The organism is Serratia sp. CY38905, assembly GCF_052168875.1.
GTDB classification, from domain to species: Bacteria; Pseudomonadota; Gammaproteobacteria; order Enterobacterales; family Enterobacteriaceae; genus Serratia; species Serratia sarumanii.
The window spans coordinates 1,116,525-1,174,040 of record NZ_JBJNLV010000001.1 but is presented as its reverse complement, the minus strand read 5'-3'; the positions used below and the strand labels follow the sequence as shown (position 1 = coordinate 1,174,040).

The 57,516-nt window shown below is 61.1% G+C and carries 49 protein-coding genes and 1 other annotated feature (2 of these 50 running past the window's edge); of the genes, 27 read left to right on the top strand and 22 right to left on the bottom strand.

Translation table 11 applies throughout. The features are described 5' to 3' along the window. Positions 1-128, bottom strand: partial view of a multidrug efflux RND transporter periplasmic adaptor subunit SdeX gene (gene sdeX, locus ACJ8MK_RS05900; RefSeq protein WP_033637347.1) — the beginning only. 1,060 nt of this gene lie to the left of the window's left edge; 128 of the gene's 1,188 nt are visible here — the first part of the coding sequence; its start codon is at positions 126-128; its stop codon lies beyond the left edge, outside the window. A gap of 142 nt (positions 129-270) precedes the next feature. Here sdeX and acrR point away from each other — a divergent pair, with 142 nt between their 5' ends. Together acrR and ACJ8MK_RS05890 are read left to right on the top strand one after the other, a co-directional pair. Further along, a complete protein-coding gene (acrR, locus tag ACJ8MK_RS05895; protein ID WP_033653243.1) occupies positions 271-945 on the top strand; it encodes a multidrug efflux transporter transcriptional repressor AcrR in 675 nt (224 codons plus the stop codon). An 11-nt stretch (positions 946-956) separates the two neighbouring features. After that, a complete protein-coding gene (locus ACJ8MK_RS05890) occupies positions 957-1,310 on the top strand; it encodes a DsrE/DsrF/TusD sulfur relay family protein (protein WP_033647269.1) in 354 nt (117 codons plus the stop codon). 275 nt (positions 1,311-1,585) lie between these two features. Here the strand turns inward: ACJ8MK_RS05890 and rsmS are convergent, their stop codons facing one another. After that, on the bottom strand, positions 1,586-1,765 hold the full coding sequence (gene rsmS / locus ACJ8MK_RS05885) for a pleiotropic regulatory protein RsmS (RefSeq protein ID WP_016928837.1): 180 nt from the start codon (positions 1,763-1,765) through the stop codon (positions 1,586-1,588). A gap of 103 nt (positions 1,766-1,868) precedes the next feature. Next, a complete protein-coding gene (priC, locus tag ACJ8MK_RS05880; protein ID WP_334282329.1) occupies positions 1,869-2,405 on the bottom strand; it encodes a primosomal replication protein in 537 nt (178 codons plus the stop codon). A gap of 134 nt (positions 2,406-2,539) precedes the next feature. Here priC and ACJ8MK_RS05875 point away from each other — a divergent pair, with 134 nt between their 5' ends. The 12 genes from ACJ8MK_RS05875 to ACJ8MK_RS05820 all read left to right on the top strand — a co-directional run bounded on the left by ACJ8MK_RS05875 (position 2,540) and on the right by ACJ8MK_RS05820 (position 15,968). Then, positions 2,540-2,920, top strand: a complete 381-nt coding sequence (locus ACJ8MK_RS05875) for a DUF454 family protein (RefSeq protein ID WP_041033683.1) — start codon at positions 2,540-2,542, stop codon at positions 2,918-2,920. A 278-nt stretch (positions 2,921-3,198) separates the two neighbouring features. Next, complete coding sequence (gene apt, locus ACJ8MK_RS05870; RefSeq protein WP_015376864.1) at positions 3,199-3,750, top strand: adenine phosphoribosyltransferase; 552 nt, start codon at positions 3,199-3,201, stop codon at positions 3,748-3,750. A gap of 92 nt (positions 3,751-3,842) precedes the next feature. After that, a complete protein-coding gene (gene dnaX, locus ACJ8MK_RS05865) occupies positions 3,843-5,801 on the top strand; it encodes a DNA polymerase III subunit gamma/tau (protein ID WP_101427852.1) in 1,959 nt (652 codons plus the stop codon). Beyond that, positions 5,134-5,198: a sequence feature (DnaX frameshifting element), on the top strand. It overlaps the preceding gene by 65 nt. A gap of 41 nt (positions 5,802-5,842) precedes the next feature. Further along, a complete protein-coding gene (locus ACJ8MK_RS05860) occupies positions 5,843-6,172 on the top strand; it encodes a YbaB/EbfC family nucleoid-associated protein (RefSeq protein ID WP_004940264.1) in 330 nt (109 codons plus the stop codon). Then, positions 6,172-6,777, top strand: coding sequence for a recombination mediator RecR (recR, locus tag ACJ8MK_RS05855; RefSeq protein ID WP_004940263.1), 606 nt, complete (start codon positions 6,172-6,174; stop codon positions 6,775-6,777). Before ACJ8MK_RS05860 ends, recR begins: the two co-directional genes overlap by 1 nt. A gap of 144 nt (positions 6,778-6,921) precedes the next feature. Next, on the top strand, positions 6,922-8,787 hold the full coding sequence (htpG, locus tag ACJ8MK_RS05850; protein ID WP_033637352.1) for a molecular chaperone HtpG: 1,866 nt from the start codon (positions 6,922-6,924) through the stop codon (positions 8,785-8,787). 202 nt (positions 8,788-8,989) lie between these two features. After that, the gene (gene adk / locus ACJ8MK_RS05845; protein ID WP_004940261.1) at positions 8,990-9,634 is read left to right on the top strand and encodes an adenylate kinase; all 645 of its coding nucleotides are present in this window, start codon (positions 8,990-8,992) and stop codon (positions 9,632-9,634) included. Between the two features lie 165 nt (positions 9,635-9,799). Further along, the gene (locus ACJ8MK_RS05840) at positions 9,800-10,933 is read left to right on the top strand and encodes a sugar diacid recognition domain-containing protein (RefSeq protein WP_039566980.1); all 1,134 of its coding nucleotides are present in this window, start codon (positions 9,800-9,802) and stop codon (positions 10,931-10,933) included. 119 nt (positions 10,934-11,052) lie between these two features. Continuing rightward, entirely contained in the window at positions 11,053-12,318 is a 1,266-nt protein-coding gene (locus ACJ8MK_RS05835; RefSeq protein WP_015376868.1) for a GntP family permease, read from the top strand. Positions 12,319-12,327: 9 nt separating this feature from the next. Continuing rightward, positions 12,328-13,491, top strand: coding sequence for a glycerate kinase (locus tag ACJ8MK_RS05830; RefSeq protein ID WP_039566979.1), 1,164 nt, complete (start codon positions 12,328-12,330; stop codon positions 13,489-13,491). 119 nt (positions 13,492-13,610) lie between these two features. Then, positions 13,611-14,573: a ferrochelatase gene (gene hemH, locus ACJ8MK_RS05825; protein WP_033637355.1), complete on the top strand. Its 963-nt coding sequence runs from the start codon at positions 13,611-13,613 to the stop codon at positions 14,571-14,573. Positions 14,574-14,663: 90 nt separating this feature from the next. After that, positions 14,664-15,968 (top strand): inosine/guanosine kinase, encoded by a 1,305-nt coding sequence (locus tag ACJ8MK_RS05820; RefSeq protein ID WP_033647265.1) that lies wholly within the window; start codon positions 14,664-14,666, stop codon positions 15,966-15,968. Positions 15,969-16,024: 56 nt separating this feature from the next. On the opposite strand, the gene ybaL is transcribed toward ACJ8MK_RS05820, so the two are convergent. Continuing rightward, positions 16,025-17,716 carry a YbaL family putative K(+) efflux transporter gene (gene ybaL / locus ACJ8MK_RS05815; protein WP_033637356.1) on the bottom strand — a complete coding sequence of 564 codons (1,692 nt, stop codon included), beginning with the start codon at positions 17,714-17,716 and terminating at the stop codon, positions 16,025-16,027. A 245-nt stretch (positions 17,717-17,961) separates the two neighbouring features. Further along, the gene (locus ACJ8MK_RS05810) at positions 17,962-19,182 is read right to left on the bottom strand and encodes an MFS transporter (protein WP_033637357.1); all 1,221 of its coding nucleotides are present in this window, start codon (positions 19,180-19,182) and stop codon (positions 17,962-17,964) included. Between the two features lie 178 nt (positions 19,183-19,360). Between ACJ8MK_RS05810 and ushA the strand changes: the two genes are divergently transcribed. Continuing rightward, positions 19,361-21,013 carry a bifunctional UDP-sugar hydrolase/5'-nucleotidase UshA gene (gene ushA / locus ACJ8MK_RS05805; RefSeq protein WP_033653238.1) on the top strand — a complete coding sequence of 551 codons (1,653 nt, stop codon included), beginning with the start codon at positions 19,361-19,363 and terminating at the stop codon, positions 21,011-21,013. Between the two features lie 109 nt (positions 21,014-21,122). On the opposite strand, the gene ACJ8MK_RS05800 is transcribed toward ushA, so the two are convergent. After that, positions 21,123-21,890 carry an AraC family transcriptional regulator gene (locus ACJ8MK_RS05800; RefSeq protein ID WP_033637359.1) on the bottom strand — a complete coding sequence of 256 codons (768 nt, stop codon included), beginning with the start codon at positions 21,888-21,890 and terminating at the stop codon, positions 21,123-21,125. Between the two features lie 100 nt (positions 21,891-21,990). Between ACJ8MK_RS05800 and ACJ8MK_RS05795 the strand changes: the two genes are divergently transcribed. Then, positions 21,991-23,154: a multidrug effflux MFS transporter gene (locus tag ACJ8MK_RS05795; RefSeq protein WP_047568972.1), complete on the top strand. Its 1,164-nt coding sequence runs from the start codon at positions 21,991-21,993 to the stop codon at positions 23,152-23,154. Positions 23,155-23,157: 3 nt separating this feature from the next. Here ACJ8MK_RS05795 and ACJ8MK_RS05790 read toward each other — a convergent pair whose 3' ends face one another. The 6 genes from ACJ8MK_RS05790 to ACJ8MK_RS05765 all read right to left on the bottom strand — a co-directional run bounded on the left by ACJ8MK_RS05790 (position 23,158) and on the right by ACJ8MK_RS05765 (position 32,536). Then, the gene (locus ACJ8MK_RS05790) at positions 23,158-23,955 is read right to left on the bottom strand and encodes a thioesterase II family protein (protein ID WP_126171837.1); all 798 of its coding nucleotides are present in this window, start codon (positions 23,953-23,955) and stop codon (positions 23,158-23,160) included. Between the two features lie 36 nt (positions 23,956-23,991). Further along, positions 23,992-24,729 carry a tryptophan 2,3-dioxygenase family protein gene (locus ACJ8MK_RS05785; RefSeq protein WP_033647260.1) on the bottom strand — a complete coding sequence of 246 codons (738 nt, stop codon included), beginning with the start codon at positions 24,727-24,729 and terminating at the stop codon, positions 23,992-23,994. Continuing rightward, complete coding sequence (locus tag ACJ8MK_RS05780) at positions 24,726-25,538, bottom strand: cyclase family protein (protein WP_164038785.1); 813 nt, start codon at positions 25,536-25,538, stop codon at positions 24,726-24,728. Before ACJ8MK_RS05780 ends, ACJ8MK_RS05785 begins: the two co-directional genes overlap by 4 nt. Then, positions 25,525-31,233: an amino acid adenylation domain-containing protein gene (locus tag ACJ8MK_RS05775; RefSeq protein WP_442517584.1), complete on the bottom strand. Its 5,709-nt coding sequence runs from the start codon at positions 31,231-31,233 to the stop codon at positions 25,525-25,527. Before ACJ8MK_RS05775 ends, ACJ8MK_RS05780 begins: the two co-directional genes overlap by 14 nt. A 69-nt stretch (positions 31,234-31,302) precedes the next feature. Further along, a complete protein-coding gene (locus tag ACJ8MK_RS05770; RefSeq protein WP_033647255.1) occupies positions 31,303-32,238 on the bottom strand; it encodes a diiron oxygenase in 936 nt (311 codons plus the stop codon). Between the two features lie 13 nt (positions 32,239-32,251). After that, positions 32,252-32,536, bottom strand: a complete 285-nt coding sequence (locus ACJ8MK_RS05765; protein ID WP_071883774.1) for a 2Fe-2S iron-sulfur cluster-binding protein — start codon at positions 32,534-32,536, stop codon at positions 32,252-32,254. Between the two features lie 354 nt (positions 32,537-32,890). Here ACJ8MK_RS05765 and dacB point away from each other — a divergent pair, with 354 nt between their 5' ends. Beyond that, positions 32,891-34,357: a D-alanyl-D-alanine carboxypeptidase/D-alanyl-D-alanine endopeptidase gene (gene dacB / locus ACJ8MK_RS05760; RefSeq protein ID WP_164038781.1), complete on the top strand. Its 1,467-nt coding sequence runs from the start codon at positions 32,891-32,893 to the stop codon at positions 34,355-34,357. Between the two features lie 10 nt (positions 34,358-34,367). On the opposite strand, the gene ybaK is transcribed toward dacB, so the two are convergent. The 3 genes from ybaK to copA all read right to left on the bottom strand — a co-directional run bounded on the left by ybaK (position 34,368) and on the right by copA (position 38,726). Continuing rightward, entirely contained in the window at positions 34,368-34,847 is a 480-nt protein-coding gene (gene ybaK, locus ACJ8MK_RS05755; RefSeq protein ID WP_004940240.1) for a Cys-tRNA(Pro)/Cys-tRNA(Cys) deacylase YbaK, read from the bottom strand. Positions 34,848-35,074: 227 nt separating this feature from the next. After that, positions 35,075-35,881 (bottom strand): TraB/GumN family protein, encoded by an 807-nt coding sequence (locus tag ACJ8MK_RS05750; RefSeq protein ID WP_308359137.1) that lies wholly within the window; start codon positions 35,879-35,881, stop codon positions 35,075-35,077. Between the two features lie 133 nt (positions 35,882-36,014). Next, positions 36,015-38,726 (bottom strand): copper-exporting P-type ATPase CopA, encoded by a 2,712-nt coding sequence (gene copA / locus ACJ8MK_RS05745; protein WP_164038777.1) that lies wholly within the window; start codon positions 38,724-38,726, stop codon positions 36,015-36,017. 108 nt (positions 38,727-38,834) lie between these two features. On the opposite strand from copA, the gene cueR reads away from it, so the two are divergent. Then, positions 38,835-39,236 (top strand): Cu(I)-responsive transcriptional regulator, encoded by a 402-nt coding sequence (gene cueR / locus ACJ8MK_RS05740; protein ID WP_033637368.1) that lies wholly within the window; start codon positions 38,835-38,837, stop codon positions 39,234-39,236. On the opposite strand, the gene ACJ8MK_RS05735 is transcribed toward cueR, so the two are convergent. The 3 genes from ACJ8MK_RS05735 to allS form a co-directional block, all read right to left on the bottom strand. After that, positions 39,233-39,694: an NfeD family protein gene (locus ACJ8MK_RS05735; protein ID WP_033637369.1), complete on the bottom strand. Its 462-nt coding sequence runs from the start codon at positions 39,692-39,694 to the stop codon at positions 39,233-39,235. The genes cueR and ACJ8MK_RS05735 overlap by 4 nt on opposite strands. A gap of 2 nt (positions 39,695-39,696) precedes the next feature. Then, positions 39,697-40,602 carry an SPFH domain-containing protein gene (locus tag ACJ8MK_RS05730; protein ID WP_004940203.1) on the bottom strand — a complete coding sequence of 302 codons (906 nt, stop codon included), beginning with the start codon at positions 40,600-40,602 and terminating at the stop codon, positions 39,697-39,699. 72 nt (positions 40,603-40,674) lie between these two features. After that, complete coding sequence (gene allS, locus ACJ8MK_RS05725; protein ID WP_033653232.1) at positions 40,675-41,589, bottom strand: HTH-type transcriptional activator AllS; 915 nt, start codon at positions 41,587-41,589, stop codon at positions 40,675-40,677. Between the two features lie 353 nt (positions 41,590-41,942). Here allS and ACJ8MK_RS05720 point away from each other — a divergent pair, with 353 nt between their 5' ends. The 7 genes from ACJ8MK_RS05720 to ACJ8MK_RS05690 all read left to right on the top strand — a co-directional run bounded on the left by ACJ8MK_RS05720 (position 41,943) and on the right by ACJ8MK_RS05690 (position 49,677). After that, entirely contained in the window at positions 41,943-42,428 is a 486-nt protein-coding gene (locus ACJ8MK_RS05720; RefSeq protein WP_033653231.1) for an ureidoglycolate lyase, read from the top strand. 70 nt (positions 42,429-42,498) lie between these two features. Beyond that, on the top strand, positions 42,499-43,314 hold the full coding sequence (gene allR, locus ACJ8MK_RS05715; RefSeq protein WP_015376892.1) for an HTH-type transcriptional repressor AllR: 816 nt from the start codon (positions 42,499-42,501) through the stop codon (positions 43,312-43,314). A 119-nt stretch (positions 43,315-43,433) separates the two neighbouring features. After that, positions 43,434-45,215 carry a glyoxylate carboligase gene (gcl, locus tag ACJ8MK_RS05710; RefSeq protein ID WP_049213828.1) on the top strand — a complete coding sequence of 594 codons (1,782 nt, stop codon included), beginning with the start codon at positions 43,434-43,436 and terminating at the stop codon, positions 45,213-45,215. An 11-nt stretch (positions 45,216-45,226) separates the two neighbouring features. Continuing rightward, positions 45,227-46,006, top strand: a complete 780-nt coding sequence (hyi, locus tag ACJ8MK_RS05705) for a hydroxypyruvate isomerase (RefSeq protein ID WP_047568952.1) — start codon at positions 45,227-45,229, stop codon at positions 46,004-46,006. 10 nt (positions 46,007-46,016) lie between these two features. Then, positions 46,017-46,898 (top strand): 2-hydroxy-3-oxopropionate reductase, encoded by an 882-nt coding sequence (glxR, locus tag ACJ8MK_RS05700; RefSeq protein WP_033653229.1) that lies wholly within the window; start codon positions 46,017-46,019, stop codon positions 46,896-46,898. A gap of 254 nt (positions 46,899-47,152) precedes the next feature. Next, complete coding sequence (locus ACJ8MK_RS05695) at positions 47,153-48,406, top strand: MFS transporter (RefSeq protein ID WP_223307168.1); 1,254 nt, start codon at positions 47,153-47,155, stop codon at positions 48,404-48,406. Positions 48,407-48,534: 128 nt separating this feature from the next. Beyond that, positions 48,535-49,677, top strand: a complete 1,143-nt coding sequence (locus tag ACJ8MK_RS05690) for a glycerate kinase (RefSeq protein WP_164038775.1) — start codon at positions 48,535-48,537, stop codon at positions 49,675-49,677. A 53-nt stretch (positions 49,678-49,730) separates the two neighbouring features. Here the strand turns inward: ACJ8MK_RS05690 and allE are convergent, their stop codons facing one another. From allE to allD, 4 genes are all read right to left on the bottom strand, one after another. After that, positions 49,731-50,516, bottom strand: coding sequence for a (S)-ureidoglycine aminohydrolase (allE, locus tag ACJ8MK_RS05685; RefSeq protein ID WP_033637377.1), 786 nt, complete (start codon positions 50,514-50,516; stop codon positions 49,731-49,733). Between the two features lie 57 nt (positions 50,517-50,573). Further along, a complete protein-coding gene (locus ACJ8MK_RS05680) occupies positions 50,574-51,833 on the bottom strand; it encodes an MFS transporter (protein ID WP_033653227.1) in 1,260 nt (419 codons plus the stop codon). Continuing rightward, the gene (allC, locus tag ACJ8MK_RS05675; RefSeq protein ID WP_442517583.1) at positions 51,830-53,077 is read right to left on the bottom strand and encodes an allantoate deiminase; all 1,248 of its coding nucleotides are present in this window, start codon (positions 53,075-53,077) and stop codon (positions 51,830-51,832) included. The genes ACJ8MK_RS05680 and allC overlap by 4 nt, the downstream gene beginning before the upstream one ends. Positions 53,078-53,248: 171 nt before the next feature. Next, positions 53,249-54,298 carry an ureidoglycolate dehydrogenase gene (gene allD / locus ACJ8MK_RS05670; protein WP_015376901.1) on the bottom strand — a complete coding sequence of 350 codons (1,050 nt, stop codon included), beginning with the start codon at positions 54,296-54,298 and terminating at the stop codon, positions 53,249-53,251. A gap of 358 nt (positions 54,299-54,656) precedes the next feature. Between allD and ACJ8MK_RS05665 the strand changes: the two genes are divergently transcribed. Beyond that, positions 54,657-56,324: an acyl-CoA synthetase FdrA gene (locus ACJ8MK_RS05665; protein ID WP_161725982.1), complete on the top strand. Its 1,668-nt coding sequence runs from the start codon at positions 54,657-54,659 to the stop codon at positions 56,322-56,324. A 9-nt stretch (positions 56,325-56,333) separates the two neighbouring features. Next, positions 56,334-57,516, top strand: partial view of a DUF1116 domain-containing protein gene (locus ACJ8MK_RS05660; protein ID WP_103772593.1) — the 5' portion only. 83 nt of this gene lie beyond the right edge of the window; 1,183 of the gene's 1,266 nt are visible here — the first part of the coding sequence; its start codon is at positions 56,334-56,336; its stop codon lies off the right edge, out of view.

Below are 57,516 nucleotides of genomic sequence, written 5' to 3'. Positions count from 1 at the left end.
CCCACTTCAGGCGCCTGTTGTTGGGCGCCTTGCTGTTGGGTTTCTTTATCGTTACATCCTGTTAGCACTAAGCTGCCTGAAAGCATCAGAACGGCCGCCAGAGGCGTTAACCCTCTGTTTTTGTTCATAGAAAAACCTCAAGTGTCCGATTTCAAAATGATCAATGGATCACAAGCTTTAAAACCCATTGCTGCGTTAATTATATGTGCGTGCTATGGTACATACATTCGCGAATGTATGTAAATCACACTCCCCCTAAATAACAATGCCATGGCACGAAAAACCAAACAGCAGGCGCAAGAAACCCGACAGCAAATCCTTGATGCTGCGGTGAGAGAGTTCTCTGAACGTGGCGTTGCTGCAACGTCACTGACAGATATTGCCACCGCTGCCGGGGTTACGCGTGGAGCCATTTACTGGCACTTCAAGAATAAGGTAGACCTGTTTAATGAAGTTTGGGAATCTACCGAGCCGAAAATTGACCAGCTCGAAACAGAGTATCAGGCAAAGTTTCCCGATAATCCACTGCGGGTTATCCGAGAAATTCTGATTTACATTCTGACGTCTACGGTTGAAGACGGCCGTAGGCGGGCGTTGATGGAAATTATATTCCACAAATGCGAGTTTGTCGGTGAAATGATGCCGCTGCTGGATTCGCGCAAGGTGCTGTATCTCGCCGGCTACGAACGCATCGAAGCGGTGCTGTATAACTGCATTCACCACGGGCAATTACCCGCCGATTTACATACCCGCCGCGCGGCGATCATCCTGCGCGGTTATATCACCGGCCTGATGGAAAACTGGCTGTTTATGCCGGAAAGTTTCGATCTGCGGGCCGAAGCCGAAGCGCTGGTGGACGCGTTTTTGGAAATGCTGCAGTTTTGCCCCACCTTGCGCCTCAAACCCGACGCGGCGACGCCTGACGCCGACCGCCTTCCTTTATAAGGAGAGATTTCATGTCATCCATTGTTCTCATCGCCAATGGCGCCGCCTATGGCCATGAATCCTTGTTCAATGCGCTGCGGCTGGCCATCGCCATGAAAGAGCAGCAGAGCAGTCTCGACCTGCGGCTGTTTCTGATGTCCGATGCGGTGGTGGCCGGGCTGGCCGGGCAGCAGCCGCACGAGGGATACCACCTGCAGCAGATGCTGGAGATCCTCACCGCGCAGCAGGTGCCGGTCAAGCTGTGCAAGACCTGTGCCGACGCGCGCGGCGTCAGCCGCTTGCCGCTGGCGGACGGCGTGGCGATCGGTACGTTGGTCGAGCTGGCGCAGTGGACGCTGGCGGCGGAAAAAGTGCTGACTTTCTGATTCCGCTGCAACGGGCCATCAGCTGCAACGCTTTTGTTGTTCGTTGCCCGCCGGCGGCCGTGACAATCTTCAGGCTTCTTAACCGATCCGAAGCTAAATCATGCAGCGCTGATTGATTCTGCCTTCTCTGGCGCCGCTCACGTTTGTCGGCGCATCGCCGCCGCGACACGCTTTTTTTTCCTTATTATTTGCGCGCTCAGCTCGCCGGACGAAGGCGGCCAGACGGCGGGCTGATGAGCGTTGAAAGACGAAAGGGACAGCGGCGCTGTCCCTGATTACTGTCCGGCAGGCAGATAGGGGGAGGTGACGCCGGCGCGCTGCAGTTTTTCCTGATAATCCCGTTTGACGATATCCAGCGCCGCCAGCGCGGTGGCCGGATCGATCTCGTTGCATTCCAGCAGGTAAATCAAGTCTACCGCCAGCTGCAGTTCGGGTGAGGCGTTTTCCAGAGACATAGCACCTGCGCTTAATTAATGGAATGAATAACTCGCGTACCGGCAGAGTATAGTGAACCCGGCGCGCAACCGGGAATAATCATTAAAATATTGTGATAAATCTTCAAAAACCGTTTTCTTTGCGCTCGATATTGCGCTCGATGCGCGCCAGCGCCTGGCGGCAGCGCATCAGGCGCCCCTCCAGCGCCGCCAGCTCGTGCTGCAGCTTTTGCTGCGCCGCCAGCGAGGTCTGGCGGCCAAGCAGGCTTTCCCGATCCTGAATCATGGCGATCAGCCGGCGTTCGTAGTCCTGATGCTCGGCCAGCTTGTGGTACAGATCGGCCTCGGGGGCTTCTTTCGGCTGGTTCTTGCGCCGCAGCGCCTGGGTGGCCAACTCGCGCTGCAGGGCGGCGATCTGAGCCACCAGTTTTTCGGCCAGAAAGGCCACCTGGCTGGTACGGCTGTCGTTGGCGGCGCTTTGCAGCTGGGCGAAATTCTTCTCCACCTCGGCCAGGTAGTCGCGCAGCCGCGTGCCGCGGTTGGCGAACAGGGCGGCGTCGAAGCGCGCCTGCGGGATCGGAACGTCGCCGCGCGGGGTCACTTCGGCCGCCAGCGCCGCGATCTGCTGTGCCAACACCTGTAATAGACGCTGAGTGCTCACATAAGCTCCCTCTTGATTTCAACAGGCGTAAGCTTGCCCGCGATCCTGCCGTGAAACAAGCGCTGCACGCATATTCCGCCGGCGCGGCGCCGATGCTACAGTAGGCGGCAACCGATTGAGGAGCGAAGAGCCGCATGACGCGTGGGTTATTGATCATTTTGGGCTGGCTGGCGGTGGTGCTGGCGACGTTGGGCGTGGTGCTGCCGCTGTTGCCGACCACGCCGTTTCTGCTGTTGGCCGCCTGGTGTTTCGCCCGCTCTTCGCCGCGCTTTCATCACTGGCTGCTGCACCGCTCCTGGTTCGGCCCCTACCTGCGCCACTGGCAACAGCATCGCGCGCTGCCGCCGGGAGCGAAGTGGAAGGCGGTGCTGGTGATCGTGCTCACCTTCGCCTGTTCGCTGTGGCTGGTGAAAATTTGGTGGGTGCGCGGGCTGTTGCTGCTGATGCTGGTCATTTTGCTGACCTTTATGCTGCGCCTGCCGGTTATTGACCTGCCGCAACAAAAACAGCGCTGATTGTCCCTTAAACTCCCCAATAGCTTTCAAGCCGCAGCTAGACGACAAACGCAGGCATCCCCGGGAGCTTACTTAGGTAAGTGACCGGGGGGAATGCGTGCAGTCAACAACGCTGCGGGTTGAAAGATGCAGGGGAGAGTTGCATTTGTCCGCCAGTTTGCATAGATTTGGGCGTTTTCGTGCGCGGATCGCCTGCCATTTCATCTCCGGTGTGTTTCACCCGGCGGCGGCGGGTGAGCGGCGCGCCGGTTTTCAGGCAGTTTTATCAGGCAACAATTATGACCGCTACTGCGCAGCAGCTTCAGTTTATTAAAGACAGTATCAAAACCATCCCGGATTATCCGAAGCCGGGCATCCTGTTCCGCGACGTGACCAGCCTGCTGGAAAACCCGTTGGCCTACGCCGCCAGCATCGAGCTGTTGGTTGAGCGCTATCGCGAAGCGGGCGTGACCAAGGTGGTGGGTACCGAAGCGCGTGGTTTCCTGTTCGGCGCGCCCGTCGCGCTGGCGTTGGGCGTCGGTTTCGTGCCGGTGCGCAAACCGGGCAAACTGCCGCGCGCCACGCTCAGCGAAAGCTATGAGCTGGAGTACGGCACCGACAAGCTGGAGATCCACACCGACGCCATCACCGCGGGTGACAAAGTGCTGGTGGTGGACGATCTGCTGGCGACCGGCGGCACCATCGAAGCGACCACCAAACTGATCCGCCGCCTGGGCGGTGAAGTGAACGACGCCGCATTCATCATCAACCTGCCGGATCTGGGCGGGGAAGCGCGTCTGAACAAGCTGGGCATCGACTGCTACTGCCTGGTGGACTTCGCCGGCCATTGATGCGGCATCGCCCCTTGGGCACAACGGCCTCGCGGATCGCCGCGGGGCTGTGTTAGCATGACCCTCCAGATTCCTCGACTTCTCCGGTATTAATGAGCTATCAGGTTCTCGCCCGTAAGTGGCGCCCTCAAACGTTCGCAGACGTGGTCGGCCAGGAACATGTCCTGACCGCGCTGGCCAACGGCCTCTCGCTGGGGCGGATCCATCACGCCTATCTGTTCTCGGGCACGCGCGGCGTGGGGAAAACCACCATCGCGCGCCTGCTGGCCAAAGGCCTGAACTGTGAAACCGGCATCACCGCCACGCCGTGCGGCCAATGCGACAACTGCCGCGAGATCGAGCAGGGGCGCTTCGTCGATCTGATCGAGATCGACGCCGCTTCCCGAACCAAGGTTGAAGATACCCGCGATCTGCTGGACAACGTTCAGTACGCGCCGGCGCGCGGCCGCTTCAAGGTCTACCTGATCGATGAAGTGCACATGCTCTCGCGCCACAGCTTCAACGCGTTGCTCAAGACGCTGGAAGAGCCGCCGCCGCACGTCAAATTCCTGTTGGCCACCACCGATCCGCAAAAGCTGCCGGTGACCATTCTCTCGCGCTGTCTGCAATTCCACCTCAAGGCGCTGGACGTCGATCAGATCCGCCAGCAGCTGGAAACGGTGCTGACGGCGGAGCAGATCACCAGCGACGCCCGCGCGCTGCAGCTGCTGGCGCGCGCCGCCGACGGCAGCATGCGCGATGCGCTGAGCCTGACCGATCAGGCGATCGCCATGGGGCAGGGGCAGGTGACCGCCGCCACCGTCAGCCAGATGCTCGGCACGCTCGATGACGAACAGCCGCTGGCGATCCTCGAAGCGCTGGTCAGCGCCGACGGCGAAAAGGTGATGGCTCAGGTCGCACAGGCCGCTTCGCGCGGCGTGGACTGGGAAAACCTGCTGGTGGAGACGCTGGCGCTGCTGCACCGCATTGCGATGGTGCAGCTGCTGCCTTCGATGCTCGACAATCAGTACGCCGCCGTGGAACAACGGCTGCGCGAGCTGGCGCGCACCCTGCCGCCGGCCGATGTGCAACTTTACTACCAGACGCTGTTGGTCGGCCGCAAAGAGCTGGCCTATGCGCCGGATCGCCGCATGGGGGTTGAGATGACCCTGCTGCGCGCGCTGGCGTTTCACCCGAAAGCGGTGATCCCGGAGCCGGTGGCGTTGGTGCAGACCGCGCCGGCGCCGATGGCGCAGCCGCAGGCCGCCGCATCGCAACAGCCGCCGCAGTTTCAGGACGTGCCGCCGCCGCTAGGGCAGCCGGCCGCGCCGTCGCGGCAATCATCGACCCCATTACCGGATGCCACCGCCCAGCTGTTGAAAGCGCGGTCCCAGCTGCAGCGGCAGCAGGGAGCATCCACACCAAAAAAGAATGAGCCGGCGGCGCCAGGAATAGCGCGGCCGGCAAACTCGGCGCTGGGGCGTTTGGCTTCCGTGACCGAGCGTAGCCAGCAGCGTCTGGCGGAGAAGAAGGTGCCGGAAAAACCGGCCAAGCCGGAAGCCTATCGCTGGCGCGCGCAGACCGAGCCGGAAGCGGCACCGGAACCGCTGGCGACGCCGAAAGCGTTGCGCACGGCGTTGGAGCACGAGAAAACGCCGGAGCTGGCCGCCAAGCTGGTGGTGGAGTCGCTGGAGCGCGACGCCTGGGCGGCGGAAATCGACAGGCTGAAGATCCCGAAACTGGTGCAGCAGCTGGCGTTGAACGCCTTCAAGCAGCAGCCGGAAGCGGGCAAGATTTGCCTCCATCTGCGGTCTTCGCAGCGTCATCTGAATTCGCCTTCGGCGCAGAAGACGCTGGCCGAAGCGCTCGGCGAGCTGTACGGCAGCCCGATCGAGCTGACCGTGATAGAGGACGATAATCCGGCGGAGCGCACCCCGCTGGAATGGCGACAAGCCATCTATGAAGAAAAGCTGGCGCAGGCGCGCCAGTCCATCGTTGCGGATACCCATATTCAGACGCTGTGCCGGTTCTTCGACGCGGATCTGGATGAAGAGAGTATCCGCCCCCTTTAAACGCCGCGCGAGGTGCGCGGCCCTAGCGACGAGAGACGACTATGTTTGGTAAAGGCGGTCTGGGCAACCTGATGAAGCAAGCCCAGCAAATGCAAGAAAAAATGCAGCAGATGCAGGAAGAAGTCGCCAAATTGGAAGTGACCGGCGAGTCTGGCGCGGGCCTGGTGAAGGTCACCATCAACGGTGCGCACAACTGCCGCCGCGTGGAGATCGATCCTAGCCTGATGGAAGACGACAAAGAGATGCTGGAAGATCTGATCGCCGCCGCGTTCAACGACGCCGCGCGCCGCATCGAAGAGACCCAGAAAGAGAAGATGGCCTCCGTCTCCAGCGGCATGCAGTTGCCGCCTGGCTTCAAGATGCCGTTCTGATGCAAACCAGCCCGCTCCTTGAATCCCTGATGGAGGCGCTGCGCTGCCTGCCGGGCGTCGGCCCGAAATCGGCGCAGCGCATGGCGTTTCAGCTGCTGCAGCGCGATCGCAGCGGCGGCATGCGCCTGGCGCAGGCGTTGACGCGCGCGATGTCGGAAATCGGCCACTGCGCCGACTGCCGCACCTTCACCGAGCAGGACGTCTGCACCATCTGCGCCAATCCGCGCCGTCAGCAAAACGGCCAGATTTGCGTGGTGGAAAGCCCGGCGGATATCCATGCCATCGAGCAGACCGGCCAGTTCGCCGGGCGCTACTTTGTGCTAATGGGGCATCTGTCGCCGCTGGACGGCATCGGGCCGGGCGATATCGGTCTGGATCGCCTGGAGCAACGGCTGGAAAAGGAGAGCATCACCGAAGTGATCCTCGCCACCAACCCGACGGTGGAAGGGGAAGCGACCGCCAACTATATCGCCGAGATGTGCGGCCAGTATGGTGTGCTCGCCAGCCGCATCGCCCACGGCGTGCCGGTGGGCGGCGAGCTGGAGATGGTCGACGGCACCACGCTGTCGCATTCGCTGGCCGGGCGCCATGCCATCAAGTTCTGATGTTTTCCCGGATGGGGCCGTTCGGCCCCGTCATTTTTTTGCCAAAAATCTCCCGCCGTCCGCTTGAAAAACAAGACCCTGACCCTCATCTGATCCTTATTGTTCGATTTTGGTAGCCATTGTCTTTTGAGGTAATCAATGAGTATGAAAGGTCAAGAAACCCGCGGGTTCCAGTCTGAAGTAAAACAGCTGCTTCATTTGATGATCCATTCGCTGTACTCCAACAAAGAAATTTTCCTGCGCGAGCTGATTTCCAACGCCTCTGACGCCGCCGACAAGCTGCGTTTCCGCGCCCTGTCCGCGCCAGAGCTGTACGCCGGCGACGGCGAGCTGCGCGTCCGCTTGTCCTTCGATAAAGAGCAGCGCACCCTGACCATCGCCGACAACGGCATCGGCATGCGCCGCGAAGAAGTGATCGAAAACCTCGGCACCATCGCCAAGTCCGGCACCAAAGCGTTCCTGGAATCCATCGGTTCCGACCAGGCGAAAGACAGCCAGCTGATCGGCCAGTTCGGCGTCGGTTTCTACTCGGCGTTCATCGTGGCGGACAAAGTGACCGTGCGCACCCGCGCCGCCGGCGCCGCCGATGACGAAGGCGTGTTCTGGGAGTCCGCCGGCGAAGGCGACTACACCATCGCCGACATCACCAAAGAGACGCGCGGCACCGAAATCACCCTGCATCTGCGCGAAGGCGAAGATGAGTACCTCGACGCCTGGCGCCTGCGCTCGGTGATCGGCAAATATTCCGATCACATCGCCTTGCCGGTAGAGATCGAAAGCAAAAACGAAGAAGACGACACCGTCACCTGGGAGAAGATCAACAAGGCGCAGGCCCTGTGGACCCGCAGCAAGGCGGACGTGACCGACGAAGAGTACAAAGAGTTCTACAAGCACATCGCCCACGACTTCACCGATCCGCTGAGCTGGAGCCACAACCGGGTAGAAGGCAAGCAGGAGTACACCAGCCTGCTGTATATCCCGGCGCAGGCGCCGTGGGACATGTGGAACCGCGATCACAAGCATGGCCTGAAGCTGTACGTGCAGCGCGTGTTCATCATGGACGACGCCGAGCAGTTCATGCCGAACTACCTGCGCTTCGTGCGTGGCCTGATCGACTCCAACGATCTGCCGCTGAACGTGTCGCGCGAGATCCTGCAAGACAGCCGCGTGACGCAAAACCTGCGCGGCGCGCTGACCAAGCGCGTGCTGCAAATGCTGGATAAGCTGGCCAAAGATGACGCCGAAGGCTACCAGAAATTCTGGCAGCAGTTCGGTCTGGTGCTGAAAGAGGGCCCGGCGGAAGACCACGGCAACCAGGAAGCGATCGCCAAGCTGCTGCGCTTTGCCTCCACCCACGGCGACAGCTCGGCGCAGACCGTGTCGCTGGAAGAGTACGTCGGCCGCATGGCGGAAGGGCAGGAGAAGATTTACTACATCACCGCCGACAGCTACGCCGCCGCCAAGAGCAGCCCGCACCTGGAGCTGTTCCGCAAGAAAGGCATCGAAGTGCTGTTACTGTCCGATCGCATCGACGAGTGGATGATGAGCTATCTGACCGAATTCGACGGCAAGCCGTTCCAGTCGGTCAGCAAAGCGGATGAAACGCTGGACAAACTGGCGGATGAAACCGAAGAGCAGAAGGCCGCCGAGAAGCAGCTGGAGCCGTTCATCGAACGCGTGAAAACCCTGCTGGGCGAGCGCGTGAAGGATGTGCGCCTGACGCACCGCCTGACCGATACGCCGGCGATCGTGGTGACCGACGCCGACGAAATGAGCACCCAGATGGCCAAGCTGTTCGCCGCCGCCGGCCAGCAGGCGCCGGAAGTGAAGTACATTTTCGAGCTTAATCCGGAGCATGCGTTGGTCAAACGCGCATCCGATGTGGGCGATAACGAACATTTCGCCGAATGGATCGACCTGTTATTGGATCAGGCTCTGCTGGCTGAACGCGGCACGCTGGAAGATCCGAACCTGTTCATCCGTCGCATGAACAAGTTGCTGTCCGCCTGAAACTGAAAATATGCGCCCTTAACGGCACCGTTAGGGGCGCATTGCCGATTTTTCCCCGCCTTTTCTCGCTTTTTGCTCGTCCGTTTTTTTGCACATTCCGCAATCGATTTCCTTCGCGCGCCTTGAGCCTGCCCCCCCTGAAATGGTATCGTTGAGCGTTTTCGCAATTTTATAAAAACTACATAGCAAGGGGATTTACGCAATGCGTATCATTCTGCTGGGCGCTCCGGGCGCTGGTAAAGGTACTCAGGCTCAATTCATCATGGAGAAATACGGCATTCCGCAAATCTCCACCGGTGATATGTTGCGCGCAGCCGTGAAGGCCGGCAGTGAACTGGGCAAGCAGGCGAAAGAGATCATGGACGCCGGCAAGCTGGTGACCGATGAGCTGGTGATCGCGCTGGTCAAAGAGCGCATCGCTCAGGAAGATTGCCGCAAGGGCTTCCTGCTGGACGGTTTCCCACGCACCATTCCGCAGGCTGACGCGATGAAAGAAGCCGGCATCAACGTGGACTTCGTGCTGGAGTTCGACGTGCCGGACGAGCTGATCGTTGACCGCATCGTTGGCCGCCGCGTGCACGCGCCGTCCGGCCGCGTATACCACGTGAAGTTCAACCCGCCGCAGGTGGAAGGTAAAGACGACGTGACCGGCGAAGAGCTGACCACGCGCAAGGACGATCAGGAAGAGACCGTGCGCAAGCGCCTGGTGGAGTATCATCAGATGACCGCGCCGCTGATCTCTTACTACAGCAAAGAAGCGGCGGCGGGCAACACCCAATACCGCAAAATCGACGGCACCCGCAAGGTGGCCGAAGTGAGCGCAGAGCTGGCGACCATCCTCGGTTGATCGCAAGCACGTTGTGCATGACGCCGGGCCTGTGGCCCGGCGTTTTTTTTTGCCGTTTTCCCGCCAAATTGTGATCGCGGCGGCTTGTTGCGGCCGTGCCCGTTAATCGCCCGCGCCAAATAGCGTATAACAAGCCTGCGTTTTCACCCTCAGCAGGGAGCGGGCATGCTCAGACAAACCAATCTTCTGGCGGAAGCCACCGCGCGCCAGATCGTCCAGCGGGCGATGGGCATCATCAGCCATTCCGTCAACGTGATGGACAGCAACGGCGTGATCATCGCCTCCGGCAACCCGCAGCGCCTGTTCCAGCGCCATGAAGGCGCCGTGCTGGCGCTGGCGGAAAATCGGGTGGTGGAAATCGACCGCGCCACCGCCGAACATCTGAAGGGCGTGCGGCCCGGCATCAACCTGCCGTTCAGCTTTCGCAACCAGCGGGTGGGGGTGATCGGCATCTCCGGCGAACCGGCCGAGGTGCGCGCCTACGCCGAGCTGGTGAAGATGGCGGCGGAGATGATGGTGGAGCAGGCGGCGCTGCTGGATCAGCACCAGTGGGAAAAACGCTACCGGGAAGAGCTGGCGAACCAGCTGCTGCAGCCCCAGCCGAACACCGCGTCGCTGGCGGCGATGGCGGCGTATTTGGGGTTGGATCTGCGCCAGGCGCGCATCGTGTGGATCGTCGAGCTGCAAGAGGCGCAGCCGCACCTGCTGCGCGAGCTGCTGGCGGAGCTGGAGGCCACCCAGCGCGACGCGTTGATCGCCATTACCGGCTTCAATGAAATGACCCTGCTGCGCCCGGCCTGCATGGTGCAGGGCGAATGGAGCCTGAAGCTGGAGCGCCAACAGGCCCAGCGTTTGCAAAACCAACTCAAACACCGCTTCCGGGTGCGGCTGATCGTCGGCGGTTTTTATGACGATCCGCAAAGCGCCTATCGTTCCAGCCTGACGGCGCGCGCCACTCAGGCGATGGCGCAGCGCCTGAAACTGCGTCACGCCACGCTGTTCTACCACGACTACCCGCTGCCGTCGCTGTTGTGCGATCTGGGGGAGGATTGGCGCGCGCAGGAGCTGGGTCGCCCCTGGCGGACGCTGGGCGAACAGGACGAAAAAGGCGTGCTGCGCGGCACGCTGCGCCACTATTTTTCGCAGAATTGTGATCAGACGCAGACCGCCGCACAGCTGCATATCCACGTCAATACCCTGCGCTATCGCCTGCAGCGTATCGAAGCGATAACCGGCATGAAAATCAACCAATTAACCGACGCTCTGCGGTTATATATCGGCATGCTGATGCACGACTGAGTTGTGCCAACCCACAAATTCCACGCCGTTCCCCCGGCGATTTTTTGTTGTTTCCCCTCAGGCCAACGCCGGGCGCGCGGGATATGTTGGCCTGCACATCAACCACGGAGAAAACAACAATGACAACCGTATCCACTCTGGGGGCGCTGGTGGCGTTAGCCGTCGCCATCGTCCTGATTCTACGCAAGGTGCCGCCGGCTTACGGCATGATCGCCGGCGCGCTGGCGGGCGGGCTGTGCGGCGGCGCCGATCTGGTGCAGACCGTAACGCTGATGATCGGCGGGGCGCAGGGCATCACCAACGCCGTGATGCGCATCCTGGCGGCGGGGGTGCTGGCCGGGGTGCTGATCGAATCCGGCGCGGCGCACACCATCGCCGAAACCATCGTGCGCAAGGTGGGCGAAACCCGCGCGCTGCTGGCGCTGGCGGTGGCTACACTGATCCTGACGGCGGTAGGGGTGTTTATCGACGTGGCGGTGATCACCGTCGCGCCGATCGCGCTGTCGATAGCCCAAAAGGCCGGCATTTCGCGCGCGGCGATCCTGCTGGCGATGATCGGCGGCGGCAAGGCCGGCAACGTGATGTCGCCCAACCCGAACACCATCGCGGCGGCGGACAATTTCCACGTGCCGCTCACCTCGGTGATGATGGCCGGCATCGTGCCGGGGCTGTGCGGCCTGGTGGTGGCCTATCTGCTGGCGCGCCGCCTGAGCGATAAAGGCAGCAAAGTGATGGCCGAAGAGCTGACTCAGCATGCCGAAGGGGCGCGGCCGGGCTTCGCCGCGGCGATCAGCGCGCCGCTGGTGGCGATCCTGCTGCTGTCGCTGCGGCCGATCGCCGGCATCGCCGTCGATCCGCTGATCGCGCTGCCGGCCGGCGGCTTGGCGGGCGCGCTGCTGATGGGGCGCATCCGCCAGTGCAATCAGTTTATGGTCTCCGGCCTGTCGCGCATGGCGCCGGTGGCGATCATGCTGCTCGGCACCGGCACGCTGGCGGGCATTATCGCCAACTCGGCGCTGAAGGATGTCTTGATTAACGGCTTAACGCATACCGGGCTACCGGCCTGGCTGCTGGCGCCGCTGTCTGGCGCGCTGATGTCGATGGCGACCGCGTCGACCACCGCCGGCACCGCCGTGGCTTCCGGGGTGTTCAGCTCCACGCTGCTTGAGCTGGGCGTGAGCGGGTTGGCCGGCGCTGCGATGATCCATGCGGGCGCCACGGTGCTGGATCACCTGCCGCACGGCAGCTTCTTCCACGCCACCGGCGGCAGCGTCAATATGGCGGTGCACGAGCGGCTGAAGCTGCTGCCGTACGAAACGCTGGTGGGGTTCACCATTGCGGCAATCTCGGCGCTGATGTTTGGCGTATTTAACCTGGCGGGATAAGGAACAGTGATGAAAACGCTGAAAAAAGTGGTTATTGCCCCGGATTCTTTCAAAGAGAGCCTGAGCGCGCTCGGCGTCGCCGACGCCATCGAGCGGGGGTTCCGCCAAATTTACCCGCAGGCGCACTACGTGAAGCTGCCGATGGCGGACGGCGGCGAAGGCACGGTGGAGTCGATGGTGGCGGCCACCGGCGGTGAAATCGTCCAGGTGACGGTCACCGGGCCGCTGGGGGAGCCGGTGCAGGGGTTCTATGGCCTGCTGGGCGACGGCGAAACCGCGGTGATTGAAATGGCCGCCGCCTCAGGGCTGCACCTGGCGCCGCCCGGCCGGCGCGATCCGCGCATCACCACCAGCTACGGCACCGGCGAACTGATGCTGGCGGCGTTGGAACGCGGCGTGAAGGCGGTCATTCTCGGCATCGGCGGCAGCGCCACCAACGACGGCGGCGCCGGGATGATGCAGGCGCTGGGCGTGAAGTTGCTGGATAAGGCACGCCGGCCGCTGCCGGCGGGCGGAGCGGCGCTGGCGCAGCTGGCGCATCTCGATCTCGCCGGGCTGGATGCGCGTTGGCAACGGGTGAGCGTGACCGCCGCCTGCGACGTCGATAACCCGCTGTGCGGCGAAAAGGGCGCCTCGGCGGTGTTCGGGCCGCAGAAGGGAGCGACGCCGGAGATGGTGGCGCAGCTCGATGCGGCGCTGCATCACTATGGCGAGCTGCTGGAACGGGAAACCGGCCGCGCGGTGCTCACCCAGCCAGGGGCGGGCGCGGCGGGCGGCATGGGGGCGGCGCTGCTCGGCATGCTCAACGCGCGCTTGCGGCCGGGCATCGAGATCGTCACCGAAACCCTGCGCCTGGATGAGGCGGTGCGCGATGCCGATCTGGTGATCACCGGGGAAGGCCGGCTGGACAGCCAGTCGATCCACGGCAAAACGCCGATCGGCGTGGCGCGGGTGGCCAAGCGCCACGGCGTGCCGGTGATCGCCATCGCCGGCAGCCTGACGCCGGATTACCAGGTGGTGCATCAACACGGCATCGACGCGGCGTTTTCGGTGCTCGATGGCATCGTGACGCTGGAAGAAGCGCTGGCGGGGGCCGATCGCAATCTGCAGGTGACGGCGCGCAACGTGGCGGCGGTGTGGCGACTGGCGCAAGGGGGAGGCCCACAGGCATAGCCTGTTGCTGTTATCGGTTTCGATGCACGACTTTTCCGTTACAATAGCCGGCATTAATGGCTGCTGACATCCCGACCCAGAACGGAATGCCGGCCGGAAAGGAAATGAGGGGAACTGAGATGAAGCAAGAGAAACACGGCGTATTGCTGGTGAACCTGGGCACGCCAGATGCGCCGACCTCGTCGGCGGTCAAACGCTATCTGAAGGAATTCCTCAGTGACGATCGCGTGGTCGACACGGCGCCGCTGATCTGGTGGCCGATCCTCAACGGCGCGATCTTGCCGATCCGTTCGCCGCGCGTGGCGAAGCTCTATCAGTCGGTGTGGATGGAAGAAGGCTCACCGCTGCTGGTGTACAGCCGCCGCCAACAGCGGGCGCTGGCGGCGCGCATGCCGAATACGCCGGTGGAGCTGGGCATGAGCTACGGCTCGCCGAGCCTGGCGGAAGCCATCGACAAGCTGCTGGCGCAGGGCGTGACCAACCTGGTGGTGCTGCCGCTCTATCCGCAATATTCCTGTTCCACCAGCGCGGCGGTATGGGATGGCGTAGCGCGGGTGCTGAAAGGCTATCGCCGCTTGCCTTCTGTGGCCTTCATCCGCGATTACGCCGAACACCCGGCCTACATCGCCGCGCTGCAGCAAAGCGTGGAGCGCTCGTTCGCCGAGCATGGCCAGCCGGATCGGTTGGTGCTGTCGTTCCACGGCATCCCCAAACGCTATGCACGCCTGGGCGACGACTACCCGCAGCGCTGCGAGGATACGCTGCGAGCGCTGAGCGCCACATTGCCGCTGGCGCCGGAGCGAGTGATGATGACGTACCAATCGCGCTTCGGCCGCGAGCCGTGGCTGACGCCGTACACCGATGAGACCCTGAAGGGGCTGCCGGCGCAGGGCGTGAAGCACATTCAGCTGATTTGCCCGGGTTTCTCGGCGGACTGCCTGGAAACGTTGGAAGAGATCAAGGAGCAGAACCGCGAGATCTTCCTCGAGGCCGGCGGCGAGAAGTTTGAGTATATCTCTGCGTTGAACGACGAGCCGGCGCATATCGATATGATGCAGCAGCTGGTGGCGCAGCGCCTCTAATCATCAATAATCTGTATATTAGAATCATCGTGATCGGGCGGGAATGTGTTAACATTCTCCGCTTGTTAAACCGCCACCACCGCCAATCACATGAAATTTCCTGGTAAACGCAAGTCCAAACACTATTTCCCGGTGAGCGCCCGCGATCCGCTTCTGCAGCAGGCCCAGCCCGAAAGTGAAATCAGCACCTCGTATATCGTCGGCATCGACCAGACGCTGGTGGATATCGAGGCGAAGGTGGACGACGCTTTTGTCCAGCGCTACGGCCTGAGCCTGGGCCACTCTCTGGTGATCGAAGACGACGTCGCCGAGGCGCTGTATCAGGAACTGAATGAAAACAACCTGGTTACCCATCAGTTCGCCGGCGGCACCATCGGCAATACCATGCACAACTATTCGGTGCTGGCGGACGATCGCTCGGTGCTGCTCGGCGTGATGTGCAGCAACGTGAAAATCGGCAGCTACGCCTACCGTTACCTGTGCAATACCTCCAGCCGTACCGATCTCAACTATCTGCAGGGCGTAGACGGCGCCATCGGCCGCTGTTTCACGCTGATTGGCGAAAGCGGCGAGCGCACCTTCGCCATCAACCCGGGCCAAATGAACCAGCTGCGCCCGGAAAGCATTCCTGAAGAAGTGATCGCCGGCGCGTCGGCGCTGGTGCTGAGCTCTTATCTGGTGCGCTGTAAGGAAGGCGAGCCGATGAAGGCTGCCACCCTGCAGGCGATCGAATACGCCAAAAAGCACGACGTGCCGGTGGTGTTGACGCTGGGCACCAAGTACGTCATTGCCGACAACCCGCAGTGGTGGCGCGACTTCCTGAAGGAAAACGTGACGATTCTGGCGATGAACGAAGACGAAGCGTTGGAGCTGACCGGGCTGAGCGATCCGCTGACCGCCTCGGACATGGCGCTGGAGTGGGTGGATCTGGTGCTGTGCACCGCCGGGCCGAACGGCCTGTATATGGCGGGCTACACCGAAGAGGCCAACAAGCGCCAGACCCAGCACCCGCTGCTGCCGGGGCATATCGCCGAGTTCAACCGCTACGAATTCAGCCGCGCCATGCGCCGCGAACACTGTGAAAATCCGCTGCGCGTTTATTCGCACATCGCACCGTATATGGGCGGGCCGGAGAAGATCATGAACACCAACGGCGCCGGCGACGGCGCGCTGTCGGCGTTGCTGCACGATATCGCCGCCAACGGCTATCACCGCCACAACGTGCCGAACTCCAGCAAGCACGTGCGCAGCTACCTGACTTACTCCTCCCTGGCGCAGGTGTGCAAATATGCCAACCGCGTCAGCTACCAGGTGTTGAACCAGCATTCGCCGCGCCTCACTCGCGGCCTGCCGGAGCGGGAAGACAGCCTGGAAGAGTCTTACTGGGAGCGTTAACCCGCTGAAAAAGAAAAGGTCCGGCATGCCGGACCTTTTTTTGCGCGCGTGGCGCTTCAGATAGGGCAGCCGCCCATTTTTTCTTCTTCGCTCAGGGTGTCCAGCTGCAGGATGTTCAGCATGCTGTTGGCGATCTCCCGTTCGCCCATCACCACCTGGTTGGCGCCGCGATCGGTGATGTAGGCCACCTCGTCGTCGTAGTGGGCGCGGGCAATGATCTCGATATTCGGCCGCTTGGCGCGCGCCGAGGCGACGATCTCGCCGGCCTCATAGCCGTTGGGGATGGTCAGCAGCAGCCAGCGCGCGCAGTCGAGCCGCGCCAGATCCATCACTTCCGGATTGGCGGCATTGCCCAGCACCGTCTTGATGCCCTGTTCGCGCAGCGCTTCCACCCGCGGGCGGGAGTTCTCGATCACCACCAGCGGGATGCCCGCTTCGGCCAGTTTGCCGCCCAGCAGGCTGCCGACGCGGCCATAGCCGACCACCAGCGCGTGATTGCACATATCCACCGGGATTTGCTTCTCTTCTTCCACCGCCTCTTCGAGGATTTGGTCTTCGATGGTTTCGGTCTTGGCCAGATAGCGTTCCAGCAGGGTGAACAACAGCGGATTGAGCATGATGGACAGAATGGCGCCGGCCAGTACCAGATTGCGGCCGTGTTCCGACATCATGCCGAGCGCAATGCCGAGGCCCGCCAGAATAAAGGCGAACTCGCCGATTTGCGCCAGGCTGGCGGAAATGGTCAGCGCGGTGCGCTTGGAGTGACCGAACATTTTCACCAGCAGGAACGCGGCGGCGGATTTGCCGAACACGATGATCGCCAGCGTCGCCAGCACCGCCAGCGGTTCGTTAATCACGATCATCGGATCGAACAGCATGCCGACCGAGACGAAGAACAGCACTGCGAATGCGTCGCGCAGCGGCAGGGTGTCGTGCGCCGCGCGGTGGCTCAGTTCGGACTCGTTCAGCACCATGCCGGCGAAGAAAGCGCCCAGCGCGAAGGAGACGTCGAACAGCTTCACCGCGCCGTAGGCGATGCCGAGCGCCAGCGCCAATACCGCCAGGGTGAACAGCTCGCGCGAGCCGGTGCTGGCGGTTTTTGACAGGATCCACGGCACCAGCCGGCGGCCGACCACGATCATCAGCGCGATAAAGGCGATGACCTTACCGATGGTCAGCGCCAGCTCCATCAGCAGCTGGCTGCTGCTGGCGTTGTCGTTGCCCAGCATGTTGCCGAAGGCCGGCAGCAATACCAGCGTCAGCACCATCGCCAAATCTTCGACGATCAGCCAGCCGATGGCGATTTGCCCGCGCTGGCTGTCGATCAGCTGCCGCTCCTCCAGCGCGCGCAGCAGCACCACGGTGCTGGCGGTGGAGAGGCAGAGGCCGAACACCAGGCCGGAGATCAGATCCCAGCCGAGCAGCTTGGACAGCCCCATGCCGAGCAGGGTGGCGACGGCTATTTGCGCTACGGCGCCGGGAATGGCGATAGATTTTACTGCGAGGAGGTCTTTCAAAGAGAAGTGCAGGCCAACACCGAACATCAACAGGATAACGCCGATTTCCGCCAGTTCCGGCGCCAATGAGGTATCGGCGACGAAACCGGGGGTGAACGGGCCGGCGAGCACGCCTGCGGCCAGATACCCCACCAGAGGGGAGATGCGCAGGCGGTTCGCCAGCATGCCGAGGAGGAAGGCGAGTACTAACCCTCCGACGATGGTGGTAATGAGCGGTGTTGAATTATGCATCCATACTCCTTCTGGCTATGCATCGCGGCACGGGAGAAACGCAACAAAGTTACGAAAAGATACATTTAGTTTATTGCATTTGTGCACGACTTGCTTGGCTAATTTGGCCTTTTTTGTAAAAAGGCAGAGGATTTCACTTAAGGCGCGGCAATGAGGGGGTTTTGTGCCAGATATGGAAAATAACATTGATTTATCCGTAAGATAACCCGGACGAATAAGTAATTTCATCCGGGCTAGTCGCGGGGTTATTGCGGTTTATGCTCCATATTGGGCAGCAGTGCGGTGATAATGCCGATCAGCGGCAGGAAAGCACAGATTTGGTAGACTAGTTCGATACTGGTCAAATCCGCGACATAACCAAGAACTGCCGCGCCTAATCCGCCCATACCGAAAGCAAAACCGAAGAATAAGCCGGAAACCATGCCCACCTTGCCGGGGATCAGCTCCTGGGCGTAGACCAAAATGGCGGAAAACGCCGAGGCGAGAATAACCCCGATAATCACCGTTAAAATGCCGGTCCAATAGAGCGATGCATAGGGTAAAACAAGGGTAAACGGCGCAGCGCCGAGAATAGAACCCCAAATAACGTATTTTCGCCCTATCTTGTCGCCGAGAGGCCCGCCGATAATGGTGCCTGCCGCCACCGCGAACAGGAAGGCGAACAGGTGAATTTGCGCATTCTGCACCGAAACGCCGAATTTATGTATCAGATAAAAGGTGTAATAGCTGCTGATGCTGGCCAGATAGAAGTATTTAGAGAAAATCAGCACCAGCAGGATGCCCAGCGAGTAGACTACGGTACGTTTTGGCAGCGGTTTCAGCGTTGATGGGCTTTTCGGCTGCCCTTTAGTTGCCCGGTGCTGATGTTGATACCACTTGCTGACCTGCAGCAACACCACGATCGCCAGCAGCGCCGCCAGCGTGAACCAGGCGACGTTACCCTTGCCGTAAGGCGCGATGATCAGCGCAGCCAGCAGCGGGCCTAGCGAGCTGCCGAAGTTGCCGCCGACCTGGAACAGCGACTGCGCCAGGCCGTGCCGCCCGCCGGAGGCCATGCGTGCCACGCGCGAGGATTCCGGGTGGAACACCGATGAGCCGGTGCCCACCAGCGCCGCCGCCAGCAGCACCAGCGGGAAGGTGCTCGCCACCGACAGCAGCAGCAGGCCGGACAGGGTAAAGCCCATGCCGATCGGCAGCGAATAAGGCTGCGGGTGTTTATCGGTGTAATAACCAATCAGCGGCTGCAGCAGCGAGGCCGTCAGCTGATAGGTCAGGGTGATCATGCCGATCTGCACGAAGCTGAGGTGAAAATCGGCTTGCAGGATCGGGTAAATCGCCAGGATCAGCGATTGGATCATATCGTTGAGCAGGTGAGACACGCTGATGGCGCCGAGGATGGAGAAGGCGGTGCCTTTCACCGCACTGCCCTTGGCGGGCGGCATCGCGCTTTGGCTACTGTCGGTCATATTATTATTAGCCTGATAAGTTGTTGAGCACAGAGAAGACATCTTAGGCAGGGTGCGCAATTTTTACCATATCTGAAATAATCAGACTCACATCGCAAAAATTTGAAATCAGCTGTCATTGATTCGCGCTACAATTTCGCCCTCATCATAAAAGCCATTTAATACACGGAGATCCGCCATGCGTTTTTCGCTGAAAACCACCGCATGTGCGTTGGCCGTTTCCCTGACGTTGCTGTCGGGGGCCGCCAGTGCCTGGGAAAAGGATAAGACCTACGCCATCACCATTCTGCATACCAACGACCATCACGGTCACTTCTGGCAGAACGATCATGGCGAATACGGCCTGGGCGCGCAGAAAACGTTGGTGGACGGCATTCGTCAGGAAGTGGCGGCGCAGGGCGGCAGCCTGCTGTTGCTGTCCGGCGGCGATATCAACACCGGCGTGCCGGAATCGGATTTGCAGGACGCCGAGCCGGACTTCCGCGGCATGAACCTGGTGGGTTACGACGCGATGGCGATCGGCAACCATGAATTCGACAACCCGCTGAGCGTGCTGCGGCAGCAGGAAAAATGGGCGACCTTCCCGCTGCTGTCCGCCAATATCTATCAGAAAAGCACCGGCCAGCGCCTGTTCAAGCCTTACGCCTTGTTCGACAAGCAGGGCATCAAGATTGCCGTGATCGGCCTGACGACCGACGACACCGCCAAGATAGGCAACCCGGAGTACTTCACCGACATGGAGTTCCGCGTGCCGGCGCAGGAGGCGAAGCAGGTGGTGGAGCAACTGCGCAAGGACGAGAAGCCGGACGTGATTATCGCCGCCACCCATATGGGGCACTACGACAACGGCGAACACGGCTCGAACGCGCCGGGCGACGTGGAAATGGCGCGCAGCCTGCCGGCCGGGTATCTCGACATGATTGTCGGCGGCCACTCGCAGGATCCGGTGTGCATGGCCGGCGACAACCGCAAACAGGCAGATTACGTGCCGGGCACGCCGTGCTCGCCGGATCGCCAGAACGGCACCTGGATCGTGCAGGCGCACGAGTGGGGCAAATACGTGGGCCGCGCCGACTTCGAATTCCGCAACGGCGAGCTGAAGCTGGTGCATTATCAGCTGATCCCGGTAAACCTGAAGAAGAAGGTGGAGAAGGCGGACGGCACCAGCGAGCGGGTGTACTACACCCAGCAGATCGCGGAAGACCCGGCTATGATGAAACTGCTGACGCCGTTCCAGGAGAAGGGCAAGGCGCAGTTGGGCGTGAAGATCGGCAGCGTTAACGGCAAGCTGGAGGGCGATCGCAGCAAGGTGCGCTTCGTGCAGACCAACCTGGCGCGGGTGATGCTGGCGGCGCAGAGGGAGCGCGCCGATGCCGACTTCGCGGTGATGAGCGGCGGCGGGGTGCGCGATTCGATTGAAAGCGGCGATATCACCTATAAGAACGTGCTCAAGGTACAGCCGTTCGGCAACACCCTGGTGCATGTCGATATGAAAGGCAGCGAGGTTGAGCAGTACCTGGCGGTGGTGGCCAACATGAAGCCGGATTCCGGCGCCTACGCCCAGTTCGCCAACGTCAGCCTGGTGGCGGACGGCAAGGGCGTCAGCGAGGTGAAGATCAACGGCCAGCCGCTGCAGGCGGATAAAACCTACCGCATGGCGACGCTGAACTTCAACGCGCTGGGCGGCGACGGTTATCCGAAGCTGGACGGGCTGCCGAGCTACGTCAACACCGGTTTTATCGACGCCGAGGTGTTGAAGCAGTACATCGAGAAACATTCACCGCTGGATGCGGCGGCCTACGAGCCGAAGGGCGAGATCGTCTATCGATAAGGGCGTAGCGGAACGGCGTTTCTCGCTTGTCGCGGGGGCGCCGTTCCCGCCGTCGCTTTTTTCCTCCCCATCAACGCATTCTGTCGGCGTTGCCGTTTTAGACGGCCTCTTACTTTCTTCTCTCCATATACGCCCTCGGCGGGCAGCCCACCATATTCTTGAAAAAAGTGGCGAAGGCGCTGTCGCTGGAAAACGCCAGCCGACCGGCGACGTCGGATTGGCTCAGCCCTGCGGCCAGCATCTCTATTGCTTTGATCAGGCGCCATTGCTGACGCCACTGTTGATAACTGAGGCCGGTTTCACGGCGGAAAATCCGGCTGATGGTTTTCTCGGAAGCGCCGCTGTAGCGCGATAGCTCGTGCAGCGGCGGAAGCATGTCCAGATTGGCCAGATGGCGCAGGCGCCGGTCGCTGGGCAGCGGCAGCAACGTCAGTTCGCGCGGCGCGGCGGCGATCTCGTCCAGGCAGACCGCCAGAATATTGGCGTGAGGCCCATGCTGCCAGTCGGTGTCGAATGCGGCGAACGCGATGCGTTCCAACACCTCGCGCAGCAGCGGCGAGGCTGTCAGTACGGCAAGCTGCGCAGGCAGACAGGCATAGCGATCGGCGTCGAGATAAAGCGAACGGTAACCGACTACGCCGTTGACCTGAACGCGGTGAGCCACTTGCGGCGGGATCCAGGCAACTCTGCCCGGCGGTAGCATACAGATGCTTTGGTTGAGCGTGATACGCATGCTGCCTTGCTGACAGAACAGCAACTGGCCTCTGTCATGCCAATGCGTGCCAGAGTCGTGCTGCGCCAGTTCGGCGGCGATCCCGAGCACGCCGTTGTCGAGCGTATCCGGATTAAAACTGTCCTGCGCCTGAAGCCACGCCATAGTATGTCCGATTTTGTAAATTTATTGTCTTTTATATTGTAATCGGCGCCGGGGAGCAGATGCTACCTTGTGCAGCTTATTCTTGGCTACAGGATCTGTTATGCAACGTAAGCTGACTCTGACATTGGCGACGTCGATGATGATGTTTCCCCAGGTGGTGGAGACCATCTACAGCCCGGCATTGACGCACATTGCGCACGGTTTCCGGGTAAGTGCGGAAATGGCGGCGCAAACGCTCTCTTGCTACTTTTTCGCCTTTGCGCTGGGCGTGGTGGTTTGGGGGCGGATGTGCGACGTTATCGGACGCCGTCCCACCATTTTGGCCGGGCTGACGCTCTATCTGCTGGCTTCTATCGTCGCACTGTTCAGCGGCAGCTTCAGCGTGCTGCTGGCGGCGCGGGTGCTGGCCGCCTTTGGCGCGGCGGTCGGTTCGGTCGGGACGCAAACGGCGATTCGCGATCGCTTCGACGGTTATGAGTTGGCGCGGGTGTTCTCGGTGATGGGGATCGCCATGGCGATCAGCCCGGCGGTTGGCGTATTGAGCGGCGCAGTGCTGACTCACTATTGGGGCTATCAGGGGGTGTTTGGCGGTTTGGCGCTGTTGGCGGCGCTGTTGCTGGGCTATGCCGGTTGGCAACTGCCGGAGACGCGTCCGCAACAGGTGGTGAGGCATTCATTTTTCGGCACGCTGGGGCGGATGATCAAGGACGGGGATATTTGGCTCAGTGCGCTGCTGGTGGCGTTGTTCAATATTTGCATGTTCAGCTATTACCAGCTGGCGCCATTCCACTTCGCGGCGTTGGAACTGCCGGCGCAGTGGTTCGGTTATACCGGTTTGGTGTTGGCGGCCGGGGTCGGTATCGGCGCGGCGATCAACAAGTTTTTGATCGGCAAACACTGGCTGTTCCCCGCGTTGCTGATGCTGGCCTGCGTTTTATCACTGGCCGGCGGCCTGCTGGTACTGCTGCTGGAAGGGAGCTTGTGGTTCGTTCTGCCGATGATGCTGGTGGTGATGGCGTACGGCATCGCCATTCCCAATATTCTGGCGCGCGCGCTGCGGCATTATAAAGACTGCATGGGCACCGCCGGCGCGATCCTTGGCCTGATGTATTACCTGATGCTTGGCGGTGGCTTGGTGCTGGCCGGGCTGTCGCAGCACCTGGGCGCCGTGCTGTCGCTCTGCAGCCTGTGCGTGCTGCTGTTGGCGTGGCGGGTGGTGCACAACGAGCGCCGTTTGGCGTTGCCTGAGCGTGAAAACGCCTGAGTGTTACCGGCTGGCCGGTTCGCTCAGGCGGCCCGCCAGCAACTGGTGAACGCCGGCTATCACTGCCTCGCGCTGCGTGGTGATATACATATGTCCGCCGGCAAAAGTGCGCTGCTGAAAATCGCCTTGCGCGATCCGGCGCCAGTCGAGCAAATCCTGCCGATCGATCAACTCGTCGTTTTCACCATAGAACATCGCCAGCGGGGCGTGGTAACCCGGTTGCGCAGGGAAAAGCAATTGGCTGGACAGCAACAGATCGGCACGGATCAGCGGCAGATAGTAATCGACCAGCGCGCTGTCGCCGATGAGAGACTCATCCAGGCCCTCGCCGGCACAAAGCGCATTCAGCAAAGCGGCACGAGGCATCCTCAGCAACTGGCTGTGGCGCGCAAGAAAGGGCGATGAACTGGCGGAAATGATCAACTGCAGCGGCGGTTGGGGCAGCGCCATCGCTAACGCCAGCGCAACCCGTCCGCCAAGACTGTGGCCGAAAAAGATCAGCGGTTTATCCTGCAGTGGCTGCAGTGCCGGTATCAGTTGATTGATGAGCGATTGGGGTTGGCAGAGCGGCGCTTCGTGCGCCCGCTCCTCTCGACCGGGGTATTGCACGGCATAGAGTTCGATGTCCTGATGCAACGTGGGGCTCCATCGCTGAAAGGCAGTGGCTCCGGCGCCGGCGTGGGGAAAAGCGATCAGCCGCAGGCTGCCCTGGCGACCCGGCGTCAGCGGTTTCAGGCCGAGGGGGGCGTTGGGGAAGTGGGTGCAATGCATGGCGAAAATCCGTATTTTCAGGGGTGCCAAGGAAGCCTGAGCTTCCTTGGCGTTAAGGGAATGCACTCAGTTGATGGCGTTCCACAATTCATCGAAGATCGGCGTGAACAGCGTAGATTTAAGATAGTCCGAACCCGATGAACCGCCGGTACCTTTCCGCTGCCCGATCGTACGCTCCACCAGTTTCACATGGCGGTAACGCCACTCTTGCAGCAGTGAATCCAAATCAAGCAGTTGGTTGAGCAGTAGCGATTCGCAGCCTGAACGCGTCAGCGATTGCCTGATGATGTCGTCGAAGCCTTGCGCCGCCTGATTGGGCTGGTCATTGAGACGCATCAGGTGGCCGCGTATCGCCTGCCATAGGGAAACCGGTTGGATAATAGCCGCCAATCGGCGCTGTGCCTCTTCATCACCTTGATACTGTTGTAGTTTCTTTGGGTTTTCCTTGCCGAGCAGCGCTTCTATGCCGGCAAACTGGTAGGATTGGAAACCGCTGGCGGTGCCGAGATAGCTGCGAAAACGCTGGAATTCATGAAACTTCAGCGTGCAAATCACGGCGATCTGATTCACCACGGTTTGGGTAATGGCATTGACGCGCGTCATCGTTTCGATCGCCGCCGGTATATCTCCTTCTTCGATCAGCGCAATCGCCAGATGAAGCTCATCGATCAACTGCTTGAACCAGAGCTCGTAGGTTTGATGAGTGATGATAAACAAGTTTTCATTGCGGTGTTCCGCAGACGGCGAGGCTGGCTGTTGCAGTGACAGCAGCTGGTTTAGCTGCAGATAGCTGGCGTAATTCATGATGTCACTTTCCCTGTAGAAAACGAAAATAGGACGGGCCGACTGGGAAGGGCATCCCCGCTCAGATCCGGCAGTTGAATGGTCAGAAAATAGTGCCCCGCCGCGGCGTGTGCGGGAACCTGAATCAGCTCGGTCACGGAGGCGTATTTGCGCCCGGAGTGCGGCCTGTTGGGGGCATCAAGCCCCCAAAAACGGCGATGGTTGTCCATGCGTCCGCCGTCGTATAGCCGGTCGATCGACGGAATATCCACCAACAGATGCTGGACGCCGAGTTCGACGATGCGCGCCAGAGCTTGATGGCTGAAGTAGGGCGCACAGGCTGCGGCGCGGAAATCGCTCGGCGTCTCGACCGCTATCACCAAAGCCTGCAGGTAGTCGCCCGACAACGGCGCCAGCGCGTCATCGAGCGCCGCCCGGGTAATCAGCCAATCTTCAGAGGCAGCGCTGGCGTTATAGCTCTCCGTGGTCCCGTCCGCGCGTTGCGGCCTGACGCGAATCAGGGTGGCGGCGATGAACGGTTCAAGCGGCAAATCCGCCACGTTGTGCGTTTCAGGAAGAATATGGCCGATGCATTCGGTGTGCGTGCCGTGGCAGTGTGGCACCAGGCTGATACGCTCGGCGTTGCAGACCCCGCCATGACGCACGCTGGCGACGGTATCGCCGTAACTCAGCGGCGCTGAATCGGCGGGGGCCACGCCATAAAGGTTGGTCGGGTTATCGGTGAAGTCCAGCCTGGCCGAGAGCCGCAGCGGCTCTCGGTAGTCAAGGTGATGACAACGTCCATGGTGGTACACCTCAATGCGTTTCATCGGCGACCCCGGCAGTTTTGCTCAAGGCCAGCGCGGTGAGTTCGCGGATCTGGCTGTGCATGATGAATTCGCGGATAGTCAGCGAGACGCCCATCTGTTGACGAATGGCGTGCAGCAGTTGCGGGATCTGCAGTGAATTTCCACCCAGGCTGAAGAAGCTGTCGCAGACGCTGATCTGCGTCTGCGACAAGACTTGTTGCCAGATATGCTGCATGGCGCTTTCCGCCTCGTTGGCCGCAGGCGTGTAGTCCGCTTCGGAAGCCGAGTAGCGGGTTTCCGGCGCCGGTAGCCGACGAATGTCGATTTTATTGTTGTTGGTGAGCGGGAAGGCCGACAGCACCACAAAACCGGACGGGATCATGATATTCGGCAAGCGAGCTTTCAGCGCCGTGCGCACCGCTTTTTCATTCAGCTCCTCTCCCGGCGTTAACTGCAGGTAGCTGACGATGCGGGCCTGCTGGCCTTCACCGACAATTAAGCTGAGCGACCGCTCGATATTGTCGAGAGAGGATAAACTGAGATCGATTTCGCTCAATTCGATGCGGTGGCCGCGAATTTTGACCTGGTGATCGTTCCGGCCGAGGTATTCCAGCTGCCCCTGACGATTAAACCGCACAATGTCGCCGGTGCGGTACATATAGCGCTCGGTGCCGAACGCCTGGCGCCGTAGAAAGACCTTATCGCTCAGCGTCGGGTTGCGCCAATACCCCGGTGATACCCCTGCGCCGCCCAGCCATAGCTCACCAAATGCGCCGCTTGGCATCGGGTTGCCGGCCTGATCCATGACCAGAACGTCAGTCGACTGTATCGGCGTGCCGATACAGTCGCTCGCGCCTTCGTGAGTCAGATCGGCGCAGGTCGACCAGATGGTGGTTTCCGTCGGGCCATACACCTGCAGCACCCGTGTCGCGATGCGTCGCAATTGCGTCAACAAGGCCGCCGGCATCTTCTCGCCGCCGCACAGCACGGTCAGGGGGCGCTGGCCCGTCGCCGGCAGATGGTGGACGATGGTGCTCCAGACGGTAGGTGTCGCTTGAATCACGCTGGGCTGCTGTCGCTCGATAAAGTGATACAACTTGACCGGATCCATGGCGGTTTCTCGTGGACACAGCGTGGCGTGCGCGCCGCCGGCCAGCGAGCAGAACAGTTCCAACCCAAAAATATCGAAGCTGATGCTGGTCAGGCTGAGCACCTTATCGCTCGCGCTCAGCGCCAGCCGCCCGACGAAGTCGTGGGTGAAATTGTTCAGGTTGCCGTGGGTGATCATCACGCCTTTTGGGTTACCGGTTGAGCCTGAGGTGTACATGATGTAGGCCAGCGTATCGTCGGCTGGGATCGGCAATGTGTCGGCCGCTGCAGGTTGAGAAACCAGCGAGTCGAAACCGACGGCGGGACTGGCCCAACGTTGTTCTGGCTCACCATCGGTCACCAGCAACCGGGCTTGCGCGTTCTCGATCATGTAGCTCACGCGGTCGGCCGGGTAGTGTACGTCAATCGGCACGTAGTGTTTGCCGGCTCTCAGCACGCCGAGCAGGAGTACGGCGACGTGGCAACTTTTCTCCATCATGACGCCGACCGAAAAAGGCTTGCTGTCGATGCGCTGCAATGCATGCGCGATGCGTTCAGACTGTGCCCACAGCTGACGGTAGCTGTACTGTTGCCGTTCGCAGCTGACGGCGAGGCTGTCAGGCTGGGTTTGTGCCAAGCGATCAATTTGCACCAGCAGCGAGTCACCTGAACCTGCGTCCGAGCTGACGGCCAACTGTTGCAGCCAATGTTGTTCCCGTTCGCATAGCGGGTTGAGGGCACGCTGCGCCGTGTTGGCCGGCAGGGTGAGCAGTTGCCGCAGCGTTTGCTGATAGTTGTCCAACAGCATCTGCATGCTGGCGGGATAAAACAGTTCGCTGGCGTAATCGAGTTCGATGGCGACGGCGTCCTGTTCCACACTAAAGTTCCAGGTCATATCGAACATCGAGAAGCCGGACGAAAGCGGCAAGCGATGCAGCGTGCAATCGTGCAGGTTTTGTTGGCATACGTCGCCGGCGTTCTGCAGGATCGCCATGATTTGGAATAACGGATTTTTATTCGACATCCGCTCGTATTCGATCTGGTGCAAGATCCGGTCGAACGAGAGCTGCTGATGCTGATAGGCGCCGATACAGGTTTCCATCATGTTACCGATCAGCTCGGCCAGGGTGTCCTGTTCGCTCAGTTGGATACGCAGCGGTACGGTATTGACATGGAAGCCGCTGACCTGCGCCTGATCCAGGTTGTCCCGCGCTGCAATGGCGGTGCCGATGACGATATCCTGCTGCTGGGTATAACGGCTGAGCAGTAAACTTAATGCCGCGCAGAGCAAGGCGAAAGGCGTGGCGCCCAGCGCTTTGCCCCGTGACGCCAGCAGACCGGCCACGTCGGGCTGCAGCTGATAATGGATGCGTTCTCCGGCATGTGTCGGCATTAGCGGGCGTGGTTTATCCAGCGGGAAGTCCAGTTCGCGGCAGCCTTGCAGTTGCTGTTGCCAGTAAGCGACATCCGCCGGCGCAGGTGGTGCGATGCCGCTGTTGACGATGTCAATGGTTTGGATCTGCGGTTGCGGCGCGTCAAACCCATTGTGATCGTCGAGCTCGTTATAGCGCTGCCACAGATCGTTAAGGATCAGCTGTTCGCTCCAGGCGTCGGTAATTATGTTGTGTTTTACCCAAATCAAAACATGGTGCTGCTGATGATACTGTACCAGCCGAAGCACCAGCGGCGGGCGAGCGGTGATGTCGAAAGGCGTGGCACACAGTTGGCGCACCCACTTCTCTGCCGACAGCGTTTGGCCTTCCACCCAGTGGTCGGCAAGACGAATCGGGGTATGCGGTTCTGCCAACTGATAGGCGACACCGTCGGTTTCGGCGAAGCGAGTGCGCAGGCTTTCATGTTTTTCATAGATAAAATTGATCGCCTGTTCAAAGCGCGCCAGATCGAGCGAGCCCTGGATGTCTATCGCCAGCGGCAGGTTGTAACTGCAGTCGTCAGGATTCAATGCGCTCAGGTACCAGAGCAGGTTCTGCTGAGGGCTGAGCGGCGCGCGGCGTTCGTCGCAGATCGCGATGGCGCGCTCCGCGGCAACGGCCTTATTCTCGATATATTCGGCCAGTTTGCGTACCGTATTATGGCGGAACAGATCGGCGATGCTCAGGTGGCAGCAAAGATCGCGTGCGACGAGCGCGACGATTTTGCTCATTGTCAGCGAGTGTGCGCCCAGGTTGATGAACTCCTGTGTGACGTCGGCTTGCGGACAGCCGATGGCGTTGGCCACGATGCGCTCGAGAATGGCCTCAGTTTCTGTTTCCGGTGGCGTCAGGCGCTCATTTCGTTCATCCAGCGGCCAGTTTTCCAACTGTTGACGGGCGATCTTGCCATTGATGGTCAGCGGCAGCGCCGGCAAGAAAATAAAGACGCTGGGGATCGCGGCTGGGTGGAGCTGTGTGACCAACGCGTGACGCAGCGCGTCGATCGTCAGCTCAGGCGAAGCGGGTTGTACGAAGGCGGCGAGAATTTTGCCCGAGGGCTGGCTGCGAGCCACCACGCAGGCGCTTTCAACCAGGGGGTGACTGCGGACGGCGCTTTCCACTTCACCCATTTCGATGCGTACACCGCGTATCTTCACCTGGTGATCACGGCGGCCGACGAAAATAATGTTGCCCTGTTCGTCCCATTTGGCGATGTCACCGGTTTGATAAAGGCGCTCTTCGGCCGCCATATACGGTAGCCGACAGGTAATGAACTTCTCTGCGCTCAGCGCCTCTTGATGCAGGTAACCGTGCGCCAGGCCGCTGCCGGCGATGCACAGTTCGCCCTCAAAACCGACCGGCAGTGGATTGTGGTGGGGATCAAGGATGTGACAACGGTAGTTTTTCAGCGGTTTGCCAATGCAGTTCCAGGGAACGCCTGGACGATACTCGCACAGCGAAGTGGCAATGGAAGCCTCGGTCGGCCCGTAACCGTTGCACAATCGGGTGCGCTCGGCCCACCAGGTGACGACGTCCGCTGGCGGTGCGTCTCCCATGACGATCATTGTCCGCAGTCCCGGCCACATTTCGCGGGGCAACAATTCCAGAATTGCCGGTGTAATAGTGATATGGCCGATATCGTGTCGAGTCAGATAATCGTGCAGCGCGCCGACATCGGTATGCAGCTCCGAGGGCGCCAGATAAAGCGTCGCACCGCTGACCAACGCGCCATAGACGTCCCAGCCGAAGGCGTCGAAACCCAACGAGGCGATGGCCAGCACGCGACTGCCTTGCGCCAGGCCAATGAAATCGCGGTGGTTTTGCGCCACGTTGCTCAGGCCCTCACGCCCTATCATGACGCCTTTGGGTTTGCCGGTCGTCCCGGAGGTATAGCAGACGTAGGCCAGTGCGTCTCGCGATTGAGGGAGTTGCTCCGCATGGATGTTCAGCGAACGGTAGTCAATGCTTGATGGCGCAATGCACGGCGCGTCGCCAGAGTGCAACGGCGAGTCGGCCAAAATCAGCGCAGGCTGCACGTCGTCAAGAATGCTTTGATTGCGCGCCGCTGGCGCCTGCGGATCGAGCAGTACATAGGTTTTATTGCTTTTCAGTATCCCCAACAGCACGATCAGCAGCGTCGCTGACTTGTCCATCGAGACGGCGACGACCGAGCTGGCGGCCCCGCAGTGTTCAAGCAGCCAACAGGCAAACTGATCCGAGGCGCGATCGATCTCGCCATAGCTGTATATCTGGCCATCGGCATGCAGCGCGGCCTGTTGCGGATGAGCGGCGGCGGCGTGGCGGAACAAAGCGATGACGTCGTGCGCCAGCAGCTTGGCATCGTCGGTTGCGTTGAATTGGCTCAGGCGATGCAACGTTTGAGGTTGAGTAACAATGGGCGCGGCGACGGGATCGGCCGGATCTGCCAATAGCGCGTCAAGATAGTCGGTGAACGCGTTGAAACGCATGTCGTCGCCATACAGGGTAAGCTGAGTGCCGTCACCGCAAGCCGCTACGTCGACCATCGCTCGTGGCTGGGCATAGCGCCCCTGTTTGAGCGCGCCGGTTTCATTAAAGAAGAAATGTTGCAGCTGTGCGGGGGACGTGATGTCCGCCACCGGCAGCGTATGGAAGTCGGCGCCGGGTTGCCAGGTGAGATGGCAGAGATCGCTGCCGCAACGCCCCTGCATCTGATCGCCAAGGCGTTCCATCAGCAATGCGGTCAACTCGCGCATGCGCGTCGGTGATTCGGCATAGTATTTACGCGCCAAACGGTAGGGAGTGTCTTGTGCGTGCGGTAAGCCGCCACGCGAAAGCTCGACCACAATGTCGACAAGCTTTTCCTGCAGCAGGGGAAGTTGGGCGCCTGCGACCATATCGGACAGCGCGTCGCACAGATAAGCGGTTTGGCCGGCGGAGCTAAAGTACAGAGAAAAGTGTTCTTGGTTTTGCAGAGTATCAATGTCGCTAATATTTTTTTTATTGGTTACGATCGTCAGCAGATTTTTTCCCTGCTGTTGCAGCCGTCGTATTGTTTCAGCGTTATTTTCAGTTGTGATAATAAGATCGAATTTTTCGATTGGACGGCGTTCGAGACTGATAAAACTAACCTGATGGCCGTATTCCTGGATTTCGTCTGTTAATAATTTACCGCAGGCACTGTCGCCGAAATAGCCAATATGAAGTAATTCCATTTTTGCTTCCTGAGAATAATGATTTCCCTTGCGGAATATCAAAGGGTGCTGAATTTTTATGCCGGTTAATTAGATTTTTGCATGCAGCGCATCGGCGATAGGCAAATCAGCCAGAATGCCCGATTTATTCAGTGCCACCAGCATTTGTTCCGTGACGATATTATTGGTTTCCCACGGTTTAACATGCGTTGCTGGATAAGTATCTGCGATGATGTCGATAATTTCCGCTTCGGCCAGTCCGAGTTGGCGCAACATGCAGGCGCTGAAATCTTTGGCGATAGCGTCGGTTGCGTAGCCTTCCAGGAAAGCCAAAATCGGTTGTTGCAACGCTTGCTTGGTCGCCGCGTCGCTGTGGCGCCAGATATGGCTTAGCACCTGCTGTGAGAAGCGGGCATGGCGGCCTTCATCCGCAACGTGATCTTTCATCACCAGATAGAAGGTCGGGAAAATATCTTCGTTGTTGATCACATCGATAAGATCGGTCGTCAGCGCCTGCTCAGACAGAGACACGCACACCAGTCGCAGCAGTTCGCGCAGCCGTTCGTCCCCCATTGCCAACGATTGCGCCAGGGCATAGGAAGCCTCGGTGTCTTTTGGCATCGGCAGCGGCGCAATGGACGTCATCTGCTCTACCTGATTGATCAGATCCAGCGCCACCAGGGCGTGATAGGACTCATCCACGACCACGGTCAGCGCGTCTAAGCGCATTTCAAGCGGAAAGTCTACGCCGACCGCGTTTTTGTAGAGCTTGTAACTGGAATCATTGATGATATCCAACTCGATGTTGGCGATGCCATTCAGGTAGTGGTAGAGGGTTTGCACCTGAATATAGCGCAATGCTTGTTCACCGAGCGCGGCAACGCGCGGATGGAGGCACAGCGGCAGACGTTCGAGGGGGAAGAAAAGGGTTGATTGGCTGTCCTGTTCGTTGAGAAGGCGACGAGGACGGGAGCGGACAATCGCGGCGCGATCCCATTTTTTCAACGTGGTTTCAATGAGGCTCATCGGTTAATCCTTATTAATAGAGTTCTATTTCAATATCCGATTGTGAATAGGCACAGCAAGCTAGAATAATATTCTCTTCTAACTCCTCTTCGCATAAGGCACTCTGTTTTTCATGGCGTATATTTCCGCTGATTAGAAGTAATTTGCAACAGCCGCACCTCCCCTTTCGGCATAGATTGGGGATGTCGATATTTAATCTTTCAAAGTTTTCAAGCAGCGACGTTTCAGGACAAAAGTCACCGATGCCCGCGCCATCAAAAATAACATGATGACCATCGGGCCCTGTTTTTGCAGACATGGCGTGTTATTCCCTATGGAAGTCAGTGAGTGAGATCACATTTTAAAATTCATATAAGTAAATTGTTATTAATAATAGGTTGTGGGTTTTAATGGGGAGTAACGATAGCTTTGGCTTTGTATATTGTCAACACGACACATTAAAAACATTAACATTATATTAAAGGTTGTTTCACATAATATAGTTCATATTCAAACTTTATTGCCTGGATTGTTTAGCAATTCTTATTATTGTTTGTTTTATAATATCAACAGGCAAAAATCTTTGTTCAGCGAATGGAAAACAGGACGTCGCCGCCTTCTAATGATAGCCTGAGCGGCAATTTGGTTTTGATAACGCAAGCAGGAAGATGACATGTTGAAAACCGCAGGCTGGCTGCTGCCCGCCATCCTGGCGCTGGCGGGGTGTTCGTCATCCGGCCAACGTCATGAGCAAACGCTTAGCCAGGCGCTGACGGCCCTCGGCCAGGACAAGGCGCTGATTGGGGCGTCGAACGGCGTGATGGTGCGCGACGCCGAGAGCGGCACCGTGCTGTATCAGGCGCACGCGGAGCAGCGTTTGGCGCCGGCTTCCAACATGAAGATGTTCACGTCTCTGGCGGCGTTCGGCGTGCTGGGGGCGGATTACCGGTTTGAAACCCGGCTGCTGACCACCGGCGAGCAGCGCGGCGACACCTTGCGGGGGGATCTCTATCTGCAGGGCAGCGGCGATCCGACGCTGCACCCGGACGATCTCGACAGCTTCGCCGCCACGCTGGCGCAGCGTGGCATTCGCCATATCCATGGGCGGCTGATCCTGGATGCCAGCGCGTTCGATCAAACGCCATTCGGCGCCGGCTGGAGCTGGGACGACGAACCCTTCGCCTTCGCCGCGCCGATCTCGGCGCTGAACTACGCCTTTACCCCCGGCGGCGATATCAACGTGGTGCAGGTGGACGTGCAGCCGGGCGCCCGCGCCGGTGCGCCAGGGCGGGTGAGTTTCTATCCCGCCAATGACGCGGTGAGGCTGGTCAACCGCACCACCACCGGCGGCGACACCGCACTGACGTTCGATCGCCAGCCGGGCAGCAACCGAATCGTGGTCAGCGGCACCGTCGCCGCGCAGGCGGAGGCCAGCTCACGCTTGATTACCGTCGATCAGCCCGCCCGCGTGGTTGGCGCCTTATTGCAAAATGCCCTGCGCGCGCACGGCATCACGCTGCGCGGCAACGCTGAAGAAGGCGTGACCCCTGCGGGCGCCCGGCTGCTGGCGGAAAAAACCTCGCCGCCGCTCTCCCGATTGGCCGTCACCTTCCTGAAAGTGTCCAACAATGGTTACGGCGAGGTATTGACCAAAGCGATGGGCCGCAAGACGCAGGGCAAGGGGGACTGGGCCGCCGGCCTGCAGGCGATCGGCCGGTTTGTGCAAAGCCAGGGCATCGAGGCCAGCGCGTATCGCCAGGTGGACGGTTCCGGGCTGTCGCGCATGAACCAGATCACGCCGCAGCAGCTGACGACGCTGCTGCTGGCGGCCAGAAAACAGCCGTGGTTCGCCGACTGGTATAACGCCTTGCCCATCGCGGGCCAGCCGGGGCTGCTGGTGGGCGGCACGCTGCGGAGCCGCATGGTGAAAAGCGCGGCTGCCGGCCGCGCCCACGCCAAGAGCGGTTCCATGACCGGGGTATCGTCGCTCAGCGGCTATGTCGACTCGGCGGCCGGGCGGCCGCTGGCGTTCGCCATCATCAGCAACAACTACCTGGTGCCCGGCGCAGAGGTGAAAGCGCTGGAGGATCGCCTGGTCGAGACGCTGGCGGCCTGTGACGCCACGGTGGTGTGCCGCTGAGAAGGCGGCGTCAGTCGCGCTTGGCGATGTCGGCGAAGCTGCCGGCCAGCAGGCGGCACAGATCGGCGGCGGCCAGTTCGATGTCCAGCCCGCGTTTGCCGCCGGAAACGTAGATGGTGGCGAACGCTTGCGCCGGGCTGTCGATCACCGTCGGCAGCCGTTTTTTCTGCCCCAGCGGGCTGATGCCGCCCACCAGATACCCGGTGACGCGCTGGGCCAGCTGCGGATCGGCCATCTCGGCCTTTTTGGCGCCGAGCGCGCGGGCGACCTTTTTCAGATCCAACTGGGTGGCGACCGGCGTGACCGCCACCGCCAGATGTTTGGCGTCGCCGTTCAGCGCCACCAGCAGCGTTTTGTAAACCCGATCGGCATCCAGCCCCAGCTTTCTCACCGCCTCGTCGCCGAAGTTGGTTTCATCGCTGTCGTGGTGATACGGATGAAGGGTAAAGGCGACCTTTTGTTTCTCAAGCAGAACGACTGCGGGCGTCATGATGTGTTGTCCAGAATGTCCCTGTAGGGGAAGGGTGATAACCAGTCTTAAAAATACAAAAATCCAACCTGTACGGCAACCTGAGCGGCTGTTACATAAAGCGGGTTGCCAAGATATTCACCGGGTTGCTACCCTGTTTGCTGTAACCGTTAACACGGTTGCTATGCGTATAACTAGAATACAAGAAATTCCTCTTTGACTGGCCAATAGCGATATTGGCCTCTTTTTTAGCCCTGCGGCTGCAGCATCGCCGGCAGGTTATCCTCGCCGTACAGGTGTAATGCACCAACCGCCACCACATAGTTCCCGGCCGGCAGCGCCTCCAGCTGACGCCGCCAGTCGCGATTGCGCTGATGCATCAGCACGTCGTACAGCCCGGCGCTGAAGGTGGCGGGCAGGGTGTCCAGCGTGCCGCGCGGTTTGGCGTCCAGCCACCAGCTCACCATGGTTTGCAGCAGCCGCGCGTTGGTGTGCCAGTGTTCCAGCGTATCGCGCAGCAGCGCAATGCCGCCTTCCGGCAGTTGTTCCAGCATCGCCAGCTGCTGCTGCGCCCCTTCCAGTTCGATCACCGGTTTGTCCTGTACCCTGGCGGCCTGCAGCAGCTGATAGTCCACGCCGTACTCTGCCCGCAGCCCCAAACGCTGAGCCTGGCGCGCCTGCATCATCAGCGCCACCTGCCAGCCGGGCAGGGTGGCGAAGGCGTGCGGATCGGCGCCCAACTCATGGCACAGCGCCAGCAGCCGTTGATATTCTTCGGCGGACAGACGCTGTTCCAGCGCCGGCTGCAGCTCTGCGTGGTCGAAAGGGGAGGCGGAATCGGTGATATCGGCCTCGACGATCAGCGCGTCGGCCTGTTGCAGCCGGGCGGCCAGCCGGGGCGGCAACGGCGACATATCGACGGTGCCCATATGGATGCTGCCCACCAGATGCAGCCGACGATCGCCCGGCAGAGTGATGTCCAGCGCCGGATAAGCGTATCGTTTGGGCGAGATCAGGCCGAGAAAGGCGGCGAGGCGGCGTAACAGTTGACCCATACGGCGTGGCTCCTGAATAACGGGTGCGCGTTTCAGCATGAAAGGCGAGGGAAAATCGTCATTCATGCTAAACGCTATCCGTCGCGCAGGAAAGCCCGGAAAACGGCGGGGCGCCATGACGGCGCCCCTGAGATCACTTCCTGGGTTTAAAACGCAGCAGCCGGTTGGCGTTGCTGACCACGGTAATCGACGACAGCGCCATCGCCGCGCCCGCCACCACCGGGCTGAGAAGCGCGCCGGTCAGCGGGTAGAGCACGCCGGCCGCGATCGGGATACCCAGCGTATTGTAGATAAAGGCGCCGAACAGGTTCTGCTTCATGTTGCGCAGCGTGGCCTTCGACAGTTCCACCGCATCCGCCACGCCGTGCAGGCTGTGGCGCATCAGGGTGATGGCGGCGGTCTCGATGGCGATGTCGCTGCCGCCGCCCATCGCGATGCCCACGTCGGCCTGCGCCAGCGCCGGGGCGTCGTTGATGCCGTCGCCGACCATCGCCACGCGTTGGCCCTGCGCCTGCAGCTGTTTGATCGCCGCTGCTTTGCCGTCCGGCAGCACCCCGGCAATCACCCGATCGATACCGGCCTCTTTGGCGATGGCGTTGGCGGTCACCGGGTTGTCGCCGGTCAGCATCACCAGCTGATATCCCTGCTGGTGCAGGCGCTGCAGCGCCGCGACGCTGTCTTCGCGCAGCGGATCGCGAATGGCGAACAGCGCGGCCGGTTTACCGTTAACGGCCAGCAGCACCGGTGTCACGCCGCGTTCGGCCTGGGCGCGCATCGGCGCTTCCAGTTCGGCGATCGCGACCTGATGCTGCTCCAGCAGCGCGGCGTTGCCCAGCAGCAACTGCACGCCGTCGATCTCCCCGCTGACGCCGGCGCCGCGCAGGGTGCGGAACTGCGCGACCTGCGGCAGCGTTTGCCCGGCGGCGCGTTCCATGATGGCGCGCGCCAGCGGGTGGTTGGAGCCTTGCTCCAGCGCGGCGGCCCAGCCGATCGCCTGCTGCTCGCTGACCTGATTGAAGGTCAGGATCTCTACCACCTGCGGTTTCCCTTCGGTCAGGGTGCCGGTTTTGTCGAACACCAGGGTGTCCAACTGGCTGGCCTGCTGCAGGGCGTCGGCGTCGCGTACCAGCACGCCGAACTCCGCCGCGCGGCCCACGCCGGAGATGATCGACATCGGCGTCGCCAATCCCAATGCGCACGGACAGGCGATGATCAGCACCGTGGTGGCGATCACCAGCGTGTAGACCAGCTGCGGCTGCGGGCCGAAGAAGTACCACATCGCCGCGCTGAACAGGGCGATCGCCACCACCGCCGGCACAAACACCGCCGAGACGCGATCGGCCAGTTGACCGATCGCCGGTTTACTGCTCTGCGCCTGGCGCACCAGTTTGATGATGCGCGCCAGCGTGGTTTGGCTGCCGATGGCGGCGGCGCGGAACAGCACGCTGCCGTCGTCGACCACCGTCCCGGCATGCACCGTATCGCCGGGGCCTTTCTGCTGCGGCACCGCTTCGCCGGTCAGCATCGCTTCATCGAGCCAGACTTCACCCTGCACGATTTCACCGTCGACCGGCACGCGATCGCCGGTGGTCAGCCGCAGCGTCATGCCGAGCTGCACCTCCGCCAGCGGAATATCGCGCTCGCCGTCGTCGGTCACCAGCCGTGCGGTAGGCGGCGTCAGATCCAGCAACCGCTCCAGCGCCTGCGAAGAACGCTGACGGGCGCGCTGCTCCAGCGCATGGCCGAGGTTGATCAAACCGATGATCATCGCGCTGGCCTCGTAATAGAGGTGGCGCGCCTCCATCGGGAAGAAATCGGGCCAAATGTTGACGGCGATCGAGTAAAGCCAGGCGGCGCCGGTGCCGAGCGCCACCAGGGTGTCCATGGTGGCGCTGCCGTTCATCAGCGCGCGCCAGGCGTTGCGGTAGAAGTGCCCACCGGCGAACACCATCACCGCCAGGGTGATGACGCCGACCAGCAGCCAGGGGCGCTGGGTTTCCGGCGTCAGCGTCATGCTGCCGCCGAACAGCCCCCAGGCCATCAGTGGGATACCCAACGCCAGACCCAGCGCCGCCTGCCAGCTAAAGCGCTTCATGTTGGCGCGTGCGGTCTGCTGCTGGCGCTCGCGGCGTTCGGTTTCATCCTGAATCATCTCGGCGCCGTAGCCGGCTTTTTCCACCGCCGCCACCAGCGCCTGCGCATCGGCGGCGCCGGTCACCAGCGCGCTGCGTTCCGCCAGGTTGACGCGCGCGTGCTCAACGCCGGGAACGCTTTGCAGCGCCTGCTGCACTTTATTGACGCAGCTGGCGCAGGTCATGCCGCTGAGCAGCAGCTGTACGCTGTCGTCCGCGCCGTCGGTTGCCGGAAGGGGAGATTGCGCCGCAGGCTGAACGTCCGGCAACGAAGGTGTTGCGTCAGTCAACGGCTCAGTTTTTGGGGCGGCGGCGCCCGCTACGCCGGCGTGATAACCGGCATCTTCCACCGCGGCGATCAGCGCCTGCGGATCGGCATCGCCGTACACTTTCGCGCTGTCGATAGCGACGTCGGCGGCGAACACGCCCGGCACCGCTTCCAGCGCTTTGCGGGTGGTGCCGACGCAGTGCATGCAGCTCAGGCCGCTCAGCTGCAGTTCGGTATCGGCGCGCGGCGCGACTTCGGCCTGATAACCGGCGGCGGTCACGCTGTCGATCAGCGCGCTGTCCGGTGCGTCGCCGGTCACTTTGGCGTAATGCACGTTAACGTCCGCCTGTTCGACATCGCTGCGGCTTTCCAGGGCTTTTTTCACCCGCTGCGCGCAGTTCATGCAGGACAGCCCCTGCAATGCCAGCATAGTGGTGTGTGACATGATTGAACTCCTTGCTTAAACGGCGGTGTTTAAAGGTTGACCGCCGAACCTGTTTTCACTAAGAATGAAGCTTAAACCTTCCAGCAAGGGTAAGGTCAAGGAGGGAAAATGAATATTAGCGACGTCGCGAAAAAAACCGGGTTAACCAGCAAAACGATTCGTTTTTACGAAGAGAAAGCGCTGATTACCGCCCCGATCCGCAGCGATAACGGTTACCGCCATTATTCCGCCAGGCACGTTGAAGAGCTGACGCTGCTGCGCCAGGCGCGGCAGGTAGGCTTCAACCTGGACGAGTGCCGCGAGCTGGTGGCGTTGTTCAACGATCCGGCTCGCCACAGCGCCGACGTGAAGGCGCGAACGCTGCAGAAGGTGGCGGAGATCGACAGGCACATCAGCGAACTGGGCGAAATGCGCCAGCGCCTGGTGACGCTGGCCGATCAATGTCCGGGCGACGAGGGGGCGGAGTGCCCCATCATCAACAACCTGGCAGGATGCTGTCGTTCAAATTAGCGGCCGATGGCGCGGATCACCAGCGTGACGCCTTCCACCGCTACCACTTCCACTTCGGTGCCGGCGGGCAGATCTTCTGCCGCCTGCGCGCGCCAGCTACTGTCACCGATATTGATGCGCCCCATGCCGTTGTGCATCGGCTCCGTCAGCGTAGCGCGAGTGCCGATCAGCTGGCGGTTGCGCTGGTTGAGCACCGGCGAACCGCCGGATGCGGCCGCCGGGCGCCGGCGCAGCCAGTACCACCACAGGTAGGCGACGACGACGGTCAGGACGGCGAAGATCATGCCCTGCCACGCCCAGGAAAGCGGCGGCAGCAGCCAGATCAGCACGCCGACCAACAGCGCCGCCACGCCGCTCCACAGCAGGTAGCCGCCGGCGCCGAGCATTTCCGCCGCCAGCAACACGCCCCCGAGGGAGAGCCAAAACCACAGCGGATTCGCCGCGATCAGTTCAAGCATGATTATTTGCCTTTGCTTTCTTTCAGCAGTTCGGTAATGCCGCCGATCGAGCCGAGCAGGCTGCTGGCGTCCAGCGGCATCATCACCACTTTGCTGTTGTTGGAGGAACCGATCTTCTGCAGCGCGTCGGTGTATTTCTGCGCCACGAAGTAGTTCACCGCCTGAATGTTACCGCTGGCGATGGCGTCGGACACCAGCTGGGTAGCGCGCGCCTCGGCCTCGGCGGCGCGTTCACGCGCTTCCGCCTGCAGGAATGCCGACTGGCGTTCGCCCTCGGCCTTCAGGATCTGCGACTGTTTCTCCCCTTCGGCGCGCAGAATGGCCGCCTGACGCACCCCTTCCGCCTCCAGGATGTCGGCGCGCTTGGTCCGTTCGGCCTTCATCTGGGCGTTCATCGAGGCGATCAGTTCCGCCGGCGGCCGCACGTCGCGGATCTCGATACGGGTGATTTTCACCCCCCACGGATTGGTTGCTTCATCGACGATGTGCAGCAGGCGGCTGTTGATGCTGTCGCGCTGCGACAGCATTTCGTCCAGCTCCATCGAGCCGAGCACGGTGCGGAAGTTGGTCATGGTCAGGTTGACGATCGCCTGTTCGAGGTTGCTGACCTCGTAGGCGGCGCGGGCCGGATCGACCACCTGGATAAAGCACACCGCGTCGATGGCGACGTTGGCGTTATCGCGGGAAATCACCTCCTGCGAGGGAATGTCCAGTACCTGTTCCATCATGTTGATTTTACGGCCGATGCGGTCCATGAACGGCACCACCAGGTTCAGGCCCGGCATCAGCGTTTTGGTGTAGCGGCCGAAGCGTTCTACCGTCCATTGGAACCCCTGCGGCACAATTTTGACGCCGGCGAACACCACAATCAGCGCGACGACGATCACGATGGGGATAAAAGTAAGCATGCAAACCTCCTGTCAGACATATGTAAACAGATATTACGTCAGCGCCGGAAAAATGCCTACCGATACCGAGACTTAATCCAGAGCGCCGATCAAACCCGCGATCAGCGGATCCCGCGTCTGGAACAGGTTGATAAGGGTGCGCACTGCTTCGCCGCCGCGAGCATCGGACCAGGCCAGCGACAGGGGAGAAGACTGGCGCGGGTATTTGAGCTGTTTGGCCACCAACTCGCCGCTCTCCAGATAAGTTTGGCACAGCCGGCGCGGAAGGAAACCGATCCCGAGACCGCGCAGATGGCACTCCAGCTTGGTGCGCAGATCCGGCACCTTGATTTCCTGCTGGCCCGACAGCAGCCAGGCGGTGCGCTTGGCCAAATGGCGTGCGGTATCTTCGACGTTGATCGCGGCGTAAGGGCGCAGCTGCGTTTCGTTCAGCGGATCGGCGGCGGCGGCCAGCGGGTGCGTCGGCGCGATGGCGAACACCCACTCTATTTTGCCCAGCGGCAGCACCTTGATGCTGTTTTCCAGCGATTCGTTGCCCGCCGCGCCGATCGCCAGATGGCAATCCTCATTCAGCAACGCGTCCCACACGCCCATGTACACCTGGCGGGAAATGTGGAATTGGGTGAACGGGTATTTGTCGTGCAGGTGAGTTAACAGCCCGGCTACGGCGGCGGCGTCGTACAGCAGGTTGTTGATCACGATATTCACCTGATGCTCTACGCCGTCGTTGATTTGCCGCAGCTCGCCCGGCATGGCGTCCAGCCAGGTGTGCCACTGGCGGCAGCGTTCCAGCAAATACTCTCCGGCCGGCGTCAGGTTGACGGTGCGGGTGGTGCGGATAAACAGCTGCGTGCCGATGCTCTCTTCCAGCGTTTTGATGCGGTAGCTGATGGTGGCGGTGGTTTTGTGCAGCAGCTCCGCCGCGCGGGAGAAACTTTGGCACTCGGCAACCTTGATAAACGAACGAATGGTTTCGTGATCCAGCATGAGGGGTCCTTGGCTGACACCGCCTTTTCGGTTATCGGTGAGAAGAATCTACTGATGTTGCGGCGCGATAGGCAGCGGCAAAGCGCAACCCCACGATCCCGGTCACAGAATCACCCGATAGCGATGAATATGCGCCGCCCCATTTTGCCCGATGATGAATCAGGCGGTTTTTTAATTCATTGATTTAAGGCAACTAATATTACTCTTCGATCATAAAGTGTGCTGGCGATCTTATTGTGGAAAAATTTTCCAAAAAAATGCTGTCAAATTCACCACGCGCTGTCTAGAGTGAAGGCGTTGGGTGAAATATCGCCGTTCAATCGTCGTCTGGGTCATGCGCTTGGGAGAATCACATGGATTTAGTCATCGAAGAATTAACGCCGGCGGCCTTTGCGCCTTATGGCGATGTATTGCAGATAGAGGGCTCGCGTTTCTTTCATATCAATGACGGGAAAACCGAGCGTTATCACGATCTCGCCAGGATAGAGGTGTCCGACGGCAACCGGGTGCTGGCCAGCATCAACCGGGCGGAACCCTGCGATCTGCCGATGACCTTTTCCCTGTTGGAAAAGCATCCGCTCTCGTCGCAGGCCTTTGTGCCGATGAACGGCGAACGCTTCGTGGTGATCGTCGCCGAACCGGGCGAAACCATCCCCGTCGGCACCCTGCGCGCCTTTATCACCAACGGCAAACAGGGGATCAACTATCATCGCAATGTCTGGCACCACCCGCTGTTCGCCTATGCGAAGGTCACCGACTTTTTCACTATCGATCGCGCGGGCGCCGACAACTGCGTGGTAAGCCGCTTGCCGGAGCCGTATCGCATAGTTTTGGCATAGCGCTGGCCGCACGCCGCGCTGGGCGTTTATCATAGCGTCACCCATGCCGTCACTGACAAAGGAAGCTTGAATGACCGAATTACGCAGGAAAGGACGCCCCGCCACCGAAGCCGGCGCCACCAAAGGAGCGCAGGCGTTGGATCGCGGGCTGGAGATCCTCCAGTACCTGGCCAACGCCGGGGGGAGTTCGTCGGTTTCCGTGCTGTCCGAAAAGCTGGAGTTGCCGCTTTCCACCACCTTCAGGTTGTTGAAAGTGCTGGAGAAATCGGAATTCGTCTTTCAGGATCCACAGCTGGGCTGGTGGCATATCGGCATTCAGTCGTTCACCGTCGGTTCCGCTTACATGAACGATCGCGACGTGGTATCGGTGGCCGGGCCGTTCATGCGCCGGCTGATGCTGCTGTCCGGCGAGACCGCCAACCTGGCGATCCGCAACAATTTCGACGCGGTGCTGATTCGCCAATGCGAGTGCCAGGCGATGGTGCGCATGTGCGCACCGCTGGGCAGCCGTTTGCCGCTGCACGCCTCGGGCGCCGGCAAGGCGCTGCTGTACCCGCTGGCGGAAGAGGAGATGCTGGATCTGATCGTGCGTTCGGGGCTGCAATCCTATACGCCGAAGACGCTGACCAGCGTGAACCTGCTGCGCAAGGATCTGCATCAGTCGCTGGAACAGGGCTACACCATCGACGATGAAGAGCACGCGCTCGGCCTGAACTGCCTGGCTTCGGCGATTTTCGATCGCAACAACAACGTGATCGCCGCCATCTCCATCTCCGGGCCCAGTTCGCGGGTCGGCAAGGAGCGGTTCAAGGAGCTGGGCGAACTGGTGGGTGAAGTGGCCAGAGACATCAGCGCCGCGCTGGGCGAATCGCGCAGCAAGGCGTAAACGTCGCGCGCCGGGCTGAACCGGCGCGGAGCAAGACTCCCCGTTTGATGAGCAAACGGGTTTTTTTGAGCGTAATTTTAAGTTGGAAAAATTTTCCAATAAATTAAGGAGAGCATCACATGGCAATTATGCGAGCGGTAGACGCGGCAATGCACGTGCTGGAAAAAGAAGGGATCACCACCGCGTTCGGCGTGCCCGGCGCGGCGATCAACCCGTTCTACGATGCGATGCGGCGGCACGGCGGCATCAAACACTACCTGGCGCGGCACGTGGAAGGGGCCTCGCACATGGCGGAAGGCTACACCCGCGCCGCCGCCGGCAATATCGGCGTGTGCATCGGCACCTCCGGCCCGGCGGGCACCGACATGATCACCGGCCTTTACTCCGCCTCCGCCGACTCGATCCCGATTCTGTGCATCACCGGCCAGGCGCCGCGTGCGCGTTTGCACAAAGAAGATTTTCAGGCGGTAGACATCGAATCGATCGCCAAGCCGGTGACCAAGATGGCGGTCACCGTGCAGGAGCCGGCGCTGGTGCCGCGTGTGCTGCAGCAGGCGTTCCACCTGATGCGCTCCGGCCGGCCGGGCCCGGTGCTGATCGACCTGCCTTTCGACGTGCAGATGGCGGAGATCGAGTTCGATCCGGACACCTACTCTTCGCTGCCCGCCTATAAGCCGGCGGCCACCCAGATGCAGATCGACAAAGCGCTGGATCTGCTGTGCGCGGCGAAAAAGCCGCTGATCATCGCCGGCGGCGGCATTCACAACGCCGATGCGGCGGATCTGCTGCAGCAGCTGGCGGAGATCTGCAACGTGCCGGTGATCCCGACGCTGATGGGCTGGGGCGCCATTCCGGACGATCACCCGCTGATGGCGGGCATGGCGGGCCTGCAAACCTCGCATCGCTACGGCAACGCCAACCTGCTGGATTCGGATCTGGTGTTCGGCATCGGCAACCGCTGGGCCAACCGCCACACCGGCTCGGTGGACAAGTACACCGCCGGGCGCAAGGTGGTGCACATCGATATCGAGCCGACGCAGATTGGCCGGGTGATCTGCCCGGATCTGGGCATCGTTTCCGACGCGCGCATCGCGCTGCAAATGCTGGTGGACACGGCAAAGCGCCGCTTCGAGCGCGGCGAGTTGCCGAATCGCGACGCCTGGTGCGCCGCCTGTCTGCAGCGCAAGCAAACGCTGCTGCGCAAGACCCACTTCGACAACGTGCCGGTCAAGCCGCAGCGGGTGTATGAAGAGATGAACCGTGCCTTCGGCCGCGACGCCTGCTACGTCACCACCATCGGGCTGTCGCAGATCGCCGCCGCGCAAATGCTGCACGTTTTCGAGCCGCGTCACTGGATCAACGCCGGCCAGGCCGGCCCGCTGGGCTGGACGTTGCCTGCGGCGCTGGGCGTGTGCGCCGCCGATCCGCAGCGCAAGGTGATCGCGCTGTCGGGCGACTATGATTTCCAGTTCATGATCGAAGAGCTGGCGGTCGGCGCGCAGTTCAAGCTGCCCTATATCCACGTGCTGGTGAACAACGCCTACCTGGGGCTGATCCGCCAGGCGCAGCGCGGGTTCGATATGGATTACTGTGTGCAGCTGTCGTTTGAAAACATCAACAACGCGGAGATTGGCGAGTACGGCGTCGATCACGTCAAGGTGGCGGAAGGGCTGGGCTGCAAGGCGCTGCGGGTGTTCAAACCGGAAGAGATCGCGCCGGCGTTCCGTCAGGCCCAGGAACTGATGCAGCAGCACCGGGTGCCGGTGGTGGTGGAAATCATCCTGGAGCGCGTCACCAATATTTCCATGGGCACCGAGCTGGATAACGTCAACGAGTTCGAACCGGTGGCGGCAACGCCGGAAGACGCGCCGACCTCGGTCAACTTCTTTGATTATCGTTGAGGAGCCTTACCATGCCAAAATTTTCAGCCAACCTGTCCATGCTGTTCACCGAAGTCGATTTCATGCAGCGCTTCCGTCGGGCGAAGGAGCAGGGCTTCAGCGCGGTGGAATACATGTTTCCCTATGACTACCCGATCGCCGCGCTGCGCAGCGAACTGGAGGCGCATCGCCTGAGCCAGGTGCTGTTCAACCTGCCGGCCGGCGACTGGGCGGCGGGCGAACGGGGCATCGCCTGCTTGCCGGGGCGCGAAGCGGAGTTCCGCGACGGCGTCGGGCGCGCGATCGAGTATGCGCAGGCGCTGGGCTGCGATCGCATCAACTGCCTGATCGGCAATCCGGATCCCGCCGTCGGCCGCCACGCCACCGACGAACGGGTGAAAGAGAACCTGAGCTACGCCGCCGACGCTCTGGCGCGGCAGAATATCCGCCTGCTGATCGAACCGATCAACCGCTACGACATGCCGCAGTTCTACCTGCAAACCTCCCGGCAGGCAATCGAACTGATCGAAGCGATCGGCAGCCCCAACCTGTATCTGCAGTACGACCTTTACCACATGCAGCGCATGGAGGGAGAGCTGACGCAGACCCTTGAGCGCCTGCTGGCGAAGATCGACCACGTTCAGGTCGCCGACAACCCGGGGCGGCACGAGCCGGGCACCGGCGAAATCAACTGCGAGTTTATCTTCGCGCAGCTGGATCGCATGGGTTACCGCGGCTGGATCGGCTGTGAATACAAACCGCTCACCACCACGGAAAGCGGCCTGTCATGGATTAAAAAATACCTGTCTTGAGGAGATGAAAATGAAAGTGGGATTTATCGGTCTGGGCATCATGGGCGCGCCGATGGCGGAAAAGCTGCTGGCGGGCGGGCACACGCTTTACGCCCATACCCGGCATCAGGTGCCGGCGGCGCTGTTGCAGCAAGGGGCCATTGCCTGCGGCGATCCGCAGCAGGTGGCGGATGAGGCGGACGTGATCTTCATCATGGTGCCGGATACGCCGCAGGTGGAGGAGGTGCTGTTCGGTGAACGCGGCTGCGCCGCCGGCAAGCTGAACGGCAAAGTGGTGGTGGATATGAGCTCCATTTCACCGCTGGAGACCAAGCGGTTCGCGCAGCGCATCAACCAGCTGGGCGCCCAGTACCTGGACGCGCCGGTTTCCGGCGGCGAAGTGGGCGCCAAACAGGGCACGCTGACCATCATGGTGGGGGGCGAGGAAGCGACCTTCGAACGGGTGCAGCCGCTGCTGGCGCTGATGGGCAAGAACATCACGCTGATCGGCGGCAACGGCGACGGGCAAACCTGCAAGGTCGCCAACCAGATCATCGTGGCGTTGACCATCGAAGCGGTCTCTGAGGCGCTGGTGTTCGCCTCGCGCGCCGGCGCCGATCCGGCCCGGGTGCGTGAAGCCCTGATGGGCGGTTTCGCCTCGTCGCGCATTCTGGAGGTGCACGGTGAGCGGATGATCAAGCGGGCGTTCGCGCCAGGGTTCCGCATCTCGCTGCACCAGAAGGATCTTAATCTGGCGCTGCAGGGCGCGAAGGCGCTGGCGCTCAGCCTGCCGAATACCGCCACTTGCCAGGAGTTGTTCAACGTCTGCGCCGCCAATGGCGACGGCGAACTGGATCACTCCGCGCTGGTGCGGGCGCTGGAGATCATGGGCAACCACCGGGTGGCCGGCTAAGAGTACCCCCGGCATTTAATTCGCCGGCTTATCGTTAGAATCAGAGATGTTCGACATTAATAACGCCCTCTTTATGATAAATAAAGAGGGTCCCCGCCAATCCAATAAAAAATGATTCAGCACAATAAAAAGTAAAAAGCAGGATGCCAACCGAGGAGACACTGAATATGGCAACCGATAATGCTGTTATTGATAAAGATATTCTTACCGCCCCTGACAAAAACCGTTTATATCGAAAAATCGCCTGGCGCATTATGCCCATTTTATTAGTGAGCTATATCGTCGGTTATCTCGATCGGGTTGGCATTTCGTTTTCGAAATTTCAAATGATGCCCGATATTCTGAACGGCAATGTCTCGATGGCCGAAGCCGTTTACGGGCTGGGCGCCGGGGTGTTTTTCATCGGCTATATCATCGCCGGGGTACCCAGTAACATTCTGCTGAGCCGCTACGGCGCCAGAAAGATCATCGCGCTGCTGATGGTGGTGTGGGGGGCGATTTCGATGCTGAGCATCTTTATCACCAACCCCTGGCAATTCTACCTGGCGCGTTTCCTGCTGGGGCTGGCGGAGGCCGGCTTCTACCCCGGCGTGATCCTCTATCTGACGCTGTGGTTCCCGTCCAGCCAGCGCGCCAAGATGACCGCGCTGTTCGTGTGCGGCATCCCGGTCAGCAACATCATCGGCGGCCCGCTGTGCGGGTGGATCATCGAGCACATGAACGGCCTGATGAATCTCTCCGGCTGGCAGTGGCTGTTCTTTATCAGCGGCCCGCGCGCGCTGCTGATCGCCATCGTCATCTTCTGTTTCCTGGATAACACCTATCAGAGCGCCAAGTGGCTCAGCCCGCAGGAGAAGGCGCTGATCAAAGAGGATATGGCGCAGAGCGCGCCGCGCCAGGGCGCCGCCGGCGGGCAGGAGTGGACGATGAAAAGCATGCTGAGATCGTCCGCGTTCACCAAAATGTGGCTGATTTGCTTCTGCACCGTGATGGGCCAGGGCGGGCTGGCGTTTTGGGTGCCGACCATCATTCGCGACACCGGCGTGACCTCGGTGATGGATATCGGCCTGCTGACCATGCTGCCGTACATGCTGGCGGTGGTGGCGATGCTGGTGGCCGCGCGCAGTTCGGACAAGCATCGCGAGCGGCGCTGGCACATCATCGTGCCGTTCTGCATCGCCGCGGTGTCGCTGATCTTCATCGGCCTGTTCCCGGACAACAAGCACGTGGTGATGGCGGCGCTGTGCGTGGCGGTGGCGTCGAGCCTGGTGCCCTCGCCGCTGTTCTGGAGCCTGCCGAACGCCATCTTTACCGGCACCTGCGCCGCGGCGGGCATTGCGCTCATCAATTCCATCGCCAACATCGGCGGTTTTATTTCGCCTTATATCATCGGCTATTTCAAACAGCTGACCCACAGCAATTTGGCGGCGATGTGCGTCTTGTCGACGATGATGATACTGGGGGCGATATTAACCTACAGCGTGCCGGCGAAATGGGTCAATAAATAACGCTTCCCTTCATCTTCATTAAATAGTCGGCAACAGTTTTATTTTATTTCGCCATGCATTTCTCATCTGATTATTTCAGCGGGGGAAGGCATGGCCATTTTTATTTCGTCTCGAATAAAGGAGGCAGCATGAAAATTGTTATTGCACCGGATTCATTTAAAGAAAGCGTCAGCGCAGAACGGGCGGCGCGGGCGATCGCGCGCGGCTTCCACGAGGTTTATCCCGATGCCGAGTGCGTCTGCCTGCCGATCGCCGACGGCGGCGAAGGCACGGTGGACGCGCTGGTGGCCGCCACCGGCGGGCGCAAGGTGACGGTATCGGCGACGGGGCCGCTGGGGGAACGGGTGGCGGCGTTTTACGGCATCAGCGGCGACGGCAAGACGGCGGTGATCGAAATGGCGGCGGCCAGCGGATTGATGCTGACGCCGGCGGCGCGCCGTAACCCGCTGCTGGCGACCAGCTACGGCACCGGCGAACTGATCCGGCATGCGCTGGATCAGGGCATTCGCCACCTGATCCTCGGCATCGGCGGCAGCGCCACGGTGGATGGCGGCGTCGGCATGGTGCAGGCGCTGGGCGGGCGCTTCTACCGCCCGGACGGCAAGGCGCTGCCGTGGGGCGGCGGCGAGCTGGCGACGCTGAGCGGCATCGATCTCTCCGCGCTGGATGCGCGCCTGCGGCAGTGCCGGATCGAGGTCGCCTGCGACGTAGACAATCCGCTGGTGGGGCCGCGCGGCGCGGCGGCGGTGTTCGGGCCGCAGAAGGGTGCGACGGCGGCGATGGTGGCGCAGTTGGAACAGGGCCTGACGCAGTATGCTGAGGTGATCCGCCAGAGCACCGGTCACGACGTGCGGCACGTCGCCGGCGGCGGGGCGGCGGGTGGCATGGGGATCGCCTGCCAGGTGTTTCTCGGCGCAACGCTGAAGCCGGGTATCGAGATCGTGATGGCGGCGCTGGGCCTGGAGCAGGCGCTGGCGGAGGCCGATCTGCTGATCACCGGCGAAGGGCGCATCGACAGCCAAACGCTGGGCGGCAAGGCGCTGTCCGGCGTCGCCCGTCTGGCGCGGGCGCGCGGTTTGCCGGTCATCGCGCTGGCCGGCGTGGTGGAGGAAGGGGCGGAGGCGCTGCACGCGCAGGGAATAGACGCGATGTTCAGCATTCTGCCGCGCCTGAGTGCGCTGGAGGCCGCGCTGTCGCAAGGGGAGCTCAACCTGCAGCGCAGCGCCGCCAACGTCGCCCGCGCGATGCGCATCGGCCGGCGATTGGGATAAAAAAGAAGGCCACGCTGCGCGAGCAGGTGGCCTTGGTTTTGGCGGCGAAGCGCTTACGGCTCGACGTCGCGGTTGCAGTCCTTGGAGTAGATGTAGCTGAAGGTTTCCTGGCCCACCGCATAGCCCGCCTGCTGCACATAGGCACCCATGAAGATATAGTCGCCTTGCTTCACCGGCATCCATTCATTGTCCAGGTTGTACACACCGGCGCCGCTGAGAATGTAGGCGCCATGCTCCTGCACGTGGGTCTCGATGTAGCCGTGGCTGGCGCCGGGGGCGAAGGAGAGGATGTGCATATTCATGTCGAAGCCCAGATCTTTCGGCAGCAGATCCTGCAGGATCACCTCGCTCATGCCTTCGTAGTGGATCTTTTCCAGGTTGGCGACGTTGTTGCTGACCACGTGCGCCTCGTAACCCTTGATGCGCTGGTAGCGGCGCTTGTAGAGGAACAGGCGGCTGGATTGGCCGCCGTTGGCGTTTTCCAGCCGCAGGGTGACGCCCGCCGGGCAGTAAAGGTAGCCGCCGGCGGTCAGCGGGTAGTCGGTGGCGTCGGCGGAAGCGGTGATGGCGCCGTCGATGACGTACACGAAGGTTTCGATCTCTTCGCCGCCAAAGCCTTTGGTGTTGCGGCCGCAGTCGTGCAGCGTTACCAGATAATCGACGAAGGTGGCGCCCAGTTTCGGCGTCGACAAGATGGTGACGTCGCAGTTTTCAAAACCGGGAATGACGTTGCGCACCAGGCCGTTCGGCGGGATCAGCGCATAGTTGCCGCGTTTGATGATGGCGCGCGTTGACAGAATGTCGGTTGGATATCCGGTTTGATTGTTGAAGTAACCCACGTTGATTCTCCTGATCGTTGAAAGGGCGCCGCGGCGGCGCCCGGTAAAAAAGCGCCGTCAGGCCTCGGTGGCCGTTCGGGTTGGCGTAGTGCGTTTCATCAAGACGTTGACGGTGAAGAAAATGGCGGTCCCCACCAGCAGGATGGCGGCGGAGATGTAAAACCCCATCACCTTGGAGCCGGTGCTGTCGGAGATCACGCCGGTCAGGAAGGGGGCGATCACCGACGAGGACATGCCGAAGAAGTTGAACACGCCGAAGCTGGTGCCATAGCCTTTCTTCGGCGCGTTGTCGGCGACGAAGGAGATCATGATCGGATCGACCGCCAGCTTGCCCAGCAACCCGTACAGGATCAGGCTGATCAGCAGCATGGTGGAGTCCGGCGAAATGACGGTGCAAACCAGCATCACCGCCGCGCACAGCTCGAGGAAAATGATCAGCTGCACCTTCTTGTTGCGGAAACGGTCGGACATGCGGCTGAAGAACAGCGCGCCCGGCACCGACGCGAACGCCACCAGGGCGGAGGAGAAGCCGATGGCCACCCCTTCAAAGCCGCGCTCTTGCTGCAGGAACGAGGGCAGCCAGGTGACTATCATGTAGTAGCCGTAGCAGGTGGCGAAGTACATCGCGTAGGCGGAGATCATGCGCAGGCTGAACAGGCCGCTGGGCTGGCCGTCCTCCTCGGGCTCCGCAGCCGTCGGCGCAACGGTCTGGCTGACGGCCGCCGCGGCTTGAGGCTGCGAGCCTTTGATGACCACGGCGAACACCAGCGTCATCACTACCAGCAGGCCGGTGATGATGAACAGCATGATCTGCCAGTTCATGTTGAAGCTTTTCACCAGCAGGCTGGAGGCGATCAGGCCGATGGCCATGCCGAGCGCCGAGCCGCTGTTGATCACCGCGGTTGCCAGGCCACGGCGTTCCAGCGGGATATTCTCCGACGACAGGGAGTAGGCCGAGCCGTAGTAAGAGCCGCAGCCCATGCCCGCCAGCAGGCTGCCGGCATAGACCATGGTCAGGCTGGTGGCGTTGCCGATCAGCAGCGTGGCGATGATGAACAGACAGAAGCCCGGGATCAGCACCACCTTCTTGCCGAATTTGTCCACCAGGATGCCTGCCGGGATCTGCATCCCGGTGTAGGCGAAGAAGTAGAAGCTGGCGATCAGCCCCATTTCCGCATTGGAGTGCGCGCCGATGGTTTGTTGGATCTCGGGGAAAATCGGCGTCAGGACGGTGCGATAGATCCAGATCACCGCCCAGCCCAGACAGAGCACGACGACGATCTTTTTCCAGTAGCGCGGGTCGATGTCGTTGCTCATGCCTCGGCCCCCTGTTCGGTGTAGGCCAGCTGATACAGCGTCTGCGCCAGGATTTTCACCCCTTCGTTCAAATCGGCGACGGCGGTTTTTTCCGCCGGGTTATGGCTGATGCCGGCGATGCTCGGCACGAACATCATCACCGTCGGCACGCGCGGGGCGAAGATTTGCGAGTCGTGTCCGGCGCCGCTGTGCATCATGCGGTAATTCAGCCGCTGCGTTTCGCACAGGCGGCTGACGCAGGCCACCAGCTGTTCGTTCATCGGGATCGGCGCTTCGTCCATCCACAGATCGATCTCGGCCTCGATGCCCATCTCGGCGCAGATGCGCTGGATATCCTGCTCGATCTCCTGCGTGAAGCGCAGCAGCGCGGCCTGATCGGTGTGGCGGCAGTCGAGGGTGAAGTGGGTGAAGCCCGGCACCACGTTGACGGTGTTCGGCTTCGGCTCCACCTTGCCGAAGGTCAGCACCAGCGGATCGCCCTCGGCGCGCGCCTTGGCGATCGATTCGCAGCAGATGCGGCTGAAGGCGTGCACGGTATCCCGGCGGTAGCTCATCGGGGTGGTGCCGGCGTGGTTGGCTTCGCCCTGCAGCCGCACGTCATAACGCCGTTGGCCGACGATGCTGGTCACCACGCCGATGGTTTTGCCTTCGGTTTCCAGCACCTTGCCCTGTTCGATATGGATCTCGACGAAGGCCGCGATGTCGCTGCGCAGCGGCTGATGCGGCGGAGGGAAATCGAAACCGGCGTCGTGCATGGCGTTAACGAAGCCGACCCCCTTGGCGTCCGTAATGTGCTGCACGTCTTCCCGCCGGGCCAGGCCGACGATGTTCTTGCTGCCCCAGAACACATAAGGGAAGCGGCTGCCTTCTTCTTCCGCCAGCGCGATGACTTCCAGGCTGCGCAGCGGCGGGCCGTAGGTGTCCTTGAGGTGTTTGATCGCCATGAAGGCGGCTTCGATACCGAACTGGCCGTCGAGGTTGCCGCCGTTGACCACCGTGTCGATGTGTGAACCGGAGAGAATCACCTGGTCGGGGTATTTGCTGCCCTCCAGCCGGCCGAACAGGTTGCCGACCGCATCAAAATGGGTGCTCAGCCCGGCGGCCTCGAAGGCGTTTTTCAGCGCGTGCTGCGCTTCGATCCATTCCGGGGTATAAAGCAGACGCGTCATGCCGCCGCTGGGGTCGGCGCCGATTTTCGATAACCAGCCGGAAATATCACGGATTTCTTGTTGGAAGTCTTTCATGTTTACCTGCCCGCATGTTGTGTCTCAGCGGCGATGCGGCCAGGGCGGAGGCTATTCGCCGCCGGCCGACCTATTGCGCTGAGCGCGCTGATGAAGGTTTTCTTTTTTCTCCCCGGCTCAGAAATATCAACCGCGAGCCGCGGCGTAAAAAGCCCACGATAATAGAGTGCGTTAACTGGCGAAGGGATCTTTATGGTCGTAAGAACGCTGGTAAATAGCATTTGAAATTAAGTATTGATAAATATCGTCGACGATTTCGATACCGTTTTTCTCGCTTTCCATTTCACGCGCATGGCTGTTCTGCCCTGGATAAAGCACTTTGCTGACGCCCGGCGCCGGCTTAACGGCATTCAACTCTTTCATGACCTGGCTGATATTTTTACGGAACGCCGATTCGTTGGTGAAATAACCCGGATTCAGGACGATATGCAATTGGCCCAATTCCCGGCCGGCGCTGAGATCGTGATACATCGAGCTGACGTGTTTGCCGAACGGCAGGCCGAGCAAAATGCCCGACAGCACGTCGACCATCATCATCAGGCCGTAGCCTTTCGGCCCGGCGATCGGCAGCAGCCCGCTGACGGCGAACGGATCGGTGGTGTGCTTGCCCTCGGCGTCCACCGCCCAGGTGTCGGGGATGGCGGCGTTGCGCGAGCGGGCGTCCAGCACTTTGCCCCAGGCCTGCACGGTGGTGGCCATATCGAAGGTGATCAGCTCGTCGCCTTCGCCCGGCGCGGAGAAGGCGATGGGGTTGGTGCCGTAGTAGACCTCGGCGCCGCCGTACGGCACCACCATCGGATCGGACTGGCACAGCGAAATGCCGACCATGCCGGCGCGCGCCGCCTGCTGCACGAAGTACGACAGCGCCCCGCTGTGGCCGATGCGGCGCACGCCCACCACCGCCACGCCGTTCTCTTTCGCCATTTCAATGGCGCGATCCATGCTCAGCTTGGCCGCCACGTGCCCGGCGCCGTTGTCGCCGTCGAAAATGGCGCTGCAGGGGCCGGTTTTCTCAAAGGTGAAATGCGGGTGATTATTGGTGCCGCCTTTGCTGATGCGTTCGGAATAGTATTCGACCCTGACCGCACCGTGAGAATGAATGCCGCGCGCATCGGCATGAACCAGCACGTCGGCGACGATGCCGGCGTGTTCCTGGCTCAGGCCGGCGGCGTGAATTTTTTGCTGGATAAGCTGATGTAATTGTTGTTTAGAGACCTTCATATATAGTCCTTTTATCACTACGGTTTATTTAATTCGCCTCTGCGTTGTAATGTATAAATACCGGGGGGGAATAATGTGATCCAGATGCGTTTTATCCGATTGGATTAAAAATTCGTTGAATTAAATCGCCATTGTTAGAAGTTTTTTTATAAATACTTTTTCCCTTCTGGATTAACTAATATTCAGGTGATTAAGTTATTTTTTCTAACAATGGATAAAGTGTGACCGTACTCACCTCGGGGCGCGGTTTTAATTTGTAGCTTGATAATTAACCTTTTCGCTGAATTCAATGCGTCGCCGTGCCGCCGGTGCGGGAAATATTGCCGATATTATTAAATGCTGTCTTAAGGATATCACCATGATCCATGCTTTTATTAAAAAGGGGAGCTTTCAGGATTCCGTCAGCCTGATGTTGATCTCCCGCAAACTCAGTGAATCTCCCAAGGTCGAGGAAATATCCGTCATGATGGGGACACCGGCCAATAAATCCTTATTGGAGGTGACCGGTTTCTGGCACCCGCAGTTTAGCGAAGCGACGCCGAACGATATTTGCGTGGCGATCAAGGCGGAGTCCGCCGACGAGACGATCGCCGAGGAGATTGGCGCGGCGCTGGAGACGGCGCTCAAGGCGATTGCGCAGGGCAGCCAGGGCGGCAAAAAACTGCTGCGGGCGCGCAGCTGGCGCACCGCCAGGCAGAAGCTGCCCGCCGCCAATCTGGCGCTGATCTCGATCGCCGGCGAATATGCGGCGGAGCTGGCGGATAGCGCGCTGGAAGACGGCTGCAACGTGATGATGTTCTCTGACAACGTCAGCCCGGCGCAGGAAGTGGCGCTGAAAACCAAGGCGCGCGAACGCGGGCTGATCGTGATGGGGCCGGACTGCGGCACCGCCTGCATCGCCGGCGCGCCGCTGGCGTTCGCCAATGTGGCGCCCGCCGGATCTATCGGCGTGGTGGGCGCCTCCGGCACCGGCATTCAGGAACTGATTTCGCAAATTACCCTGGCAGGCCAGGGCATCTCGCACGCCATTGGCCTCGGCGGGCGGGATTTGACGGCGGAGATCGGCGGCATCAGCGCCATCAGCGCGCTGCGCATGCTGGCGGCGGATCCGCAGAGTCTGGTGCTGGCGTTCGTGTCCAAACCGCCGGCGCCCGAGGTGCGCCAGCGGGTGATCGACGAGATGAAAGCGCTCGGTAAGCCGGTAGTGGCGCTGTTCCTCGGCGCGCAGTCCGCCGTGCGTCAGGAGGGCAACATCACGTTCGCCGCCACGCTGGATGAAGCGGCGCGGCTGGCGGCGGTGCTGGGCTACGTGCAGCAACAGGCGGCACAACAGCCCGCGGTGCCCGGCGGCAAAATCGCCGGGCTGTACGCCGGCGGCACGCTGGCGGCCGAATGCGCGATGCTGCTGGCGGAAAAACTGTCCCTGCCGGTGGATAGCGAGCACCCGCGCGGCGCCATGCTGATGGCCGACGGCCATCGCATCATCGACATGGGCGATGACTTTTATACCCAGGGGCGACCGCACCCGATGATTGACCCGACCGCCCGCAATCAAGAAATCGCCCGCCTGGCACAGCAGCCGCAGACCGGCGTGTTGCTGCTGGACGTGGTGATCGGCTTCGGCGCTCAGGACGATCCGGCGGCGTCGCTGGCGGCCGAGGTGGCCAACGTGCGCGCGGCGCGCGGCGCGGCCCACCCGCTGGCGGCGATCGCCACCGTCACCGGCACCGAACAGGATCCACAGCAGCGCTCGCGGCAAATCGCCACCCTGCAGGAGGCCGGCATCGCGGTGATGCCGTCGCTGCCGGCGGCGGTCGCGTTGGCGCACCAGCTGATTACCCCCGTCTTACCCGCACCTGAACGCGAACGGCCGGCCTTGCTGGACGGCGTCGCGGTGATCAACGCCGGGCTGCGCAGCTTCGCCGATGACCTGCAAACCAGCGACATTCCGGTGGTGCATTACCAGTGGGCGCCGGTGGCCGGTGGCGATCAACGATTAGCCAACATCTTGAAAAAATTAAAGTAAGGAACCGCTATGTACGCAACGATTGAGCAAGCAAACGCCGCCGTTATCGCCCGTATCCGCGAGGCGCGCCCGCACTGGCAGGATGTGGATCTGGCGCACCGTTTGATCCCGCAGCTGGCCGAAGGGCGCAAGCTGCTGCACGCCGGCCCGCCGGTCACCTGGCAAGAGATGAGCGGCCCGGTGCGCGGCGCCTGCATCGGCGCCTGCCTGTTCGAAGGCTGGGCGCAGGATGAGCAGCAGGCGCTGGCGCTGCTGGAGCAGGGGGAAATCGAATTCATCCCGTGCCACAGCGTGAGCGCGGTGGGGCCGATGGGCGGCATCACCTCGGCCCACATGCCGATGGTAGTGGTCAGGAACACCGTTCACGGCAACTACGCCTACTGCAACATGAACGAAGGCATCGGCAAGGTGATGCGCTTCGGCGCCTACGGCGAGGACGTGCAGCAGCGCCTGCGCTGGATGCGCGACTCGCTGGCCCCGGTGTTGAAAGCGGTACTGGCGACGCTGGAGGAGGGGATCGATCTGACCGCGCTGATGGCGCAGGCGATCAGCATGGGGGACGAATTCCACCAGCGCAATATCGCGGCCTCGGCGCTGCTGATGCGCAGGCTGGCGCCGGAGATTAGCCTGCTGCCGCGCGATAAGGCGGAGCTGGCGCAGGTGATGCATTTCCTCAGCATCACCGATCAGTTCTTCCTCAATCTGGCGATGGCCTACTGCAAGGCGGCGATGGACGCCGGGGCGGAGATTGAGCAGGGCACCATCGTCACGGTAATGACCCGCAACGGCAAGAACTTCGGTATTAAGATCAGCGGGATGGGCGATCGTTGGTTCACCGCCCCCGTCAATACGCCGGAAGGGCTGTTCTTCTCCGGTTTCAGCCAGGCAGACGCCAACCCGGACATCGGCGACAGCGCGATCACCGAAACTTTCGGCATTGGCGGCGCGGCGATGGTCGCGGCACCGGGCGTGACGCGCTTCGTCGGAGCTTCCGGCGGCATGAGCGCCGCCACCGACATCTCCGAGGAAATGGCGGAGATCTACCTCGAGCGCAACATGATGCTGCAGATCCCGACCTGGGACTTCCAGGGCGCCTGCCTGGGGCTGGATGCGCGCCGGGTGGTGGAAACCGGCATCACGCCGCTGATCAACACCGGCATCGCCCACCGCGAAGCCGGGGTCGGGCAAATTG

Bases quoted from the DNA above. Each gene is read 5' to 3' on its own strand.
- acrR (WP_033653243.1), top strand. From the start codon at position 271: ATGGCACGAAAAACCAAACAGCAGGCGCAAGAAACCCGACAGCAAATC.
- ACJ8MK_RS05890 (WP_033647269.1), top strand. From the start codon at position 957: ATGTCATCCATTGTTCTCATCGCCAATGGCGCCGCCTATGGCCATGAA.
- rsmS (WP_016928837.1), bottom strand. From the start codon at position 1,765: ATGTCTCTGGAAAACGCCTCACCCGAACTGCAGCTGGCGGTAGACTTG.
- ACJ8MK_RS05875 (WP_041033683.1), top strand. From the start codon at position 2,540: ATGACGCGTGGGTTATTGATCATTTTGGGCTGGCTGGCGGTGGTGCTG.
- apt (WP_015376864.1), top strand. From the start codon at position 3,199: ATGACCGCTACTGCGCAGCAGCTTCAGTTTATTAAAGACAGTATCAAA.
- dnaX (WP_101427852.1), top strand. From the start codon at position 3,843: ATGAGCTATCAGGTTCTCGCCCGTAAGTGGCGCCCTCAAACGTTCGCA.
- ACJ8MK_RS05860 (WP_004940264.1), top strand. From the start codon at position 5,843: ATGTTTGGTAAAGGCGGTCTGGGCAACCTGATGAAGCAAGCCCAGCAA.
- recR (WP_004940263.1), top strand. From the start codon at position 6,172: ATGCAAACCAGCCCGCTCCTTGAATCCCTGATGGAGGCGCTGCGCTGC.
- htpG (WP_033637352.1), top strand. From the start codon at position 6,922: ATGAAAGGTCAAGAAACCCGCGGGTTCCAGTCTGAAGTAAAACAGCTG.
- adk (WP_004940261.1), top strand. From the start codon at position 8,990: ATGCGTATCATTCTGCTGGGCGCTCCGGGCGCTGGTAAAGGTACTCAG.
- ACJ8MK_RS05840 (WP_039566980.1), top strand. From the start codon at position 9,800: ATGCTCAGACAAACCAATCTTCTGGCGGAAGCCACCGCGCGCCAGATC.
- ACJ8MK_RS05835 (WP_015376868.1), top strand. From the start codon at position 11,053: ATGACAACCGTATCCACTCTGGGGGCGCTGGTGGCGTTAGCCGTCGCC.
- ACJ8MK_RS05830 (WP_039566979.1), top strand. From the start codon at position 12,328: ATGAAAACGCTGAAAAAAGTGGTTATTGCCCCGGATTCTTTCAAAGAG.
- hemH (WP_033637355.1), top strand. From the start codon at position 13,611: ATGAAGCAAGAGAAACACGGCGTATTGCTGGTGAACCTGGGCACGCCA.
- ACJ8MK_RS05820 (WP_033647265.1), top strand. From the start codon at position 14,664: ATGAAATTTCCTGGTAAACGCAAGTCCAAACACTATTTCCCGGTGAGC.
- ybaL (WP_033637356.1), bottom strand. From the start codon at position 17,716: ATGCATAATTCAACACCGCTCATTACCACCATCGTCGGAGGGTTAGTA.
- ACJ8MK_RS05810 (WP_033637357.1), bottom strand. From the start codon at position 19,182: ATGACCGACAGTAGCCAAAGCGCGATGCCGCCCGCCAAGGGCAGTGCG.
- ushA (WP_033653238.1), top strand. From the start codon at position 19,361: ATGCGTTTTTCGCTGAAAACCACCGCATGTGCGTTGGCCGTTTCCCTG.
- ACJ8MK_RS05800 (WP_033637359.1), bottom strand. From the start codon at position 21,890: ATGGCGTGGCTTCAGGCGCAGGACAGTTTTAATCCGGATACGCTCGAC.
- ACJ8MK_RS05795 (WP_047568972.1), top strand. From the start codon at position 21,991: ATGCAACGTAAGCTGACTCTGACATTGGCGACGTCGATGATGATGTTT.
- ACJ8MK_RS05785 (WP_033647260.1), bottom strand. From the start codon at position 24,729: ATGAATTACGCCAGCTATCTGCAGCTAAACCAGCTGCTGTCACTGCAA.
- ACJ8MK_RS05780 (WP_164038785.1), bottom strand. From the start codon at position 25,538: ATGAAACGCATTGAGGTGTACCACCATGGACGTTGTCATCACCTTGAC.
- ACJ8MK_RS05775 (WP_442517584.1), bottom strand. From the start codon at position 31,233: ATGGAATTACTTCATATTGGCTATTTCGGCGACAGTGCCTGCGGTAAA.
- ACJ8MK_RS05770 (WP_033647255.1), bottom strand. From the start codon at position 32,238: ATGAGCCTCATTGAAACCACGTTGAAAAAATGGGATCGCGCCGCGATT.
- ACJ8MK_RS05765 (WP_071883774.1), bottom strand. From the start codon at position 32,536: ATGTCTGCAAAAACAGGGCCCGATGGTCATCATGTTATTTTTGATGGC.
- dacB (WP_164038781.1), top strand. From the start codon at position 32,891: ATGTTGAAAACCGCAGGCTGGCTGCTGCCCGCCATCCTGGCGCTGGCG.
- ybaK (WP_004940240.1), bottom strand. From the start codon at position 34,847: ATGACGCCCGCAGTCGTTCTGCTTGAGAAACAAAAGGTCGCCTTTACC.
- ACJ8MK_RS05750 (WP_308359137.1), bottom strand. From the start codon at position 35,881: ATGGGTCAACTGTTACGCCGCCTCGCCGCCTTTCTCGGCCTGATCTCG.
- copA (WP_164038777.1), bottom strand. From the start codon at position 38,726: ATGTCACACACCACTATGCTGGCATTGCAGGGGCTGTCCTGCATGAAC.
- cueR (WP_033637368.1), top strand. From the start codon at position 38,835: ATGAATATTAGCGACGTCGCGAAAAAAACCGGGTTAACCAGCAAAACG.
- ACJ8MK_RS05735 (WP_033637369.1), bottom strand. From the start codon at position 39,694: ATGCTTGAACTGATCGCGGCGAATCCGCTGTGGTTTTGGCTCTCCCTC.
- ACJ8MK_RS05730 (WP_004940203.1), bottom strand. From the start codon at position 40,602: ATGCTTACTTTTATCCCCATCGTGATCGTCGTCGCGCTGATTGTGGTG.
- allS (WP_033653232.1), bottom strand. From the start codon at position 41,589: ATGCTGGATCACGAAACCATTCGTTCGTTTATCAAGGTTGCCGAGTGC.
- ACJ8MK_RS05720 (WP_033653231.1), top strand. From the start codon at position 41,943: ATGGATTTAGTCATCGAAGAATTAACGCCGGCGGCCTTTGCGCCTTAT.
- allR (WP_015376892.1), top strand. From the start codon at position 42,499: ATGACCGAATTACGCAGGAAAGGACGCCCCGCCACCGAAGCCGGCGCC.
- gcl (WP_049213828.1), top strand. From the start codon at position 43,434: ATGGCAATTATGCGAGCGGTAGACGCGGCAATGCACGTGCTGGAAAAA.
- hyi (WP_047568952.1), top strand. From the start codon at position 45,227: ATGCCAAAATTTTCAGCCAACCTGTCCATGCTGTTCACCGAAGTCGAT.
- glxR (WP_033653229.1), top strand. From the start codon at position 46,017: ATGAAAGTGGGATTTATCGGTCTGGGCATCATGGGCGCGCCGATGGCG.
- ACJ8MK_RS05695 (WP_223307168.1), top strand. From the start codon at position 47,153: ATGCCCATTTTATTAGTGAGCTATATCGTCGGTTATCTCGATCGGGTT.
- ACJ8MK_RS05690 (WP_164038775.1), top strand. From the start codon at position 48,535: ATGAAAATTGTTATTGCACCGGATTCATTTAAAGAAAGCGTCAGCGCA.
- ACJ8MK_RS05680 (WP_033653227.1), bottom strand. From the start codon at position 51,833: ATGAGCAACGACATCGACCCGCGCTACTGGAAAAAGATCGTCGTCGTG.
- allC (WP_442517583.1), bottom strand. From the start codon at position 53,077: ATGAAAGACTTCCAACAAGAAATCCGTGATATTTCCGGCTGGTTATCG.
- allD (WP_015376901.1), bottom strand. From the start codon at position 54,298: ATGAAGGTCTCTAAACAACAATTACATCAGCTTATCCAGCAAAAAATT.
- ACJ8MK_RS05665 (WP_161725982.1), top strand. From the start codon at position 54,657: ATGATCCATGCTTTTATTAAAAAGGGGAGCTTTCAGGATTCCGTCAGC.